Raw genomic sequence first — 43,783 nt, forward strand, 5'->3', positions numbered from 1 at the left:
CAACCCGAAAGCGGAACTGAACGCAGCAGCGAATCGAATCCATAGGAGCGACCTTGACACAGCAGCAGCCAGAAGCCCTCGGCGGGGTGACCCATTCGGGCGGCGTCGATCATCGCGAACCCGAGCAGGACGGCATTTTCATCCCGACGGAAAACCTCAACGTCGCGAGCGCCACGCAGCACGTGCTGAAGTCGGGCGACACCTTCATCGTCAACGATCCCCTCGGCGATATCACCGGCCACGACGATGGCCTGTTCGTCAACGACACCCGCGTGCTGTCGCAACTGCGCCTGACCTTCGGCGGCCGCGCGCCGTCATTGCTGTCGGGCAGCGTCAGCAGCGACAACACGTCGTTCACCGCGCATCTGACCAACCGTCCGCTGCCGCCGCTCGGCGGCGACAGCACGCCCGAAGGCGTGATTCACGTCGAGCGCGTGCGCGTGCTGTCGGGCACCGTGCTCAACGAGGCGATCGAACTCACGAACTACGGCACGAGCGACGCGATCGTGCCGCTCTCCATTTCGTTTTCCAGCGACTTCCGCGACATGTTCGAAGTGCGCGGCCTGAAGCGCGACAAGCAGGGGCGCATCCAGCCTGCGCGCGTCGAGAATCAGGAAGTGCTGCTCGGCTATGTCGGTCTCGACGACGTGGGGCGCCACGTGCAGATCGCGTTCTCGCCGCAGCCCGACAAACTGTTCGCCGACCGCGCCGACTACACGGTCAAGCTGCCCGCGCAGGCCTGCGTGTCGATCTATCTGTCAGTCGCGGTGCACGTCGCGCCGATGGCGGGCAAGTCCGGCGCCGACGTGTCGCAGCCGGTCCATGCGATGAGCGAAGCGCATCTGTCGCAGATCGACGCGGAGCGCCCGCGGGTCGGCCGCGCGGCGGTGCGCGCGGCGCTGGTCGACGCCCACCTCGTGATGCGCGATCGCCGCCGCGCGAGTGCGCGCGTGCGCTCGAGCAATCCGCTGTTCAACGCGTGGATCGACCGTTCGTTCGCGGACCTCAGCCTGCTGACGACGGACCTCGCGACCGGTCCGTATCCGTACGCGGGCATCCCATGGTTTTCGACCCCGTTCGGCCGCGACGCGGTGATTACGTCGTTGCAGACGCTATGGCTGCAGCCGCATCTCGCCGCGGGCGTGCTGCGCTTTCTCGCCGATCATCAGGCGCGCGAGAATTCGCCGTTTCGCGACGCCGCGCCCGGCAAGATCATGCACGAGATGCGCAAGGGCGAAATGGCCGCCGCCGGCGAGGTGCCGTTCGCGCTGTACTACGGCGGCGTCGACACCACGCCGCTCTTCATCGTACTGGCCGGCGCCTATGCGGCCCGCACCGGCGACTTCGCGCTGATCGACGAACTGTGGCCGGCGCTCGAACGCGCGGCGCAGTGGGTCGCGGGCGTGTGCGACCGCAACCCTCTCGGGCTGCTCGACTATCAGCGCGAATCGGATGGCGGCCTTGCGAACCAGGGCTGGAAAGACAGTCACGATTCGGTGTTCCATGCCGACGGCCGCTTCCCCGATGGCCCGATCGCGCTCGTCGAAGTGCAGGCATATGCGAGCGCCGCGTTCGACACGATGGCCCGCTTCGCGAAGCAGCGCGGCCAGCGCGACGACGCCGCGCACTATGCGGAGCGCGCGCGGAAGATCCGCCACTGCGTCGAGGAAAAGTTCTGGATGGACGAGGTCGGCTTCTACGGCATCGCGCTCGACGGTCACGGCGAACTGTGTCGCGTGATGGCATCGAACGCGGGGCATCTGCTGGCCTTCGGCCTGCCGTCGCGCGAGCGCGGCGAAACGGTGGTGCGCGCGCTCGATTCCACCCTGTTCCATACCGGCTGGGGCGTGCGCACGCTGGCCGCGAGCCAGGCGCGCTTCAATCCGATGGCGTATCACAACGGCTCGGTCTGGCCGCACGACAACGCGCTGTGCGCGCGCGGGCTGTCGCACTACGGCGGCAAGGCATCGGCGGTGCGGCTGCTGCAGGCGCTGTTCCAGGCGGCGGTCAATTTCGATATGCGCTTGCCGGAGCTGTTTTGCGGTTTCCCGCGCCGGCGTGGCGAGCCGCCTACCGCGTATCCGGTTGCGTGTCTGCCGCAAGCATGGGCGGCGGGCTCGCCGTTCATGATGCTGGAGGCGTGTCTGGGCATCACGATCGATGCCGAACGGCGCGAAGTGCTGATCGAACAGCCGATGTTGCCCGAGGGTATCGACTGGCTCGAGGTCAGCGATCTGCGCGTGGGGGATGCGGCGGTGTCGATTACGTTCCGCCGGATTGGCGAGAAGGTGGTGGCTTCGGCGGAGCAGGGGGACGTGAGGGTGGTGGCGTTGCTGTGAATTCGATGGCGGCGTGTCGGCGGCCGGCGCGTGCTTCAGGGCTGTAGCCGCGCGGCAGTCTGTTTTCGCCGGCGAAGGGCAGGAGATTATCGAAATACCATTGGCAAAAACTATGTGATCACAAAGTTTAACCCAGCGGCTTTCCAGCCCAGCCTCAACACTCCGTTGATTACCCGTCCCGCGGTGATAACATTTGTTGTCATCTTCAACGCCGTCCCGACCCCATGCCAGACAGCTTCGATCAGCTCGTCGCCCTGATCCGGGCGCGCTTCTCCGACCTGAGCCCGCAATTCCAGATGGGAGCGGGCTTCCTGCTCGATCATCCCGACGAGGTCGCGGTGTCGTCGATGCGCAAAGTCGCCGAGCGCGCGCAGGTGCAGCCCGCCTCGCTCGTGCGTCTGTCGCAGCAACTCGGCTTTCCCGGCTGGAACGAATTGCGCAACCTGTTCGTCGCGCGCGTGCGCACGCGGCCCGAGCCGCTGACGAGCCGCGCGCGCTCGCTCGTCAAATCGAAGGACGCGCTCGCGAACGATCTGCTCGTCGCGCAACAGCACAATCTCGAAACCACCGCCGCGCATAACGGCCGCGTGATCGTCGAGGCGGCGCGGGTGGTGCGGCGCGCGCCGCACGTGCACGTGGCGGGCTTTCGCTCGTGCTACCCGGTGGCGTTCGGTCTCGTGTACGGGTACCGGCTGTTCCGTCCGTCGGTGTCGCTGCTCAATGGCGAGGCCGGTACGCTCGAAATGCAACTGCGCACGATCGAGCGCGACAGCGCGACGATCGTCATCAGCTTCGCGCCTTATTCGGTCGAGGCGGCGCGCGTCGCCGAAGCCGCGCTCGAAAAAGGCAGCAAGCTGATCGCGATCACCGACAGCGCCGTGTCGCCCATCGCGTTGAACGCCGACAAGGTGCTGATCTTCTCGCACGAAAGCCCGTCGTTCTTTCCGTCGCTGGTGGCCGCGACTGCGATCGCCGAGGCGCTGGTCGCGCATCTGCTCGCGCTCGAAGGCGCGCACGCGGTCGAACAGCTCGCGCTCGCCGAGCAATCGTTGCATGCGAAGGGTGCGTACGTGCCTTGAGCATGCGCCGACGCACTTAAACTTTCCTCGCGCCTCCCGGCTGCAAGAAAGCGATTGCCCGGATGGAGCACGGCCCGCTCCATCCGATGCCACGCCACGGCATTTGACAACAAATGTTGTATAAGCGTATAACTACGTACCGATTGTTGAATATGGGTGCGCCGGTGGCGTCGATGCAGGGATTCGGTTTTTTTCAGATCAGCGGTGAGCCGTACGAGATCGGCTACCGGCTCGGCGAGATCGCGCGCCCGGTGTTCGCCGATTACATGGCGCAAAGCGCCGCATGGCAGGCGGTGCGGCGCTGGCGCGGCGCGCCGTTCGTGCAGACGCTGCGCGACGCGGCGCGCGCGCATTTTCCGGCGCTGCTCGCCGAACTCGACGGGATGGCGGCCGGGCTCGGCTGGGCGGCCGAAGACGTGTTCCTGTGGAACTGCCGCGGCGAGCTGATCCACAACGCGCCGGACGGCTGCACGACGCTGGCGGCCATCGAAGGCGACACGCGCTTCATCGCGCATAACGAAGATGGCGACCCGTTCCTGCGCGAGCGCTGCGCGGTGCTCGACGTCCGACCCAACGGCCGGCCGGGTTTCGTCAGTTTCTACTATCCGGGTTCGCTGCCGGGCCATACGTTCGCGGCCAGTCGCGCGGGGCTCGCGCAGGCGATCAACAATCTGCGTATCCGCACGCCCATTGCCGGCGTGCCGCGCATGATTCTCGCGCGCGCGGTACTCGACGCCCATTCGCTCGACGAAGCGTTGCAGATCCTGCGCGGCGCACCGTCGGCGAGCGGCTTTCATCACACGCTCGGCTGCGCCGGCGACGCGCGTCTTTTCAGCGTCGAGGCGAGCGCGCGGCGCTGCTCGGTGCAGCCGGCGGAGAAACTCTCCGGCCATGCGAACCATATGATTCATCCAGGCTGCGAAGCCGAGCCGCAGATCGTCACGGAATCGTCGCGCGACCGGCAGTCGCGTGTGAACGCGTTGCTGCCCGCGCTCGCCGGTGCCGGTCCGCTGCCAGCGGCCGCGCTGCTCGACGTGCTGCGCGACCGCGCGCCGTCGGGCTTGCCGATCTATCGCGACGATCCGCACGATCCCGACGACGAAAACACACTCGCAACCGCACTGTTCGAAATCAGCAGCACAGGCGTGTCGATGAAGGCTTATCGCCAGGGGCAATGCGCTTTCGACACCTTTATCGTCCGCGCGGCATCCGAGGTTCGCGCCGCCACTCCCGCCGCAACCACGAGGAATTGAACAACATGTCCACCGTCTTTCATCGCTCTCCGCAGCTGTCGCTGCCGGTCGCCGTCGCGGGCGACGGCATCGAAATCATCGACTCCACCGGCAAGCGCTATATCGATGCATCGGGCGGCGCCGCCGTCTCGTGTCTCGGCCACAGCAATCAGCGCGTGATCGATGCGATCAAGCGCCAGGCGCAGCAACTGCCGTACGCGCATACGTCGTTCTTCACGACGGCGCCGGCCGAAGAACTGGCGGACCGGCTCGTCGCGAGCGCGCCGGCCGGGCTCGAGCACGTGTACTTCGTGTCGGGCGGCTCGGAGGCGATCGAGGCGGCGCTGAAACTCGCGCGTCAGTATTTCGTGGAGAAGGGCGAAACGCAGCGCCGTCATTTCATCGCGCGGCGTCAGAGCTATCACGGCAACACGCTCGGGGCGCTCGCGATCGGCGGCAATGCGTGGCGCCGCGAGCCGTTCCTGCCGATCCTGATCGAAGCGCATCACGTGAGCCCGTGCTACGCATATCGCGAGCAACGCGCCGATGAAACCGAGGAGGCTTTCGCGCAACGTCTCGCCGATGAACTCGAACAGAAGATCCTCGAACTCGGATCCGACACGGTGGCCGCGTTCGTCGCCGAAACGGTGGTGGGCGCAACGGCCGGCGCGGTGCCGCCGGTGCGCGAGTATTTCCGCAAGATTCGCGCGGTTTGCGATCGCTATGGCGTGCTGCTGATTCTCGACGAAATCATGTCGGGCATGGGCCGCACCGGCTATCTGTTCGCATGCGAGGAAGACGGCGTGACGCCGGATCTGCTGACGATCGCAAAGGGGCTCGGCGCGGGCTATCAGGCGATCGGCGCGACACTGGTCAGCGATCGTATCTATCAGACGATCGTCGGCGGCTCGGGCTTCTTTCAGCATGGCCATACCTATATCGGCCATGCCACCGCGTGCGCGGCGGCGCTCGAAGTGCAGCGCGTGATCGCCGAGGACGATCTGCTGCCCAACGTGCAGGCGCGCGGCGAGCAGTTGCGCGGCCGGCTGCGCGAGCACTACGCGCGGCATCCGCATATCGGCGACGTGCGCGGGCGGGGGCTGTTCGTCGGCGTCGAGTTCGTGAAGGATCGCGCGAGCAAGGAGCCGTTCGACGCGAAGCTGAAACTGCACGCCGCGATCAGGCGCGAAGCGTTCGCGCGTGGCCTGATGGTGTATCCGATGGGTGGTACCGTCGACGGGAAGAACGGCGATCATGTGCTGCTCGCGCCGCCGTTCATCTGCACGGCGCGCGACATCGACGAGATCGTGAGCCGCCTGACCGACGCGATCGGCGCCGCGCTTGCTGCCGTGCCCGCTTCCGCCTGAGCCATTCGAGCCCTCCCTATCCGCGAGAACCATGATGACCGAGCGTTTGCCTCACTTCGACCTGTCTACCGCCACGCCCGAACAGAAGATCGTGCTCGACGAAATCCTGTCCGGCCCGCGCGGCAATCTGAACGGACCGTTTCTCGGCTGGATCCATAGCCCGGAGCTGGCCCAGCAGGCCCAGCGCCTCGGCGCGTTTTGCCGTTACAGCACCGGCTTGCCGCTGCGTCTGTCGGAACTCGCGATTCTGGTGACCGCCGCGCGCTGGCAGGCACAGGCCGAGTGGTACATCCACTATCCGATCGCGTTGCAGGCAGGCGTCGGCGAAGCGGATGCGGAGACGATCCGCGAGGGGCGCCGCCCCGATTTCACCGATACCGACGACGCGCTGATCTACGATTTCGCGAGCGAACTATATGAAACGAAACGCGTGTCGGACGCGACGTATGCGAAGGCGGTCGAGCGTTTCGGACATCAGGTCGTGATCAACCTGGTCGGCCTGCTCGGCTATTACGCGCTTGTCGCGATGACGCTGAACGTGTTCGACATGCGCGCGCTGGGGCAGGAGAGTCTGCCGTTTCCCGAGTAGGGTTTGACGACGCGCGCGGTGCCGCAACGGCGCGCTGCAAATAAAAAGCCCCGGTTGCGAAGTCTGCAACCCGGGCTTTTTTACGTGCCGCTGCAACATCGACCGCAGCCCGCACTCACGAACCTGGTTACCCTGGCTAGCGCGATTAGTTACCGCGATACGTCGAGAACAGACGTTGCTGCACCGACGCCGGAGCACCCGCATCCGACGAGCCGGCCTTCACGCCGCCGACGTCCTGCGAACCCTGCGCCGAAGCAACCACGGTCGTCGAGCCTTGCGGCACCGTCTTCGGATATTGGGTGTCGTTCTGATCCAGGAGGCCCGCTTTTTGCGCGGCCACGAGTTCGGAGCGCACCTGAGCGCGCGTGACCGGAGCGTTTGCCTGCTGGGCGAACGACACTGCCGGAACGATAAGAGTCGATGCGACGACGACTGCGGAAAGAAGCGATTTCATGATGACCTCCGGTTTCGGTTGTTGGCTGGATCGGGGTGAAGCATGTGTCCCGATCTGTTGGAATGAAGTGTATTTTTTGCGGAGACGGCAAAAAAGCGGCTTTTTGGTGAAAGATTGTTGCCGCCGTTGGGATAATGCGGCGGTCGATTTGCGCGTCGGCGGTAGCTGACAACTCGCGGCGCCGTCACGACGCCGGCACCGGGAAGCGCCTATGATGAAATCCGGTCCACGCCCGCGCCTGCAAAGCCGCGCGGCACCTGCGACCGATGCCCGCGCGCGGAGACATCCGGGCGGACCGCCGCGGCGGGCATCGTCTTCGGTCGCGAAGCGTGCGCGGCAGGGCACAACAGGAGAGAGCGATGAAGCGCAAGGCATCGGCAGTCTGGCAAGGCGGCCTGCAAAACGGCAAAGGCTCGATTTCCACCGACAGCGGCGTCCTCAAGGACACCCAGTATTCGTTTTCGACGCGCTTCGCGGACGGCATCGGCACGAATCCGGAAGAGTTGATCGCGGCTGCGCACGCGGGATGTTTCTCGATGGCGCTATCGGCGGAACTCGGCAAGGCGGGGATCACGCCCGAGCGGATCGGCACCACGGCCACCGTCACGCTCGACAAGGACGGCGGCGGTTTTGCGATCACCGCGGTGCATCTCGACGTGGCCGTGAAGATTCCGGGTGGCGACAAAGCCGCGTTCGACAAGGCCACCGCGGACGCGAAGGCCGGTTGCCCGGTGTCGAAGGTGCTGAACGCGACGATCACGATGGACGCGAAGCTCGAAACCTGAACTCGCGGGTTGTGGCGGGTCGTGTTTACGCCGCGGTAAAAGAGTAACGAGGCCGGCGGCGGGGCGCGCCCGCCGCCGGCGTTCAGGCTTCGGGTCATCCTACGGAAACCCGTTCTTGATTTATTGAACGGGCAGTCATAATATCCAGCCAATCACGCAACAGGATCATTGCAATTGAGTCATTCGAAGCAAGTCGCGAAAAAAACCGGCGAGGTGTGCGTGCGAGGCCGTCCGCGCGAGTTCGACACGGACGTCGTGCTCGCGAACGCGAGCCAGGTGTTCTGGAATCACGGCTATCACGCCACCTCGATCGACGATCTGTGCAAGGCCACCGGCCTGCTGCGCGGCAGTCTGTACGGTGTCTTCGGAGACAAGCACGGCATCATGCTCGCCGCGCTCGATCATTACGCGGAAGGCTCGGTCGCGCGGCTCGCGCAGCGGCTGAGCGCGCCGGTGCCGCCGGAACAGGCGTTGCGCGACGCGCTGCTGCATTACGCGCGGGTTTCGTGCGCGTTGAACGGTCAGCGCAGTTGTTTCATCACGAATACCGCGCTGGAAATGCAGCGTGATGACGAGACGCTGCGCACGCGTGTCGCCGCGATTCAGCGGCGCATGGCGACCTTGCTCGCCGCCGCGGTAATCCGGGGGCAGGCAAGCGGTGCGTTCGATTCGACGCTCGACGAAAAGGCGGCCGGCGATTTCCTGCTTTGCCTGATGCAGGGTTTGCGCGTATTGGGACGGGCCGCACAGGAAGAAGACGCGCTGATTGGCATCGTGGACGTGGCGATGCGGGCACTGACTTGACGCTAGCCGGAATTTTTTTAACTAATTTTTGAACGATCGGTCATGAAAAGCGAAGCGATCAAGCCCGCTCCGGCGGCATGCGTCGGATCGGCGGCCCGCCATGCAGCGTCCCAGCCGGGCACGCCGCGCTTCGAGCGTCAGGCACTGGCGCTTACCGTGCTGTTCGTCGGCGCGTTTCTCGCACCGCTCGACTATTTCATCGTCAACCTCGCGCTGCCGTCGATTCACACGGGCCTGAACGCGAGCGACGCGCAACTGCAACTCGTCGTGTCCGCCTATGCATCGGCGTACGCGGTGCTGCTGATTACAGGCGGTCGTCTCGGCGATCTGTTCGGCCGCCGCCGCATGTTCATGACGGGGATGGCGGGCTTCGTGATCGCCTCGGCGCTATGCGGCTTCGCGACGAGCGGCCACATGCTCGTGATTGCGCGCATCGTGCAGGGCATCGCGGCCGCGGTGATGGCGCCGCAGGTGCTCGCGACGATCCGCGCGGTCGTGCCGCTGCATCAGCAGACACGCGTGATGAGCCTGTATGGCTTCGTGTTCGGTCTGTCGTCGATCGTCGGTCAGCTCGGCGGCGGCGCGCTGATTACGTATCACCCGTTCGGACTCGACTGGCGCGTGATCTTCCTGATCAATATTCCGATCGGCATCGCGGCGTTTATCGGCACGTGGAAGTTCGTGCCGGAGAACCAGCCGGCCACGCAAACAGGCGTCGATCTGAAGGGCGTCGCGCTGTTGTCGGCGGTGCTGCTGCTCGTCATCTATCCGATGACGCATGGCCGTGAAGCCGGCTGGCCGGCCTGGACTTTCGTGATGTTCGCGCTTGCCGTGCCGGTGTTCGCGCTATTTATCGCGACCGAGCGGCGGGTCGAGCACGGCGGCGGCCATCCGCTCGTGGACCTGCAACTGTTTCGCAACCGCGCATTCGCGCTCGGTCTGGTGCTCGCGTTCCTGTTCTATTGCAATAGCGCATTCTTCCTGACCTACGGCATCTTCCTGCAAACCGGACTGCACTGGACGCCGCTCGCTTCGGGCGTCGCGATCATGCCGTTTGCGATCGGTTTCGTGATCGGCCCGCTGACGTCGCCGGCCGTCGTGAAGCGCATCGGCGCGCACGTGCTGACACTCGGCTTTTCGATGATGACGGTCGGCTTCACGGTGACCGGCTGGTCCGCGTCTCGAGCGGCGACGCCGGATCTGCTGTTTTATTGCGGACTCGTCTGCGCGGGCGTCGGCCACGGCCTGCTGCTGCCGTCGATCATGCGCATCGTGCTGCAGGAGGTCGTGCCTGAAAAGGCAGGGCTCGCGTCGGGCGTGGTGTCGTCGACGCTGCAAATCGGCTCGGCTTTCGGTACCGCGGCGATCAGCGGCGCGTTTTTCGGCGCGCTCGGCGGCAGCGCCGCGCCCGCGGCTTATGCGCACGCATTCCAGGTGAGCCTCGCCATTAATGCATTGCTGATGTTCGTGTGTATCGGGCTGAGCGTGCTGCTCGTGCGGCATCAGCAATTGGTGCTACGCCGCATGGCGCAAGCGGTTTGAAAATACGGCGCGGGTAATCGTTTTCAATCGTTGGGGTGCCGTAAAAATCGCGTAATTTTTAACTAAGAAGTGAATATAAATCCTCTTATTTACCGATGACGCGGTCGTTCACAGGTAATTCTGATTTGCATCAACGCAGCACGGTTTTATGCGGCATTGCGTCACGTTTTTTTAATCTGAGGAATGCGGACCGCATTTTCTACCGGCGCCCAAACCGGCTCCCAGTAAGTGTTGCGTCCGTGTGGCAGCGAACAGATGGAGGCCCGCACGGCGTCGACGTATTTTCGTGGTTTGCCGGGAACTAAACCTTGGGGAATGGATTTTTTCAGCGCTGAAAAACGATATCAATAAAAAGCGCTTGCTGCATTTAAATTCGATTGTTAATCTCTCTCCATTTTTAGAGTGTTCATTCAGAGGTCGATGTCGATAAGCCCGGCGCAATGACTTAAATAACGCTCAACATAGGGGACCGAATATGCTGACCGCTACCATTGACGCATTGCAGGCATCATCCGCCGCCTTTAACGCAGGCGACGTCGTCAAGCTGAAAGAAGGGGGCCCGCGCATGACCGTCACATATGCAGGTCCGGTGGCGCTCAATCCCGGCGACTGGCTGATCTGCGAGTGGTTCGACGAACACGGCGAGTTGCGTCGCGAAATGTTTGCGCCGCAGAACGTGCGGGCCGAACCGCGCTCGATTCCGGCCGGCTCCGTGCAATGGAAGCGCATTGGGCGGGCAGCATAAGCGCGTGCCCCGAGCCGCATCCTGTTCACCCGTTGATTCACTCCCTCCTTCGAGCGGCGGCTGTGACCCGGCCTGATTCGACCTCGTCGCCACCGCGTCAACGTCCTGCGGCATCGCTTTTATACATTCGAGTTTTCCGTCCGGTTGGTCCCGGTTGGTACTTGCACCGTTGCGCGTGCAAGCCGCTCAAACTCAAACCGCTGCCCATCCGCTTCGAACCGGCTCATCGCCGCGGGTGATTGCGCTCGGCCGCGCGTCGCTGCACGTGCTCCATCAGCGCGGACGAAAACGCGCGCAGGCTGAGTGTTTTTCGCGTCTGCATCACATCGCTAGCGAGGTGCTCGGGCGGATTCGGCTGAAGCGCCCAGTAAAGCGCGAGCAGCCAGCCGAGCACGGTCCAGCCGAGGCAGGCATTGAAGAGTGCAAGCGTCAGCACGTCGCGGCGCTTGCGGCGGTCCGCGAGAATCGCCGGCAGAAAGTACAGCGCCAGCGCAAACATCGCGCCGATGGCCTGAACGGCCGCATTACCACCCATAACCGTTCCCGATGCGAGATATATGCATCGATTGTCGCGCGAACGACCCGTTCGCGCAGTTCCCGCGCGATATCCCAAGGGGTTCAGCCCGGCGCGCATCGGGACTATCATGATCTTTTCCCCGAACAGAACCACCACGGACCCCATCATGAGCACCGACGATACGACCCTGCAGGCCCAACGCCTGAACCCGGACACGCTACGCGAATTCGTCGAGCGCAAATGGAACGACGAGATCGTGCCCGCGCTGACCGACTATATCGAGGTGCCGGCCAAGAGCCCGGCGTTCGATCCCGACTGGGTGAAGCACGGCTACCTGGAGCGCGTGATCACGGACGCCGCGCAATGGGCCGAGCAACAGCCGGTGCGCGGTCTGAAGCTCGAGGTGATCCGTTTGCCGGGCCGCACGCCGGTGATCTTCTTCGAAACCGCCGCGACACGTTCGGGCAGCGACGAAACCATCGTGCTGTACGGCCACCTCGACAAGCAGCCCGAGTTCGACGGCTGGCGCAACGACCTCGGCCCGTGGACGCCGAAGCTCGAGGACGGCAAGCTGTACGGCCGCGGCGGCGCCGACGACGGCTACGCGATCTACGCGAGCCTCACGGCGCTCGCCGCGCTCGACGCGCAGGGCGTCGAGCGTCCACGCTGCGTCGGTCTGATCGAAACCTGCGAGGAGTCGGGCAGCTACGATCTGCTGCCGTATGTCGACGCGCTGCGCGAGCGGCTCGGCAATGTCGGCCTCGTCGTGTGTCTCGACTCGGGCGCGGGCAATTACGATCAACTGTGGCTCACCACGTCGCTGCGCGGGCTGGTCGGCGGCGACCTCGAAGTGCAGGTGCTCGACGAAGGCATCCACTCGGGCGTCTACGGCGGCATCGTGCCGTCGAGCTTCCGCATCATGCGGCAACTGTTCGACCGTCTCGAGGATTCGGCGAACGGCACGCTGCTGCCCAAGGGTTTCCATTGCCCGGTGCCGCCGGACCGTCTGCGCGAAGCGGAAGCCGCCGCGCGGATTCTCGGCGACGACGTGTGGAAAAAAATGCCGTGGGCGTGCGGCCAGGACGGCCGTCAGGTGCTGCCCACCACGACCGATCCGCGGGAGGCGCTGCTCAATTCGACGTGGCGTCCGTCGCTCTCGGTGACGGGCGCGGCCGGCTTGCCCGCGCTGGCGGACGCGGGCAACGTGCTGCGTCCGCGTACCGCGTTCAAGCTGTCGCTGCGCCTGCCGCCAACGATCGAAGCAGACAAGGCCGTCGCCGAACTGAAGGCGCTGCTCGAATTCGATCCGCCGTACAACGCAAAGGTGACGTTCAAGCCGGATGCGGGTGCGGCGAGCGGCTGGAACGCGCCGGAGGTCGCGCCGTGGCTCGCCAGCGCGCTCGAGGACGCATCGCAGCAGCACTTCGGCGCCGCCGCCGCATACATGGGCCTGGGCGGCACGATTCCGTTGATGAATGTGCTGAAAGCGGGTTTCCCGAAGTCGCAGTTCATGGTGTGCGGCGTGCTCGGGCCGAAGTCGAACGCGCACGGGCCGAATGAATTCCTGCACGTGTCATACGGCAAGAAGCTGACGGCAGCGGTTGCCGAGGTGATCGCCAGGGCGCCCTGAATTTCGGCGAGGCATGGCTCGGGCGCAGCCCGGGCCCGGCGATCAGGCGATCAGCCTGAGCCTGCGCTTATCGAGCAGCCAGCGCTCGAACTCGGCGGCGGGCATCGGTTTCCCATACAGGAAGCCCTGCACGTATTCGACGCCGAGCCCCTTCATGAACGTTTCTTCGGCTTCGGTTTCGATCCCCTCGGCGACCACCTGGAAATCGAGCTCCTGCGCGACCGCGACCATCGAGCGCACCAGCGCCTGGGCCTTCATATCCGCGTGAATCGAGCACACGAAGCTGCGGTCGAGCTTGATCATGTCGAGCGGAATGCGGCCCAGTTGCGACAGCGACGAGTAGCCGGTGCCGAAATCGTCCAGATGAACCTGTGCGCCGAGCTGGCGGAATTGCTTGATCAGTTCGATCGCGGCCGCTTCATTCTCGATCAGGCAGCTCTCGGTCAGCTCGAGGTCGAGCAGGCACGGATCGAGGCTCGCATGCTGCAAAGCTTCGGCGAAATGCTGGACCACGGCGGTATCGGTGAGTTGCCGCGCCGACAGGTTGATCGCGATGCGCAGATCGTAGCCGGCCGCTTTCCAGCGGGCCGCCTGTTTCGCGGCGGTTTCCATGACCCAGCGGCCGAGCACGCCGATCAGCCCCGATTCCTCGGCATAACGGATGAATTCCACCGGCATGATCTGGCCGCGCTCCGGCGAATTCCAGCGCACCAGCGCTTCGGCGCCCTGCACGGCGCCGGTGTCGAGCGCGAGCTTCGGCTGGTAATACAGCGAGAACTGGCCTTCCTCGAGCCCGCGCCGCAGATTCGTGTCGAGCCACATGAATTCGGCGACGCGGCGGTTCATGTCCGGCGAAAACACCCGGTGGGTGCGCTTGCCTTCGTCCTTCGCGACGTACATCGCGGTATCGGCCGAGCGGATCAGCGATTCGAGGCTGTCGCCGTGCTCCGGAAAGCGCGCGATGCCGATCGAGCAGCCGGTGTAGACCTCGACGAGCCCGACCGCGAAAGGCTTGCGCATGCGGTCGAGAATGCGCTGCGCGGTGTTTTCGAGTTCATGCGCGGTGCCTTTCGCCGCGAGCACGATGAACTCGTCGCCGCCGAGCCGCGCGAGCGAGTCGCCCGGATTCAGGCAGGCGCGGATCGCATCCGACACGTCGCAGATCAGCCGGTCGCCGAACACGTGACCGTAGTGATCGTTGACCTTCTTGAAGTTGTCGAGATCGAGAAACAGCACGCCGACGTTTTCGCCCGGCGCGGCCCGCTCGATGGCGAGCTGGATTTTTTCCTGGATTGCGTTGCGATTGGCGAGGCCGGTGAGCGGATCGGTGCTGGCCTGCTCGATCAGCCGGTCCTGCGCGAGCCGCTGTTCGGTGATGTCGGTGCCCGAGCAGATCAGGAACTGGTCTTCGATGCCGCTGCCGCGGCGCACGAACTTGTTGCGAAACAGAAAAAGCCGCTCGCCGTGTACCGTCGCGATGCGCCGCTCGATCTCGTACGATTCGCCGCGATTGAAATAGTTCGCGTGGTTCCGGTTCGACGCCGCGTCGTCTTCGGACGGGACGAAAAGCGTCCGCGCGTCGCGGCCGATGACGTCTTCTTCCCTGATGCCGGTCAGTTCCTCGGCGAGCCGGTTGAAGCGCTGTATGCGTCCGTGCCGGTCGACGATCACGACGACCGAATTCACTTCGGAGACGACCTGTTCGGCGAACGAAAGACCGTGCAGCAGCGCGCGGGCAACGGATTCGGTATCGTTTTCCGCCGACGCGGTGCCGCCCCAGCCGTGGCTGTCGAGTTTCTTGCCGACCAGATGCAGACGCAGCGGCTGGCCGGCCAGCCGTACGTCGACGACCACGTGCGACGTTACGCCGGTCAGGTTGCGGATCAGCGCGGCTTGCGGAGGATCCAGGGCAATCGCGACGGGGGCGGGCGCTTCGCCGTCGAGCGGCACGAGTTCGAGCGTGTCGCTGCCCGCCGACAGATGCCAGCATGGGCTGCTCGTGCCGAACTGCGCGTAAAGCACGTCGTCGTGTTGCTCGTCGCTCATGAAGTCCCCGGGCGGTTTGCCGGCAGCCCGTGTCAGGGCGGATGGCGGCAGACAGTCTTCCTCATACCAAAACGAATCTGCCCCATTGTATCTAAGCGAGGAGACTCGGGCGCGTAAACATTAACGGTCGTTAACAGTTATCGGCGATCGGCGCGGCCGAGCCTCGCGCGATGACTTCGGGCAAAAAACGGCGCGCCGGCACAGCCGCTAGAACCGGCGCGTGAGTAGTGCGCGAGCCCGTTCGCGTTCGGCCGGATCGGCGTCGAGCGCCGCGTCGAACCAGAATTTGCCGGCCACGAGCGTTGCCGCGGCCACGCCGTCGCGATACAGCACGCGATTGCCCGCGATCGCCGGCACCCGTTCGCCGGCCAGCAGCGTACCCACGAGATTCAGCGGGTCGGTGCCGGCGACGCATATAAAAGCACCGTCGTTCGCATGCCGCCGCACTTCGCGCAGCAGCGGAATCGCTTCGGGCAGCGCAAACTGCTCGCCCGCCAGCCCATTGATGAAGCGCCCGCCGCGGATTACGCCGCGCGCTTCGAGCCGTTGCAGAACGCGCAGCAGATCGCGCCACGGCGGCAGCCATTCCGCCTCCCGTTCGAGCACGCGCCAGAACACGACGCCGTAGCGGCGCAGCAACGTCATCGCAACGTGTTCGAGCACTTCGGGCGGCAACTGGCGGCGGTGTTCGGGCGTGTTGTCCGGCGCGTTTTCGATGACGCCGGCGGCGGGGCGGCTCACCAGCGCCCAGCGCCCCGCGTCGTCCATGCCGCCGATCAGCGCGCTCGATCGCGCGCGCCGGCTGCCCGAAAACGCATTGCGTTTGGCGACCGGCTTCAGCAGCGCGCGCAGGCCCGCGAAGCTGTCGGAGTTCGCGAGTCCGGCGGCGACCAGCTCGCCGAGCGCGTTTTCGAGTTCCACCCGCAGCACGCGGACGTCGGCGAGCAGTTCGTCGAAGAACATCGCGCCGTTTGCGCCCAGCGTGTCGTACACGCTTTGCGCGAGCGCCGACAATTCCCCCTGCCGCGCCGGATCGAGCAGCGCGCGCCACGAACGCAACTGGGCGCGCGGCAGCAGCACGATCGGCGTGCTGCGGATCGGTCCCGCGGCGCCGCGCGCGCGTTCGGTCAAACGGGTCCAGACGATCTTGCCGGCGCGGCACAATTCGTCGAGCGAACCATTCGAGTACGCCCGCACGCGAGCGGGCAGGATGTCTTCCTCCCACGCGCCGGCCGCGGCCTGGAAACCCTCGAGCTGATCGAGCGCGGCGGCGAGCGCGTCGCGGCCCTCGGCGCGCGTGCCCGGTGTCAGATGCTGCCATTCGAACAGGAAGCGCATGAAGTCGTGGCGCTCCACCGGCTCGATCTCGCGCCGCAGACGCTTGACGGTGTAACGGTGGATGCGCGCAAGCAGATGCCGCTCGCACCACTCCTCGCCGCCCGCCTGCGAGATGTGCGGCATCGATTGCGGGGTAAAGCGGCCGCGCAACAGATAACCTTCGGTTTCGAGCCGCGCGAGCGCCTGTTCGACCTTGTCCGGCGGCAGACCGAGCGGCCGTGCGATCGCGTCGGCCGTCTGCGGGCCGAAGCCGGTCAGACGCGCGCGCAGCACGTCGACGAGCGCGTCGTCGGCGTTCCAACACTCGGTGTAGCCCTTCGGCGCGCTGAGCGGCGGCGTGTAGCTCGCGCGCGGGATCGCGGGATAGAGCGCTTCGAAACAGGTGAGCCGCTCGACGGGCAGCCAGAGCGCGGCGGCATCGGCATCGGCATTTGCGGCGAGCGGCAAACGCGTCGCGCGCCCGGCTTTCGCGAGCGCCGCGAGCAACGCCAGCCAGCCTTCGCGCTCGCATGCCTCGGCTTGCGTGATGCACGCGAGGCCCGTCAGCGCTTCGTGCATTTCGTCGGCATTGCGCGCCTGCGGCCACGCTTCGTCGCGCACGCTGTCGATCGCGGCGGCGTCGAGCGCGCCGAGATCGTCGGTGCTCGACGGATCGGTCCAGCGGCGGTTCTGCACCGCCTGCGTGCGGCGCTCCTCGATCGGCGCGTCGTCGAGATATGCATACGGCTTCGCGGTCAGGATTTCGGCGGCAAGCGGCGAGGGCGCCGGCAGATCGCGCGCGACGAGCCGCACGCCGCCCTGCTCGATACGGCGCAGCAGCGCGAGCCAGCGGACGCTGTCCATCGCGTCGTGCAGGCAGTCGTCGATGGTCTGGTCGACCAGCGGATGACGCGGCACTTCCCGCTCGCCGACGACGTTCTCCAGACACGCGGCCTGCTCAGGAAACACGCTGGCGAGCAGGTCTTCGCTGCGCATGCGTTGCAGTTGCGGCGCGGTCTTGCGCCCGCCGGTGTAGCGGGGCAGGCCGAGCGCGGTGGTCGCGTTCCAGCGCCAGCGCACGCCGAAGAGCGGCGCGTCGAGCAGCGCCTGGATCAGCAGATGCTCGGCGCTGTTCGAATGCAGATAGCGCCATACGTCGTCGAGCACGAACGAGTGGCTGCCGGTCAGCGACAGCACGATGGCGTCTTCGGTCGCGGCAGCCTGCAATTCGAAGTTGAAGCCGCGGCAGAAGCGCTTGCGTAGCGCGAGTCCCCACGCACGGTTCACGCGGCTGCCGAACGGCGAGTGGATCACCAGTTGGGTGCCGCCCGATTCGTCGAAGAAGCGCTCCATGACGAGCGTGTCCTGTGTCGGCAGCACGCCGAGTGCCGCGCGGGCGCGCGCCAGATATTCGACGATCTGGCGCGCGGCGGCTTCGTCGAGTGACAGGTGGTCGACGAGCCACGCGATCGCGCGGTCGATGCGGAGCCACGCGATCGCGGTCGCCACGGTTTCATCTGAGGCTTCGGCGGATTTCACCCGAGCCGTCGCGCCGGATGCCGCCACCCCGGCGCCTGACGTATGCGCGACTGCGAGCGCCGAGGATTCCCGCTCCGTCAGCAGCCGTTCGACCTGCTCGCGCAGCCGCGCGACCGCGAACGACAGTTCGTCGCTGCGCCCCGGCGCCTCGCCGAGCCAGAACGGAATGTTCGGCGGCTGGCCCTGCGCGTCCTCGACGCGCACGCGTCCGCTCTCGATACGCAGAATCCGGTACGACGCATTGCCGAGCTGGAACACGTCGCCGGCCAGGCTCTCGACCGCGAAATCCTCGTTGACGGTGCCGATGTTGATCGCCTGCGGTTCGAGCACGACCGCGTAATCGGCGTTCTCGGGAATCGTGCCGCCGGAGGTCACGGCGACCAGCTTGCCGCCGCGCCGGCCGCGCAGCGTGCCGCTCACCGCGTCGCGATGCACGTACGCGGCGCGCGGACCGTGCCGGCTCGTATAGCCCTCGGCGAGCATGCGCAGCACCGCGTCGTACTGCTCGCGCTCGAGCGCGGCATAGGGCGCGGCGCGGCGGACCATCTCGAACAGCGCGTCCTCGCCCCACTCGGCGCTCGACACCTCCGCGACGATCTGCTGCGCGAGCACGTCGAGCGGCGCGCGCGGAATCCGCAGCGCGTCGAGCTCGCCGCGCCGCACGCAATCGAGCAGCGCCGCGCATTCGAGCAGATCGTCGCGCGAGGCCGGAAAGAGCCTTCCTTTCGGCATGCCGCCGACATGGTGGCCCGAGCGGCCGACGCGCTGCAGGAACGGCGCGATCGCGCGCGGCGAGCCCATCTGGCAGACGAGATCGACGTCGCCGATATCGATGCCGAGTTCGAGCGACGCGGTCGCGATCAGCACGCGCAGCTCGCCGCGTTTCAGGCGCTGTTCGGCGTCGAAGCGATGCTCCTTCGCGAGGCTGCCGTGGTGGGCGGCCACCACGTCCTTGCCGAGCCGTTCGGTCAGGTGACGCGCGGCGCGCTCGGCCATGCGTCGCGTGTTGACGAAGATCAGCGTCGTGCGATGCTGCGCGACCAGCTCGGCGAGGCGGTCGTAGACGCGCTCCCACACTTCGTTCGCCATTACCGCTTCGAGCGGCACGGGCGGAATTTCGAGCGCGAGGTCGCGCGCGCGGACGTGGCCGACGTCGATGATCGCGCAGTCGGCGGCAGCGTCGCTGTCGATGCTCGCGCCGCCGACCAGGAACCGCGCGACCGCGCCGACCGGCTTTTGCGTCGCCGACAGCCCGATGCGCGGCAAGCGCCGGGCGCACAGCGCGTCGAGCCGTTCGAGACTCAGCGCGAGATGACTGCCGCGCTTGCTGCCCGCGAGCGCGTGAATTTCATCGACGATCACCGTGCGCACCGTCGCCAGCATGCGTCGTCCCGAATCCGAGCCGAGCAGCACATACAGCGATTCGGGCGTGGTCACGAGGATGTGCGGCGCGCGCTTTTTCAGCGCGTTGCGTTCCTGCGGCGTGGTATCGCCGGTGCGCACGGCCGTGCGGATCTCGAGCGGCGGCAGCCCGAGCGCGTCGAGTTCGGCGGCGATCCCTTGCAGCGGCATCTGCAGGTTCAGGCGGATGTCGTTGGAAAGCGCTTTTAACGGCGATACGTAGACCACCAGCGTTTCGTCCGGCAACGCGCCGCCGTTCGCGAGACCTTGCGACACGAGATCGTCGAGCGCGGAGAGGAATGCGGTCAGCGTCTTGCCGGAACCGGTCGGCGCGGCGACGAGCGTCGAGCGCCCGCCGCGGATCGGCGGCCATGCGGCGGCTTGCGCGTCGGTCGGGGCGGCGAACGTTTTCAGGAACCAGCCCGCGACCGCCGGATGAAAGCCGTCCAGCGCGCGATGCGTCGCCACGGATTGCGCGGGCGGCGCGGCGGCCCGCACGGCGCTCGCCGTGGAGCGGGCTTTGCGTGAACGAGGCGCCGCGTCGAGGGCGGCGGAAGTCTTGGCCGAAGTCATGCTCGTGTAGTTGGGGGCGGCGCGTGCCATATCCAGTGGACTGCGCGATCGGGCCGGGGTGGCCGCCGGGGAGTGCCAGCGCCGCTGAAGACCACTGCGCGGTAACGGTGAGTCTGGCAGGTTTTCGCGGGTTTTGCGCGGCCGCTTCGCACCCGGCAATTCTTGCCGCACAGGCGACGTGACGACGTGATGGCGCGATGTAAGAGTGAGGCCGTTGCGTTCGCTGCCGGACTTTGTCAATTGCAGTACGCTTGACGCCTCTGCGTTCACCCACGATGGAGCATCAGCGATGCGATACAACCAGTTGGGCCGTACCGGTGTGTTTGTTTCAGAATTATGTCTGGGCACGATGACCTTCGGCGGCGGCGAAGGCATCTGGCGGCAGATCGGCGATCTGCAACAGAACGACGCGGAGCGCCTGGTCGGCCGGGCGCTCGATGCGGGCATCAATTTCATCGACACCGCCGACGTCTATGCGGGCGGCCTGTCCGAGCAGATCACCGGCCAGGCGCTGAAAAACCTCAAGGTGCCGCGCGACAAGGTCGTGATCGCGACCAAGGTGTTCGGCGAGACCGGCGAGTTCGCGAATGCGCGGGGCGCGTCGCGCTATCACATTCTCGACGGCATCAAGGCGAGCCTGAAGCGGCTGCAACTCGATCACGTCGATCTCTATCAGATTCACGGTTTCGATCCGGCCACCCCGATCGAGGAAACCGTGCGCGCGCTCGATACGCTCGTGCAGCACGGCCATGTGCGCTACGTCGGTGTGTCGAACTGGGCCGCATGGCAGATCGCGAAGGCGCTCGGCATCGCCGAACGGCTCGGCACCGCGCGCTTCGAAACGCTCCAGGCGTACTACACGCTGGCGGGCCGCGATCTCGAACGCGAACTCGTGCCGATGCTCCAGAGCGAAGGCCTCGGGCTGATGGTGTGGAGTCCGCTCGCGGGCGGTTTGCTGAGCGGCAAATATGGACGCGAGCAGCAGGCCGAGGCGGGCAGCCGCCGGGTCAGCTTCGATTTTCCGCCGGTCGATCGCGAGCGCGCGTATGACTGCATCGACGCGATGCGCGAGATCGCCGCGGCGAAAAACGTTTCGGTCGCGCAGATTGCGCTTGCGTGGCTGCTGCATCAGCGCGTCGTGACGACGGTGATCGTCGGCGCGAAAAAAGTCGAGCAGCTCGATGACAACATCGCGGCGACCAACGTGACGCTCAGCGCCGACGAGCTCGCGAAACTCGCCGAAGTCAGCGCGCTGCCGTCCGAGTATCCGGGCTGGATGCTCGAGCGTCAGGGCGAGCAGCGCCGCCAGCAGCTCGATGCGATGCGTCACGACGCGCAGTCGCGACGCTGACGGCGAGAGCCGCGCCCTCGCGGGGCGCGGCGTGCACATTTACTTCACGGCCGCCTCGCTGTGCGCGGCGACCGCATCCATCGTGCGAGCCGAGTAGACCAGCGTCGCGCCCGCGTTGATCGCCATCGCGACGCCGAGCGCTTCGGCGATTTCCTCGCGCGTCGCGCCGTGCCTGAGCGCCTCGGCCGTATGGACCGTGATACAGCCGTCACAACGCAGGCTCACTGCCACCGCGAGCGCAATCAGTTCGCGGGTCTTCGCGCCGAGCAGGCTGGTCTTCAGACCGGCGCCCGACATCGCCTGATAGGCCTTCACGCTGTCCGGCGCGAGCTTCGACATCTCGCCGATACGGCCGAACAGTTCTTTGCGGTAATCGATCCAGTTCAACATCGCGGTACCCCCTGTCTGTTGCGCGCCGGCGGGGTGCCGGCGTCGTGGACCCGCGCGGCGCGGCGCATCGCGTGCGCGACGTCAAGCGCTCGACGGGCGGCGCGCCGCTGACAGTCGGGCACGACGGGATGCTGCCCGTGCGGCGCAATGACGGCCGCGCCGCCGGCGATGAATGCAGCGACGCGTCCCCCCGCAACCGCCCCGACGTCGATCTGCTGTGCGGCCGCTTCGTCTACGCGCCCGGTTCGTCGGCGCTGCTGCTGAACGCGTTGCCGGATCCGTTGCACGTATCGCTCGGCAGCACGCAGACACTCGGCGCGCTGCAAACGGTGATCACGCTGATGCGCGGCGAAGCGCAGCGGCGTCAACCGGGCGCGTTGGCCATCGTCACCGCGTTGAGCCACGCGTTGTTCGCGATGGCGCTGCGCGCGCACGGCGAGCGCGCTGCGAGCGGCACCGGCGTACTCGCGCTGCTGACGGACGCGCGCCTCGGCGCGTCGGTGCAGGCGATGCTCGACGCACCCGAACGCGCACGGACGATCGCCGAACTCGGCGAACGCGCGGCGATGTCCCGCGCGACTTACGCGCGTCGCTTCAACGAGCGCGCGGGCGTGACCGTGATGGACTTTCTGACCCGGATCCGCATGACGATCGCGTGCGATATGCTGTTGCGGACCCGACGCAGCGCGGCGGAGATCGGCGAGACAGTCGGGTATCAGTCGGAAGCGGCGTTCGGCAACGCATTTGCACAAAGCGTCGGCGTGACGCCGGGGCGATACCGGCGCGGCGCGCAAGCGGACGATGTGAGGGAAGCGTGACGAAGCGGGTGCTGACGGGGACGTTCCGGCTCGACGTTTTGACCGCCGACTGATTCCGGTTGCGCCCGTTCGGCTTACCTCGGCTGCTGCGGTTTGCTGAACGCGCGCTGCTCGAGCGACGCCATCAGCCGCGCGACCAGCAGTGCGCAGACCGTGCCGAGCGTCACTTCGGCAAGCCGTAGAAATGCCTTGTCCCACGCGGGGCCCATGCCCGGCACGAGCAGCATGATCGTCGCGGTGATGCCGCCGAGCCGCGCCGCGCTGCCCACGTTGACGATCCAGCAGATCAGGATCGCGCCGGCCACCGTCGCCGCATAGGCGGCGAAATGGCCGCCGCCCGCGAGCGTGCCGACGAGGCCGCAGAGCCCGCCGACCATCGCGCCGATGAACTGATCGCGCGACAGCTTGCGCGTGTCGATATAGCTGTGCTGGCTCACGGCGATCGCGGTGATCGCGGCCCAGAACGCCTGCTCGGTATGCAGCGCGCGGCCGATCCCGAACGCGAGACTCGCGCCCGCGACCGCTTGCACGGCCATGAAGCCGCCTTCGATCAGCCGGTCGCCGAGCGGCAGCGTCTTGAGGAAGGCGAACAGGGCATCGGCGGCGTGCATGCGCGAGGCATGCCGGGAATCGTCGGACGGAGTCATCGAAGGAGGGCGCCTCGTCGCCGTATCGCAGCAGGAAGTGCCGTATTCTAGCGACTCCGATTCGTATCGCTCAATGGGTTCAGTGGCGGTGCCGACGCCGCGCGCCGGATCGTGCCGATCAGAGCGAGGCTGTCAGCCCGGCGGATCGACTTCCAGCCCCCGCCTTATCATCATCGCCCGGCCTCGCGCCCGAACGCTTCACGCAACTTGCGCTTGGCCTGTTGCAGCGTATCGCGGCGCTCCTTCGGCAGGTTTCTGCCGGCGCGATTGATATAGAAATTGAGCATCGACATCGCCGATTGAAACGGCGTGCCCTTGCGGCGACTGCTTCTGGTCGACGCGCGCTTCAACGATTGCGCGATCGAGTCCGCGCTGCCGGTTTTGAAAATATCCTTCTGGATGTCCATCGCGTCGCTCGTTTCCATCACGTGATGCGACCATTTTTGCCCGCTATGCGAGCCGCCCGATTTCGCGGTTTTCGCGCGATGAGCGGCGTGCGCCTGAGCATGGCGTTGACGCGGCGGCCGTCCCGATTTTGCGCGCGAGACAGGGCGTTTCGATCTGCTGGTGGTTTTTCGGGTGGCCATCGTGCCTCTCCTGAATCGGGCTGGTTTCGCATCCCGCGCGGCGAGCGCTTCGTTACTGGCCGCGCGTATGGGGCGGGTTAAAGCTTCACCCCACCGGCCTCCGGCGCATCCGAGGAACCCGGAGGAATCGCGCCGGCGCCTATGTCGTCGCGGTTCACATACGGGTCGTCGCCCCAGTACGGCTCGCTGCCGTAGTACTGATGCACGGAGGTGGCCCACGTCTGATCCGCCATGGCGGGCCAATGATCCTTATCGAATCCCGGTGCGTTCTTCACGCGTTCGGCCGTCATGTCCAGCACGAAGCATTTCTGCTGCGTATCCAGCGTCAGCGCATTCCACGGAATGGCGAGCAGCTTGTCACCGATGCCGAGAAAGCCGCCGCTCGACAACACCGCATAAGCGACGCGGCCGGAGCGCACGTCGAGCATGATGTCCTTGACCTTACCGATGTCCTCGCCGTCGCTGCTGATAACCTTGTTGCCGTCGAGCGTGGCCGCGGCCATCACATCCGGGCCTGGGCCTTCCGCGGTTGCACTGCCCTTGCCGACGATGTTCGCGCCTTGCGTCTGGGTCGGGTTGACCATGATGTGACTCCTGTCAAAGGTTAGGGGTATCGATGGTTGAGCAACGGCCGTTCCTTCGCTTGTCCGGGGTGACGGAGATGCGATGGCATGTCGTGCGCCGCGTTGCCGGATGCAAGTGGAAAGCAAGCGGGGCGCGTTTGAAATTATTTCGTTCTTGGTGACGAAAATCTGACGAAAAGCGCAGGCACCGGACTTCCACTGCGATCCCGCGCCGTGTGCGCGCGGTGCGCGGCATAGGCCTTGCTGAACCTTCAGTGACGGCAGTGAAGAACTGCGCAATCACATTGTCCTTACTGGGGGAGAATTTAGATGCATATCTATCCGAAGGCATGGCTGATAGCGGCATGCATGGTCGTGTCGGGCGCGGCGGTCGCGCAGACGGGCGGCGGTAACGGCAATGGCGGCACGGGCTCGGGCAACGCGCATGGCGCGGCGACCGCGGCGCCGACCGCGGGCAACGAACCCGCATCGACTGCACCGGGCGCGGCGACGGGTTCGACTGCGACGATGAAGCATCATCACACGTCGAAGTCGAAGAAGACCAGGCCAATGACCGATTCGACGAGCGCGCCCGGCGCGAACGCGAGCAGCGACACGAAGGGGCAATAGAGTTGGATCGATGTAATAACGGCAGCGCGACGGCACGGCGTTGCTGCTCGCCGGCGCGCTGGCCGTGTTGCATCGAGGAGAGTGATCGTGAAAAAGATTCATTACCAGGCGAACATTTGTGGCGGCGATTTCTCACACGTGCGTGAGTGTTTCCGCAACTGGAAATCCGAAACGCTCGTGTATCGCAAACAGCGGCGGATGTTCGAGGGCAAGCAGGAAGTCAGGCCGCTGTCGGAACGGGTGTTCGACAACGGCGAAATCGCACATGAGACGTTGGCGCGCGTATGCACGCCGGGCGATTCCTATGCGCTCGCGGCCGAGATACGCGACGGCGAGCGCGACGTGTGGCTCGTAATGGCCGCATTCGAAGAAGAGGCCTGAATCAAGGTAGCGTTCTCACCGGGCAGCGGTTTTCATTTCCGGTTTCACTTTCGGCGCCATATCGCGTGCACGCGCAGCGTCTTTTTGTTTCGCGCTGGCAGCTTTGCGCACCGCGCGTGATTTTTTCAGCAAGCTCGTCAGCGAGCCATTGATGCTTCCCTCGGCCGATTCCCGCTTATTGCGGCCTTTCGCGCCCGCGTCGCGCGCGAGTTTCGCCGCGCGTTTTTCCGCCAGCGCGAGCAGTGTCGCCAGCGCGATTTCGTCGACCTTGAGTCCGCGACGCGTAGGACGCGGCACGAGGCTGCGCAATTCATCGGCCTCGAATGCGCTGATGATCGCCGGATGGATATAGCAGCGCCGGCACACCGCCGGCGTATTGCGCAGCAGCGCCGCGACGTCTTTGACCGTCGCGACGAGGTGGCGGCGTGCTTCAGCGGCGCTGCCGCAGATCAAACCACGCAGCGCCGCGAGTGCATACACGCTGCCGGCCCAGGTGCGATAGTCCTTCGCGGTGAAATCCGCGCCGCTTGCACGGCGCAGATAGCCGTTGATCTCGGCCGAGCCGACCGTGTGGCGCGCGCCGTCTTCGTCGAGATACTGGAACAGGTCGTGACCCGGCAATTCGGCGCAGCGCCGCACGATGCGCTTGAGGCGCGGATTGTCGATGGTGACGTCGTGCTCGATGCCGCTCTTGCCGCGAAACCTGAAGCGCAATTGACCGGCTTCGATCTTCACATGCTTCTTGCGCAGCGTCGTCAATCCGTATGACTGGTTATCGCGCGCGTATTCGACGCTGCCGATCCGGACCAGCGTGGTGTCGAGCAACGGGACGATCGCCGCGATGACCTTGTCGCCCGGCATGCCCGGCTGCTTCAGATCGCGCGCGACGCGGGCGCGGATCCTCGGCAACGCGCGGCCGAATTCGGCCATGCGCTCGTATTTGTCGGCGTCGCGCGTTTCGCGCCAGCGCGGGTGATAGCGGTACTGCTTGCGGCCGCGCGCGTCGCGGCCGGTCGCCTGCAGATGGCCGCGCGGATCGGAGCAGATCCATACGTCTTCATAGGCGGGCGGAATCGCGAGAGCGTTGATGCGTTGAATCACTTCTTCGTCGGCGATGCGCTCGCCGTTCACGTCGAAATAGACGAAGCCGTCTTTTTCGCGTTTGCGCGTGTAGCCCGGTTTGGTGTCGTCGGCATGGCGCAGGCCCGGTGGCATCGACGGCGGCGGTGAAACGCCGTTCGTAGTAGCGGGGCTGCGCGATGCGGCGGTTCTCGAGTGGGTCGCTGTGGCCATCGTTGCAGGTAGAAGTTTCAAGCGTGTTCGGATCGCATCGAGAGGCATGACGCGGGCGTGCTGTCGTGGAACGGCGGGAAGCAAGGGCGATGCCCATACGCCCCTGCGCCGCGCACCGCACGTCGTCTTGCCGGGCGGCGGAACGGTCCTTGCGCCACTGTGGTGGTAACCAACCGAACAGGGAGCGTCCATGAGCAGCACATTGAATCCCGATGAAGAGCCGCAACACACCGTCAAGCAGACGGACGGCACGATCGGCACGCTCGGCCCAAGTGATTCGTCGGACAGCGGCAGCGACGTCGCGGGTGCGAAGCGTCACGAATTCGACGTCGATTCGGAACTCGACAATCACGCGCTCGAAACCGGCGATGCCGAACTCGGCAGCGACACCGACCGCTCGGGCACGGGCGAGCGCGCCGCGGCCGATGGCGATTCGACGCTGGAGACGGACCGCGATATCGATACGGATCACGTGATCGATCCTCGCGTGCCACCGGGCGAAGACCATTCCGGCGAAGACGAAAGCGGATCTTGAGGCCGGCCTTTCCCGAAGCAGTGAAGACCGTGAACGCAATGCACGCAATGCAAGCCGGCGAAACGCGCGGCGGAAATAGGCACGTGTTTTGCTCATCAATATTTCAATGGCGCGGCGCCCTGCAAACGCCTACCGGGTAAAGGCGTGGCGCGCCGGCGCACGAAGCGAATCAACGGAGAGTACGCATGACAGACGCATTGAATGGCTACAAGGTGGCGGTACTGGCAATGGATGGTTTCGAACAGGCGGAACTGATCGAGCCGAAACGCGCGCTCGCCGAAGCGGGCGCGACGGTACACGTCATTTCGGCGAAGCCCGGCAAGATCCAGGGCTTCAAACATGTCGACAAAGGCGACGCGGTCGAGGTCGACGCGACTTTCGACAAGGCACAACCCGATGACTACGACGCAGTCGTGCTGCCGGGGGGCGTGGTGAATGGCGATGCGATCCGGCTGTTGCCCCAGGCGCAGGCTTTCGTGCAGGCCGCGAACCATGCGAAGAAGCCGATCGCGGTGATCTGTCACGGCACGTGGCTGCCGGTCTCGGCGGGGATCATCAACGGACGCACGGTGACGAGCTGGCCGAGCCTGCAGGACGACATTCGCAACGCAGGCGGCACGTGGGTCGATCAGGAAGTGGTCGAGGACGGCAATCTGATTTCGAGCCGCAAACCGGCCGACCTGCCGGCGTTCAACAAGACGTTGATTGCACAACTGGCAAAGCGCAAGGCGGCATGAGCGCGAATGGCGATCGGCCACGCGCTTGAACGGGTTGCAGGCGGGGCGCGATTGGATTTTGCAAATGAGATTTTTCAAGCGCGGACGCTTCGCTGAATCAACAGGGAGAAAATGCATGAAATTCCGGTATTCCCTACAAGTGTTGACTGCCGCGCTGGCCGCGTTCGGCCTGAGTGCGGCAGCGATCGACACCGCCTGCGCGCAGGCGAGCGATGCACCCGCGAGCGCCGCGCCGGCCCACGATACGAAGCTCTCGCCGGCCGATCAGCAGTTCGTGCTCGAAGCGTCGAAATCCGATGCGACCGAAATCGCCGCCAGCAAGATCGCGCTGAAAAACTCGAACGATCCGCACGTGAAGCAATTCGCGCAGCAGATGATCAAGGACCATACGAAGCTGTCTCGCGGCATGGCGGCGCTGGTGGCGAAGAAGGGCTTCAGGCCGACGCCGTCCGCCGATTCCGCGCTGGTCGGCAAGCTGCAGACGTTGAAAGGCACCGCGTTCGATCAGGCCTACGTCGAACAGATAGGCGTGGAAGCACATCAGCGCGCGGTGGACCTGTTCCAGCAGCAAAGCGAAAGCGGCACCGACGCGCAGTTGAAGGCCGCGGCCAAACAGGCTCTGCCGCTCATCCGGCATCACCTCGAGATGGCGCAGCAACTCGCCGGCCAGTTGAAGGGCTCGTCATGAACGCGATCGTGCCGCGGGCTGCCTATGAGGACTCTCTTATGCAGATCAATTTTCCCGACGACAAACCCGCTTTCGATGGCGCGAACCTGACGGTGCGCTTCCTCGCGCGCGTGGATGGCGAGCCGGTCGAGTGCGCGATTACCGCGGAGGCACTGGAAGATCATTTCGGCGCCGAGTCAGCGCTCGAGCCGGCGTTGATGGCCGCGTTCGACAAGGGCCGCCAGCGCATCCGTTCGGTCTGCGCGGAAGCGCTCGACCAGAACAACGGAGAAGGCGTAGTGTTGCATAGCGGACTGTTCAGAGTGGAAGGCATGGAACCGGATCGCGGCGCTACGGCGTAGCGCCGCCGCGTGCCGCACCGCAACGCGCTTCGCTGGCGCGGCGCAAGGCGGCATGGTTCGCGAACGCCGTTCAACGATGCAAGGAGGCCTTATGTCACTCATCGTCGCAGCACGCTTTACGACTTTCCCGACCGCGGAAAACGCGGCGCAAAAGCTTTTCGATGCAGGCTTCGTCGAAGAGGACGTCACGCTGTTTTTCGTCAATCCGCGCGGCCAGCATGCGCGCTTTCCGATTGGCGGCGATACAGATACCGACCCGGGCGCGCGCGAGGCGCCGAAAGGCGCGGGAATGGGCGTGACGATCGGCGCGGTGATCGGCGCGGTCGTCGGTGTCGCGATCTTCGCGGCGTTTTCCGCGCCGCTGATCGTGTCGCTGATCGCCGCCGGGGTGGGCGCCTACGTCGGCTCGCTGGTCGGTGCGATGTCGCGCACGCGCGAGCGCAGACCCTCCGGTCACCGCGTCCCGTATCACGAGGAGTCGCGCGATTCCGGCGTTCTGGTTGCAGTGCACGTGTCGCCGGACAACCAGCCCGAGGCCGCGCGCGTGTTGCGCGAAGCAGGGGGCATGGCGATCGAGAAGGCAACCGGCCGCTGGCAGCAGGGGCGCTGGGCCGACTTCGATCCGCTGAGGACGCCGGAACCGCTCAACGAGTTCGAGGAGAAGCGGGCGTGATCTGAACCTGTTCGAAGTGCTCGCACGAAAAAGCGAAAAAGCTTTCCCCGAATAGCGGCCCGATTATCGGGCCGCTTTTTCATTTTCATCTACTGCGGAATGCGCAAACCCGACAGCATGGCCCGCGCGGCGCGGCGCCGCACAAAAAGCGGCACCGCGGCACGCCGGGCACGGCTCATGCGGGATCTTCCGCGAACCCCATCGCGCCGCAAGCCGACTCATCGTATTTCAATAACGGGCCGTGGGCGGTGGATTCGCTGTGAACGACACTCTGGGAGGTATTGAATGGCTACCAACATTGTTTCCGTGCTGAACGATCTGGTCGAAACGTCGAAGGATGGCGAAAAGGGCTTTCTCAAGGCAGCCGAGGATGCGCACGACGAACAGCTGAAGGCGATGTTTCGCTCCAGTGCCGAAGACTGCGCGCGCGGCGCGCGTGAATTGCAGGACGCGGTTCAGGCGATGGGCGGCAAGCCCGAAACCGGCGGCAGTTTGAGTGGCGCGCTGCATCGCGGCTGGGTCGATGTGACATCGGCGGTGACGGATCGCAGCGACCACGCCATCCTCGCCGAGTGCGAAAAGGGCGAGGACGTCGCGAAGAAACGCTACCACGACGCGCTTGAAAAGGAACTGCCGGCCGACGTGCGCGCAATTGTCGAGCGGCAATACCAGGGCGTGCTGCAAACGCATGACCGCGTGCGCGATCAGTATGCGGCGATGAAGCGCTAAGGCAGGCGAGGGCTCGCGTCTCGAATGGCGCGGGCCCTCGATGCACGCGTCGATGCATCGAGTTCGTCGTCCGCGTCTGCAAATGGAGAAGAAAAATGGCCGTGCAAGAAATTGCACGGCCATTTAAAGAAAAGAGCCGACGTGCGAGCCGGCTTTTTTCGACCTGCCTGTGTTCCATGCCGAATGGGCGCGAACCCTATCGGCGGTTGCGCTTATTCGGCAGCGACCTTCAGATGGTTCTTCACGCTCGCCACACCCTTCACGTTCTGCACGACTTCCTCGGCTGCCGATTTGTCGTCGGCCGAAGGCACCGAACCCGAAAGCCACACGACGCCCTTACGGGTCTTGACGTGGATATGCGTCGACTTGACGTTCTTCGCCGCAAGCAGATCCGCCTTGACCTTGGTCGTGATGGTGCTGTCGTCGATGTGCTCGCCGATCGATTCGGACGAAGCCGACGGAGCCGGCGCGGTCGTCTGCGCGGTGGCGTTCAGCGCGAATGCGACGACAGCAATGCTGCCTGCGGTCTTCAGAAGCTGGATTGTCTTCATGGTTTCTCCTTCGGGTGTTGATGAAAATGGCGGTCTTGTTGCCGGTGGCCGATCGCGGTCGAAACCGCTGATGACTCACGTGGGGTCGTTGCCGCTACGGTACCGTCAGGGGCCCGTTTCTCGACACCGGGCGAAAGCCCTTGCGCATGCCGGGGCCAACGTCCGTCCACGTGATGCAGATCCGCAAACAGCGTGCCCGCCGCGTTTTTGCACGCAGGTTTGTATGTGCGCGGGCGACGCGCGGACCACCGCGAACGCGGATTTGGACTGAGGAATAAGGCTTTCGACGGAGTACGCGACGCGGCATGGCTGCCCGCCGCGGGAGGTGTAAAAAAAGGGACCGGAAATTGCCTCTTCCTTGTAAAAACCGGCGGTCCGGGGCTGCGCAATTGGCGCGCCTGAAAAGACAAAGCGTAAGGAAAACAGCGGTTTGTGCAAACTGGTACGACAGTTGCTCTACAGAGTGAACGCGGCGCTTCGAGCCTTCAGCTACCAACGAACCGGACTTCCTCAATGCCTTCAATCGAACTACGCGCAAGGCAGTCGCTTGCGCTCACGCCTCGTCTGCAACAATCGGTGCGCCTCCTGCAACTGTCGGCGCTGGAGTTCCAGCAGGAGTTGCGCACGGCGCTCGATACCAATCCGTTCCTCGAGTACGATTCATCGGAAGCGGAAGATGTGGCGCTGGCCGGTACGTCGCCCAGCGAAGACCCGGGCGCGTTGCCCACCGCCGACACGCTGGCCGCCGCCGAGCCCGATGCGTTGCCCGCGGAAAGCGCCGGGGGCGAGGCACTTGAAAGCGCGGGCCCGGACGATATGCCGAGCGACTTTTCGGGCGATTACGGCACGCGCGGTTCGATGCGCCAGAACAGCGACGCCGACGGCAGCGATCCGGCCGAATGGGCCCGTTCGCAGCCGACGTTGCGCGAGCAGCTACACGATGCGCTGCGGCTATATCGCCTCGACGATCGCGACCGCGCGGTGGCGCGCTTCATCATCGAAGCACTCGACGACGACGGCTATCTGCGTCAGTCGCTTGCCGACCTTGCCGACAGCGTCGATCTCGAACCCGCGTTGACCGAGGAAGAACTGCGCGTCGCGTTGCGACTCGTGCAGTCGCTCGATCGTCCGGGGCTCGGAGCGCGTTCGCTGTCGGAATGTCTTGCGCTGCAGATCAATGCATTGCCCGCCGACACGCCGGGGCGCGGCATCGCGCTGGAGATCGCCGAGCATCATCTCGAACGGCTGGCGCGCCGCGAGCAGGCCGAACTGCAAAAGCAGATCGGCTGTAGCGCGGAAGCCTTGCGGGTGGCCTGCGCGCTGGTGCGCAAGCTCGATCCGAAGCCGGGCAATTGCTATGGCCGCACCGAGGATAACTACGTGGTGCCCGACGTGATCGTGCGCCAGGTGCGCAACAAATGGGTCGTGTCGATCAATCCCGCCGTGCAGCCGCGCGCGCGTATCCATCGCATGTATGCGCAGCTTTTCGCGCAGTCGGCGGGCGCGAGCCGTTCGCCGCTCGCGCAGCAGTTGCAGGAGGCGCGCTGGTTGATCCGCAACGCGCAACAGCGCTTCGATACGATCCAGCGTGTCGCCGAATGCATCGTCGCGCATCAGAAAGCGTTCTTCCAGTACGGTGAAATTGCGCTGAAGCCGATGGTGCTGCGCGACGTGGCCGACGAACTCGGTCTGCACGAATCGACGATTTCGCGCGCGACGGGCAACAAATATATGGCGACGCCGCGCGGCATTTTCGAGTTCAAGCATTTCTTCCCGCGCGAGCTCGGCACGGAAAGCGGCGGCACCTGCTCGGCCGCCGCGGTGCGCGCGCTGCTCAAGGAGATGATCGCCGCGGAGAATACACGCGATCCGCTGTCGGACGTGACACTCGCGAGGATGCTCGCGGATCAGGGTGTGCTGGTCGCGCGGCGCACGGTGGCGAAATACCGGCATTTGATGAAGGTGCCGCCGGCGGAATTGCGCCGCCAGCTTTAAATTAAATGCGCCGCGCCTCCGCACGGGGCTCGAAAGGAATCGGGAAGAGAGAAACCGGAAGAAGATTGCGCGAAGGGCCATGCGAGACTGTCCGCTCGCATGGCCCTTTCCCGTATCTGGACGTTTCATCGGCGTGCCATTACATTGGCGGGTCGAATAGAAATAGATCAACGAGAAATAGATCGCGGAACGGATCGGTAAAAACGGGTGAGCGCAATGAAGTATTCGAATCTGGTCGAGCGTCTGCAAGGGCGGCGCACGTCGGCGTGGGAAATTCATCGTGTCGCGCAACAGGCGGCCACCAATGGCGAAGACGTGATCGTGCTGAGCGTCGGCGATCCGGAGTTCCCGACGCCCGCGCCGATCGTCGAGCGCGCGATCGACGCGCTGCGCGCCGGCGATACGCACTACACCGCGATGTCCGGCCGCGAGTCGCTGCGCGCGGCGATTGCCGCGGAACATGCGCGCATGACCGGCTGCCCTGTCGGTTCGGCCAACGTGGTCCTGACCGCGGGCGCGCAGAACGGCGTCTTCTCGGTATCGCTGTGCCTGCTCGAAGCGGGCGACGAAGTGATCGTCCCGGAGCCGATGTACCTGACCTACGAGGCTTGCGTACGCGCGGCGGGCGCGACGCTGGTGGCGGTTCCGGTCGATCCGGCGCGCGCGTTTCACGTCGACTGCGACGCGCTCGAAGCGGCGATCACGCCGCGCACGAAGGCGATCTTCTTCGCGACGCCGTGCAATCCGACCGGCGTCGTGATGCAGCGCGCCGATCTCGAACGCATTGCGCGGCTCGCGTGCGAACACGACCTGTGGGTGCTATCCGACGAGGTCTACGCGGAACTGACGTTCGAGCGCGAGCATGTCAGCATCGCGTCGCTGCCCGGCATGGCGGAGCGCACGGTGACGCTCGGCAGCCTGTCGAAATCGCATGCGATGGCGGGGTGGCGGGTCGGCTGGGCGATCGGACCCGCCGTGCTGATCGAGCATATGGGACGGCTTGCGCTCGCGATGCTTTACGGCTTGCCGGGCTTCATTCAGCAGGCTGCGTTGACGGCGTTGCAGAACAGGGCGGAGATCGTCGCCGGGATCCGCGCAATTTACCGGCGCCGCCGCGACGTGGTGTTCGAGCGCTTGCATCGCGTGCGTGGCTTGCGCTGTTTGTTGCCCGAGGCCGGCATGTTCATGATGGTCGACGTGAGCGGCACCGGGCTCGATACGGTCGATTTCACGTGGCGGCTGTTTCGGGCGAAAGGCGTGTCGGTGCTCGATGCGAGCGCGTTCGGGGATACGGCGAAGGGGTTTGTGCGGCTGGGGCTGGTAGTGGATGACGCGAGACTGGTCGAGGCTTGTGAGCGGATCGCGGGGTTTGTGGAAGAGTTGCGGGGATGACCGGTGGAAACGCGCGGGGGCTTGCCGGGATAGCGGCGCGCGCTGTCATGGCGGTACTGCACGAATAGTTCTGCGCGAAGCAGTGAGGAGAAGAACCATGCTGATCGACGTCAACCATTTCACACCGGGCCTCTCACTGGCGGGAGGACTCGTCATCGGTCTCGCGGCCGCGGTGCTGGTGCTGTTCAATGGCCGCATCGCCGGCATCAGCGGCATTCTCGGCGGTCTGCTCGGCGGGGCTCGTGACGTCGGCTGGCGTGTCGCCTTTCTGCTCGGGCTGGTCGGCGCTCCGGTATTGGCGGCCTGGTTGGGCGCGCCTGTGCATGTCGATATCCGGTCGTCATGGAGCGGGCTGCTCGTTGCCGGCTTTCTGGTTGGTATCGGCACCCGCTACGCGAGCGGGTGTACGAGCGGACACGGCGTATGCGGGCTTTCGCGTGGGTCCGTCCGCTCGCTGGTCGCCACTGCAATCTTCATGGCCGTGGCGTTCCTGACTGTTTTCGTGCAACGGCATGTGATCGGAGGCTGACATGAGGGCACTCACGGCGTTGCTTGCCGGCCTGCTTTTCGGCGCGGGTCTGATGGTCTCCGGCATGGCGAATCCAGCCAAGGTGCAGGGTTTCCTCGACCTCGCGGGATGGTGGGACCCGTCGCTCGCGTTCGTGATGGCTGGTGCGATCGCAATCGGCTCGCTCGCATTTTTCGTGGCCAGGCGCCGCACCCGTTCGTATCTTGGATTGCCGATGCAATTGCCGACCACCACGGCCATCACGCCGAGACTGGTGATCGGCAGCGCGATATTTGGTGTCGGCTGGGGCCTCGTCGGTTTATGTCCGGGACCCGCGCTCGTCGCGCTCGGCGCCGGCTATCCGAAAGCCACGGGTTTCGTGGCTGCCATGGTGGCGGGTATGGCCGTCTTCGAACTGGTCGAGCGGGCGAAAGCGGCTATCCAGAGAGTGTAAGTGCGAAGCACGGCAGTTTGTAATGTCGAGCCTGTAATGAGCCCGACGGTTGACGCCGAGCAGACTTGCGTCAAGAATCGAGCGCCGGGTTCGTTGTCGGATCCGGTATCCGGCGCTTCAGCACGTTTCGACTCGTGGCGGAATCTTCATGATCCCTGGCTTCTATCCTTCATTGCGCCGGTCGCTGACGGCGGGATTACCCGTGGCCGCGCTGACTGCGACGCTTTCTCTCGCCAGTCTGGCGTCGTTCAGTGAACGTAGCATGGCGGCGGGGCTGACCGATTCGTCCAGCGCGGCGACGAGTACGGATACCGCGGCGTCCACGCCCGGCGCGCGTGGCCAGCGGCCCGACGCCGGCGGCTCGCCGGCCGGCGACTCGAGCGAGACGCGCGCCGAGCCGCGCAAGCGCATGGTTTCACGCAGCGACACGCAGACCGCCTCGAGCGCAACGGCTACCGCGGATGCGGCCGACGCAGCGGACAAGTCGCAACACCACGGCGAACCCTCGGCGGCAGCGGTTCCGGTGCCGCCGGAAACCTCGAGCATCACATCGCATTCGATTCGTCTCGACGGCCGCAAGCTCGACTACACGGCGACTGCCGGCAATCTGCTGCTGCACGACGACAAGACCGGCGCGGCCAATGCAAGCGTTTTCTATCTCGCGTACACGGTACCCACAAAAACGCCGTCGAGCCGCCCCGTCACGTTTCTGTTCAACGGCGGCCCCGGCGCCGGCAGCGTGTTCCTGATGATGGGTTCGTTCGGGCCGAAGCGCGTGCGCACGTCCAGTCCCGCGAGCACGCCACCCGCGCCGTACAAGCTCGACGACAATCCCGACAGCCTGCTCGACACAACCGACCTCGTCTTTATCGACGCGGTCGGCGCGGGCCTGTCGAAACCGGTCGGGCATGGCACGGGCAAGGAGTTCTGGGGCGTCGATCAGGATCTGCGCGCGTTTGCGCAATTCATCGATCGCTATCTGACGGTGAACCGGCGCTGGAATTCGCCGAAGTACCTGCTCGGCGAATCGTATGGCACCGCACGCGCCGCGATGCTCGCGTACGAGTTGGGGCAGAACGATATCGCGCTCAACGGCGTGATCCTGCTGTCGTCGGTACTCGACTCGTCGGCGTTCTCGCCGGGCTCCGATTTCAAAAGCGAGAGCTATCTGCCGAGTTTCGCGGCCATTGCGTGGTATCACGACAAGATCACGCCGAAGCCCGCGAGCTTGCCGGCCTTTCTCGACGAAGCACGTGCTTTCGCGCGCGGACCCTATGCCCAGGCGCTCGCGCAGGGCGATGCGTTACCCGACGACCAGCGCGAAGCGATCGCCGCGCGCGTCGCTTATTTCACCGGGCTCGACGTGGGCTTCGTGAAGCGCAACCGTCTGCGCCTTTATCCGTCGCGTTTTCGCAGCGAGTTGCTGCGCGATCAGTCGCGCAGCGTCGGCCGTTATGACGCGCGTTTCGAAGGTATCGATTTCGACGACGCGTCCGAGCGTCCCGACTTCGACGCGTCGGTGAACAGCGTGTCGAACGCGTTCAATGCCGCGCTTCATCAATATCTCGCCGAAGATCTGCACTTTACGCCCACGGAGCGCTACCGGGTCTTCAACGATGATGCACTGAAACAATGGGACTGGAAGCATCGCGAATGGTGGGGCGAGCGTTTGCAACTGCCGTACGCGGCCGGCGATCTGGCCGAAGCGATGCGGCAGAATCCGCAATTGCGCGTGATGTCGCTGAACGGCTATTTCGATCTGGCCACGCCGTTCTACGCGACCGAATATGCGCTCGCGCATCTCGGCATCGACGGGCCGCTGCGCGATAACGTGCGGATCGCTTACTACCCGACCGGTCATATGGTCTATCTCGACGATGCCGCGTTGCATGCGCTCAAGCGCGATCTGGTGAGCTTCTATACCGCGCAGCCGCATTGAGATTCTGATTCGTTCGCGCGATCCTTTAACGGCGACGCGCGCGGTGCTCGCCTGCCTGGCGCACGGCCGAACGGTATAATTTCACGCACCGCGGAGCAGCCGTCGCCGGCTGTTTCGTCAACCGGCTTTACCGATCGCAGCCTATGCCATTCACCCCGATCCCGTCCTTCACACGCAAACGCATTTCCGACGTGGTGTCCGAGCAGATCAAGCAACTGATCTCGGAGGGCACGCTGATGCCCGGTGACCGGCTGCCGGCCGAACGCGATCTCGCGGCGCAACTCGGCGTCTCGCGGCCGTCGTTGCGCGAAGCGCTGATCCGGCTGGAAGCGGACGGTTACATCGAAACGTCGGGGCGGGGCGGTTTTACGGTTGTCGACGTGACCGCGCCGATCATCTCGAAGCCGCTGGCCGAACTGCTGCTGCAGAATCCCCGCACCAGTGCCGACATTCTCGAGTTGCGCCAGGGCCTCGAAGCGATTTCGACGGTCTATGCGGCGCAACGCGCCACCGCGACGGACCTGAAGAAAATCCGCGCGGCGTTCGAAGCGCTGAAGGCCGCTTCGCTGTCGGGGGATCGCGTGAATCTCGCCGAACTGGACGCCGCGTTTCACCTCGCCATTGCCGATTCCACGCACAACGTCGCGCTTGCGCACGTGATGCACGGCATTCATACGCTGATTCGCGAGGGTATGCGCCGATATCATCGGTTGATCGACTACGATGACGCGATGGAAAAGCAGTTGATGAGTCAGCATCAGGCGATTTACGACGCGGTCGTCACGCGCGACGCGCAAAAGGCGCGCAAGGCCGCCGAGCGGCACCTCGCCTTCGTGCGCGAGATCTACAAGGACGAGGCGGCGAAGCCGTCCGCTGCCGTGAATTCCTGATTCTCCGCGTGCCGGGCTCGGGGAGCGGCGGCAGACCAGCACGCCGCTGATCGCTGATTGACACCATCGGCGGACTTTTCTATAGTCTTGGTCAGACCAACATGACCAAGCTTGGCCAGAATGCCGGAGCTGGCACCGTCCCCGCCGCCGCTTTTTCCAAAGAACCTATGAAAGTCGCGCTGTTTATCCCGTGTTTTATCGATGCGTTCTATCCCGAAGTGGGCATCGCCACGCTCGAACTGCTCGAACGCTTCGGTATCGAGGTCGACTATCCGCAGGAGCAGACCTGTTGCGGCCAGCCGATGGCCAATAGCGGCGCGCATGCCGACGCGGCGGCTACCGAACGGCTGTTCGCGCGTAACTTCGCGGGCTACGACTACATCGTCGGGCCGTCGGCGAGCTGCATTCATCACGTGCGCGCGCATCTGAGCGCAATCGAGCAGACCGACGAAGTGAAGAAGGTGCGCGCGAACGCTTATGAGCTGGTCGAGTTTCTGCACGACGTGATCGGCGCGCGCGAATTCCCGTGGGCCGAGTTTCCGCATCGCGTCGGCCTGCACAATAGCTGCAGCGCGCTGCGTCATCTGAAGGAAGCGTCGGTGTCGGAAATCGCGGATACGCCGTTTTCGAAGCCGCGCGCGCTGCTGGAACGGGTGAAAGGCATCGAGTTCGTGAAGCCGGCGCGGCCCGACGAGTGCTGCGGCTTCGGCGGCACGTTCTCGGTCACGGAAGAGGCGGTATCGGTGCGCATGGGCCAGGACAAGGTGCGCGATCATCTGAATGCCGGCGCCGAATACATCGTGTCCGGCGACATGTCGTGCCTGATGCACCAGCAGGGCTGCGCGGAACGCATGAAGGCCGACGCGCGTTTCATTCATATCGCACAGGTTCTCAATGGAGCGCGCGCATGAGCGGTACCGAGCACCGGATTGACCACGCGAAGGCGGCGGGCGCGTTCATCCAGAAGACCGAGCACGTCGCGTTTCACGACAGGCGTCTGTGGGATTTGCGCGAGAAGCGCGATGCGCAGGCGCATGGCATCGCCGAATGGGAAACGCTGCGGATGCTCGCGTCGGGTATCAAGGAACATACGCTGTCGCATCTGGCCGACTATCTGGAGCAGTTTGCATCGGCGGCCGAGGCCAATGGCGTGGTCGTGCATTGGGCCGCAACGGCCGAAGAGCACAACGCGATCGTCCATCAGTTGATGTCCGAGCGTGGCATGACCACGCTCGTGAAGAGCAAGTCGATGCTGACCGACGAATGCCGGATGCGCGAATACCTCGAACCGCGCGGCATGACGGTGATGGAAACGGACCTCGGCGAGCGCATCCAGCAACTCGATCATCAGGACCCGAGTCATATGGTCGTGCCCGCGGTGCACAAGCTGCGCGCGGACGTGGCCGAACTGTTCGGCCGCACCATCGGCACCGATCCGCAAAACAGCGACATTCACTATCTCGCCGAAAGCCAGCGGATGAATACGCGGCCGTATTTCGTGCGCGAGAAAACGGCCGGCATGACGGGCTGCAACTTTGCGGTGGCCGAGACGGGCACGGTTGTCGTGTGTACGAACGAGGGGAATGCGGATCTCTCCGCGAATCTGCCGCCGCTGCATATCGCGTCGATCGGTATCGAGAAGCTGATTCCGAAAGTTTCGGATCTCGGCGTGTTTATCCGCATGCTGTCGCGTAGTGCATTGGGTTCGCCGATTACGCAGTACACGTCGCATTTTCGCGCACCGCGTCCGGGCACCGAGATGCATTTTATTCTCGTCGATCATGGCCGCTCGGAACGGCTCGCGATGGAAGACTTCTGGTACTCGCTCAAATGCATTCGCTGCGGCGCGTGCATGAATACGTGCCCGGTATATCGCCGCAGCGGCGGATTGTCGTATGGCGGCACCTATTCGGGGCCGATCGGCGCGATCATCAATCCGACTTTCGATCTGAAACGCTATAGCGCGTTGCCGTTTGCGTCGACGCTCAACGGCAGTTGCACGAACGTGTGTCCGGTGAAGATCAATATTCACGAGCAGATCTATAAATGGCGCATGGTGATTGCCGAGCATCACGAAGTGCCGTTCGTGAAGCAGGAAGTACTGAAGATGGCGGGGCGTCTGCTAGCGAGTCCGACCTTGTATCGCGCGACGGTATCGTCGATGGGCGGCGCATTGCGGCGGCTGCCGAATTTCGTGCTCTATAACCCGCTCAATATCTGGGGCAGGCAACGCGACTTGCCGGACGCACCGAAGATGACTTTTCATGCGTGGTACAAGAAGAATCGTGGAGACGGCAATGGCAACGCGTGAGGCTTTTCTCGCCAAAGTGCGCGCCGCGCAGCCGGCTGCAAGACCGCGTCCAGATGTGCCGCTTTTCGATGCGGCCGGCGGCGATCTGCGCGCGCGCTTCACGGCGGCGCTGCAGGCGATGGGCGGCACCTGCGTCGAAGCGGCGAGCGCGAGCGACATCGGTGAACTGATTCGCGAGCGGTTTGGCGCCGGGGCGTCGATTGCGTCGGCGATTACGGAAGTGCCGGGTACGCGCCCGATCTCCCCGGACACGAACCCGGTTTCGCTGCAAGACATTGACGTCGGTGTGGTACGCGCGCGCTTCGGTGTCGCCGAAACGGGTTCGGTCTGGTTTAGCGAGCGTGAGTATGTCGTGAATGCGCTGGGCTATATCGTCCAGCACCTGATCGTGCTGCTCGATCCGGCGCAATTGCTCGACGGGTTGCAGGACGTCTATCGTCGCGACGATTTCCGCGACGCGCGTTATGCGGCGCTCGTCACCGGACCCTCGGCGACCGCCGACATCGAAGGCGTATTGATTCGCGGCGCACAGGGTGTGCGTTCCCTGACGGTCGTATGGATCGCGGCCTGACGCGTCCCATGCGGAAGGGATCGCGATGAAGAAGCCGCAACGCCAATAGCGGAAAAGTACGCACCGCCACCGGTTGCCGTATCGGACTTTGCTATCATCACTGTATAAACATACAGGTCAGGCAAAAAGCCCGTGGCAACCGCTGCTCAGCCGGAAATTCGCTCCGGCGTTCCTTATTACCTGCTCAATTTCGAACGCGCGCTCGCGTGGCTCGCCGCGCGTTACGACGATCTGCTCAACGACGAAGAACACACGTTTTTCGAGGTTTTCACGGGTTTGCCGCAGGCCTCGCGCGCGCTGCTGGTTCGCATGCTGATGCGTAAAGGCGCGCTGTTTCGCGCGAGCCGCCTTCACTATGACGAGATCGGCTGTCCATGGCAGGCCGCGATGCCGATGGCGGTGCATGGCTGGGTCGACGCCGAGCCGCTTCTGTCGCTCGACGACCTGTTCGCGCTCAGCACGCGCGCGCAATTGCTGGAAATCTTCACCGATACCATTGCGCTGATTCCCGGCGCGAAGACGTTGCGCAAACCGGAACTGCTGGAAAGGCTGCGCGTGTTTTACGAAAGCGGCGGCGAAGCTTCGTGCGCGCCGCGCCCGCTCGCCGCATGGCACGGCGGCACGACGGACCGCGTGCTGCACGTCGTGATCGCACCGCTGTGCGACCGCTTGCGGCTGATGTTTTTCGGCAATCTGCGGCAGGACTGGTCGGAGTTCGTGCTCGCCGATCTCGGCGTCTTCCGGTACGAAAAGGTGGCGTTCGAGCCGTCGTCGCGCGCGTTCCAGCAACGCGCGGACGTCGATGTCTATCTCGCGCTGCACGCGTGCCGCGAGGCGCTGGCATGGCTGTCTGTCGACGACGACGCGGCAGCATTGCGCGAACTCATTGCGACCGTCGGCGCGATCGAAACCGGCAACCCCTGGCTGCAAACGCGCCGCGCGAAACTGCTGTTCCAGATCGGCCAGGATTGCGAGCGCCGTCAGCAGTGGGGCACGGCACTGCCGGTGTACGAGGCGTGCGCGTGGCCCGGCGCGCGTCATCGGCGTATTCGCGTGCTCGAGCGCAGCGGGCGTTGCGATGAAGCATTCGCCCTCGCTGCGCAGGCGGCAGCCGCACCGGAGAGCGAGGAAGAAGCACAGCGCGTCGCGCGCATGGTGCCGCGCTTGCGGCGCAAATGCGGTGAGCCGGCGCCGCGCGCGCCGGCGGCGCGGCCGGTCGGGCGCAGCACGCTCGTGCTGCCGAAGCCCGACACGCCGCAGGCGGTCGAATACGTGGTGCGCGATCATTTGAGCTGCGATGCCGCGCCCGTGCATTACGTCGAGAATGCGCTGATCAATTCGCTGTTCGGGCTGCTGTGCTGGGAGCCGGTTTTCGCGGCGCTGCCCGGCGCGTTTTTCCATCCGTTCCAGCGTGGTCCGGCCGATCTGCACGCGCCGGATTTTCATGCGCGCCGCGCCGACCGGTTTGCCGCGTGTTTCGCCGAGTTCGACAGCGGTGTCTATCGCGAGACGATTCTGCGGCATCTGCATGGCAAGGCAGGTGTGCAATCGCCGTTCGTGTTCTGGGGGCTGCTGACGCCGGAGCTCGTCGCGCTCGCGCTCGACTGTCTGCCCGCCGCGCATCTGAAGCTATGGTTCGAGCGTTTGCTGCGCGACGTTCGCGGCAATCGTTCGGGCTTGCCGGACCTGATCCGCTTCTGGCCGGCCGAGAAGCGTTATGAACTGATCGAGGTGAAAGGTCCCGGCGATCGACTGCAGGACAACCAGATTCGCTGGCTCGCGTATTGCGCGCGGCACGGCATGCCGGTGCGCGTGGTCGACGTGCGCTGGGCCGGCCATGACGCGGAAGGCGCAACGCAGGCCGAAACACGCAGCGAAGCGGAGCGCGTCGTATGAGCTACGTGGTGGCCGTGCGCGCGATGTGCGAATTCACCGCGCGGCGGGGCGATCTCGATCTGCGTTTCACGCCCGCGCCGACGTCGCTCGAAGGCATCGCGGGACATCTGACCGTCGCCGGGCGGCGCGCGAGCGGTTACGAGACCGAGATCGCGCTGACGGGCACGCATCGCAGCCTGACGGTGCGTGGCCGCGCGGACGGTTACGACCCGGCGGCGAACCGGCTGGAAGAAGTGAAGACGTATCGCGGCGATCTCGCGCGAATGCCGGCCAATCATCGCGCGCTGCATTGGGCGCAGGCGCTCGTGTACGGTCATCTGCTGTGCCAGGCGCGCGGGCTCGCCGGGTTGACGGTCGCGCTCGTGTACTTCGATATCGGCAGCCAGAAGGAAACGGTGCTGACTCAACAGCACACCGCGCGCGAACTCGAGGTCTTCTTCGTCGAGCAATGCGAGCGGTTTCTCGATTGGGCGGTGCAGGAAGACGCGCATCGCGCCGCGCGCAATGCGGCGCTTGCCGCGTTGCAGTTTCCGCACGGAGCGTTTCGCCGCGGACAGCGCGAGCTCGCGGTAGCGGTGTATCGCGCGGCGCGGGACGGCCAGCCGTTGATGGCGCAAGCACCCACCGGCATCGGTAAAACGCTCGCGACGATTTTCCCCTTGCTGAAGGCTTGCGCCGAAGACCGCATCGACCGCGTGTTCTTTCTGACCGCGAAGACGCCGGGCCGCGCGCTCGCGCTCGATGCGATCGACACGCTGCGGCGAAGCAGCGCGTCGTTGCCGTTGAGAACACTGGAACTGGTTGCGCGCGACAAGGCCTGCGAGCATCCCGATAAAGCCTGCAACGGCGAATCGTGTCCGCTTGCGCGCGGTTTCTACGATCGTCTCGATGCGGCGCGCGCCGCGGCGCTGGCGGGGCCGCGGCTCGATCGCGCGGCGCTGCGCGACGCGGCGC

The 43,783-nt window shown here is 65.1% G+C and carries 41 protein-coding genes; 31 read left to right on the forward strand and 10 right to left on the reverse strand.

From position 1 onward, the window contains the following. Window positions 1-53: 53 nt before the first annotated feature. From QM685_RS22160 to QM685_RS22180, 5 genes are all read left to right on the forward strand, one after another. Window positions 54-2,339, forward strand: coding sequence for a glycogen debranching N-terminal domain-containing protein (locus QM685_RS22160; RefSeq protein WP_415119335.1), 2,286 nt, complete (start codon window positions 54-56; stop codon window positions 2,337-2,339). 224 nt (window positions 2,340-2,563) lie between these two features. Beyond that, the gene (locus QM685_RS22165) at window positions 2,564-3,418 is read left to right on the forward strand and encodes a MurR/RpiR family transcriptional regulator (RefSeq protein ID WP_415119337.1); all 855 of its coding nucleotides are present in this window, start codon (window positions 2,564-2,566) and stop codon (window positions 3,416-3,418) included. A 152-nt stretch (window positions 3,419-3,570) separates the two neighbouring features. Then, window positions 3,571-4,671, forward strand: coding sequence for a C45 family autoproteolytic acyltransferase/hydolase (locus tag QM685_RS22170; protein WP_415119339.1), 1,101 nt, complete (start codon window positions 3,571-3,573; stop codon window positions 4,669-4,671). A 5-nt stretch (window positions 4,672-4,676) separates the two neighbouring features. Continuing rightward, a complete protein-coding gene (locus QM685_RS22175) occupies window positions 4,677-6,017 on the forward strand; it encodes an aspartate aminotransferase family protein (RefSeq protein ID WP_415119341.1) in 1,341 nt (446 codons plus the stop codon). Between the two features lie 34 nt (window positions 6,018-6,051). After that, window positions 6,052-6,606 carry a carboxymuconolactone decarboxylase family protein gene (locus QM685_RS22180; RefSeq protein ID WP_415119430.1) on the forward strand — a complete coding sequence of 185 codons (555 nt, stop codon included), beginning with the start codon at window positions 6,052-6,054 and terminating at the stop codon, window positions 6,604-6,606. Between the two features lie 145 nt (window positions 6,607-6,751). On the opposite strand, the gene QM685_RS22185 is transcribed toward QM685_RS22180, so the two are convergent. Further along, the gene (locus QM685_RS22185) at window positions 6,752-7,060 is read right to left on the reverse strand and encodes a DUF4148 domain-containing protein (RefSeq protein ID WP_415119343.1); all 309 of its coding nucleotides are present in this window, start codon (window positions 7,058-7,060) and stop codon (window positions 6,752-6,754) included. A gap of 359 nt (window positions 7,061-7,419) precedes the next feature. Here QM685_RS22185 and QM685_RS22190 point away from each other — a divergent pair, with 359 nt between their 5' ends. The 4 genes from QM685_RS22190 to QM685_RS22205 all read left to right on the forward strand — a co-directional run bounded on the left by QM685_RS22190 (window position 7,420) and on the right by QM685_RS22205 (window position 10,936). Beyond that, window positions 7,420-7,845, forward strand: coding sequence for an OsmC family protein (locus QM685_RS22190; RefSeq protein ID WP_415119344.1), 426 nt, complete (start codon window positions 7,420-7,422; stop codon window positions 7,843-7,845). Between the two features lie 174 nt (window positions 7,846-8,019). Further along, entirely contained in the window at window positions 8,020-8,649 is a 630-nt protein-coding gene (locus tag QM685_RS22195; protein ID WP_415119346.1) for a TetR/AcrR family transcriptional regulator, read from the forward strand. Between the two features lie 42 nt (window positions 8,650-8,691). Further along, on the forward strand, window positions 8,692-10,191 hold the full coding sequence (locus QM685_RS22200; protein ID WP_415119348.1) for an MFS transporter: 1,500 nt from the start codon (window positions 8,692-8,694) through the stop codon (window positions 10,189-10,191). 475 nt (window positions 10,192-10,666) lie between these two features. Continuing rightward, entirely contained in the window at window positions 10,667-10,936 is a 270-nt protein-coding gene (locus tag QM685_RS22205) for a YodC family protein (protein WP_415119350.1), read from the forward strand. A gap of 223 nt (window positions 10,937-11,159) precedes the next feature. On the opposite strand, the gene QM685_RS22210 is transcribed toward QM685_RS22205, so the two are convergent. Further along, entirely contained in the window at window positions 11,160-11,471 is a 312-nt protein-coding gene (locus QM685_RS22210; protein ID WP_415119432.1) for a superinfection immunity protein, read from the reverse strand. A 148-nt stretch (window positions 11,472-11,619) separates the two neighbouring features. On the opposite strand from QM685_RS22210, the gene QM685_RS22215 reads away from it, so the two are divergent. After that, entirely contained in the window at window positions 11,620-13,083 is a 1,464-nt protein-coding gene (locus QM685_RS22215; RefSeq protein ID WP_415119352.1) for a M20 family metallopeptidase, read from the forward strand. A 42-nt stretch (window positions 13,084-13,125) separates the two neighbouring features. Here the strand turns inward: QM685_RS22215 and pdeR are convergent, their stop codons facing one another. Next, a complete protein-coding gene (gene pdeR / locus QM685_RS22220) occupies window positions 13,126-15,129 on the reverse strand; it encodes a cyclic di-GMP phosphodiesterase (RefSeq protein WP_415119354.1) in 2,004 nt (667 codons plus the stop codon). Between the two features lie 207 nt (window positions 15,130-15,336). Then, window positions 15,337-19,959, reverse strand: coding sequence for a DEAD/DEAH box helicase (locus QM685_RS22225; RefSeq protein ID WP_415119434.1), 4,623 nt, complete (start codon window positions 19,957-19,959; stop codon window positions 15,337-15,339). 289 nt (window positions 19,960-20,248) lie between these two features. Here QM685_RS22225 and QM685_RS22230 point away from each other — a divergent pair, with 289 nt between their 5' ends. Then, a complete protein-coding gene (locus tag QM685_RS22230; RefSeq protein WP_415119356.1) occupies window positions 20,249-21,310 on the forward strand; it encodes an aldo/keto reductase in 1,062 nt (353 codons plus the stop codon). 39 nt (window positions 21,311-21,349) lie between these two features. Here the strand turns inward: QM685_RS22230 and QM685_RS22235 are convergent, their stop codons facing one another. Continuing rightward, a complete protein-coding gene (locus QM685_RS22235) occupies window positions 21,350-21,700 on the reverse strand; it encodes a carboxymuconolactone decarboxylase family protein (protein WP_415119358.1) in 351 nt (116 codons plus the stop codon). 11 nt (window positions 21,701-21,711) lie between these two features. Between QM685_RS22235 and QM685_RS22240 the strand changes: the two genes are divergently transcribed. Continuing rightward, the gene (locus tag QM685_RS22240) at window positions 21,712-22,518 is read left to right on the forward strand and encodes an AraC family transcriptional regulator (RefSeq protein ID WP_415119436.1); all 807 of its coding nucleotides are present in this window, start codon (window positions 21,712-21,714) and stop codon (window positions 22,516-22,518) included. A gap of 74 nt (window positions 22,519-22,592) precedes the next feature. Here QM685_RS22240 and QM685_RS22245 read toward each other — a convergent pair whose 3' ends face one another. The 3 genes from QM685_RS22245 to QM685_RS22255 all read right to left on the reverse strand — a co-directional run bounded on the left by QM685_RS22245 (window position 22,593) and on the right by QM685_RS22255 (window position 24,336). Further along, complete coding sequence (locus QM685_RS22245; RefSeq protein WP_415119360.1) at window positions 22,593-23,165, reverse strand: FUSC family protein; 573 nt, start codon at window positions 23,163-23,165, stop codon at window positions 22,593-22,595. A 170-nt stretch (window positions 23,166-23,335) separates the two neighbouring features. Next, the gene (locus QM685_RS22250) at window positions 23,336-23,752 is read right to left on the reverse strand and encodes a DUF3175 domain-containing protein (RefSeq protein ID WP_415119362.1); all 417 of its coding nucleotides are present in this window, start codon (window positions 23,750-23,752) and stop codon (window positions 23,336-23,338) included. A 77-nt stretch (window positions 23,753-23,829) separates the two neighbouring features. After that, window positions 23,830-24,336, reverse strand: a complete 507-nt coding sequence (locus QM685_RS22255; protein WP_415119364.1) for a PRC-barrel domain-containing protein — start codon at window positions 24,334-24,336, stop codon at window positions 23,830-23,832. A gap of 309 nt (window positions 24,337-24,645) precedes the next feature. Between QM685_RS22255 and QM685_RS22260 the strand changes: the two genes are divergently transcribed. Further along, complete coding sequence (locus tag QM685_RS22260; protein ID WP_415119366.1) at window positions 24,646-24,945, forward strand: hypothetical protein; 300 nt, start codon at window positions 24,646-24,648, stop codon at window positions 24,943-24,945. A gap of 84 nt (window positions 24,946-25,029) precedes the next feature. Beyond that, complete coding sequence (locus tag QM685_RS22265) at window positions 25,030-25,326, forward strand: hypothetical protein (RefSeq protein ID WP_415119438.1); 297 nt, start codon at window positions 25,030-25,032, stop codon at window positions 25,324-25,326. 15 nt (window positions 25,327-25,341) lie between these two features. Here the strand turns inward: QM685_RS22265 and QM685_RS22270 are convergent, their stop codons facing one another. After that, window positions 25,342-26,619 (reverse strand): DNA topoisomerase IB, encoded by a 1,278-nt coding sequence (locus QM685_RS22270; RefSeq protein WP_415119368.1) that lies wholly within the window; start codon window positions 26,617-26,619, stop codon window positions 25,342-25,344. Between the two features lie 190 nt (window positions 26,620-26,809). On the opposite strand from QM685_RS22270, the gene QM685_RS22275 reads away from it, so the two are divergent. The 6 genes from QM685_RS22275 to QM685_RS22300 all read left to right on the forward strand — a co-directional run bounded on the left by QM685_RS22275 (window position 26,810) and on the right by QM685_RS22300 (window position 30,322). After that, the gene (locus QM685_RS22275) at window positions 26,810-27,154 is read left to right on the forward strand and encodes a chemotaxis protein (RefSeq protein WP_415119370.1); all 345 of its coding nucleotides are present in this window, start codon (window positions 26,810-26,812) and stop codon (window positions 27,152-27,154) included. Between the two features lie 185 nt (window positions 27,155-27,339). After that, a complete protein-coding gene (locus QM685_RS22280; RefSeq protein WP_415119372.1) occupies window positions 27,340-27,891 on the forward strand; it encodes a type 1 glutamine amidotransferase domain-containing protein in 552 nt (183 codons plus the stop codon). Window positions 27,892-28,006: 115 nt separating this feature from the next. Beyond that, window positions 28,007-28,579 (forward strand): DUF4142 domain-containing protein, encoded by a 573-nt coding sequence (locus tag QM685_RS22285; protein WP_415119374.1) that lies wholly within the window; start codon window positions 28,007-28,009, stop codon window positions 28,577-28,579. After that, on the forward strand, window positions 28,576-28,920 hold the full coding sequence (locus tag QM685_RS22290) for a DUF1488 domain-containing protein (RefSeq protein ID WP_415119376.1): 345 nt from the start codon (window positions 28,576-28,578) through the stop codon (window positions 28,918-28,920). The genes QM685_RS22285 and QM685_RS22290 overlap by 4 nt, the downstream gene beginning before the upstream one ends. 91 nt (window positions 28,921-29,011) lie before the next feature. Then, window positions 29,012-29,593: a hypothetical protein gene (locus QM685_RS22295; protein WP_415119378.1), complete on the forward strand. Its 582-nt coding sequence runs from the start codon at window positions 29,012-29,014 to the stop codon at window positions 29,591-29,593. Window positions 29,594-29,878: 285 nt separating this feature from the next. Further along, window positions 29,879-30,322: a ferritin-like domain-containing protein gene (locus QM685_RS22300; RefSeq protein WP_415119380.1), complete on the forward strand. Its 444-nt coding sequence runs from the start codon at window positions 29,879-29,881 to the stop codon at window positions 30,320-30,322. 212 nt (window positions 30,323-30,534) lie between these two features. On the opposite strand, the gene QM685_RS22305 is transcribed toward QM685_RS22300, so the two are convergent. After that, entirely contained in the window at window positions 30,535-30,873 is a 339-nt protein-coding gene (locus QM685_RS22305) for a BON domain-containing protein (RefSeq protein WP_415119382.1), read from the reverse strand. Window positions 30,874-31,386: 513 nt separating this feature from the next. Here QM685_RS22305 and QM685_RS22310 point away from each other — a divergent pair. The 11 genes from QM685_RS22310 to QM685_RS22360 form a co-directional block, all read left to right on the forward strand. Continuing rightward, the gene (locus QM685_RS22310; RefSeq protein WP_415119384.1) at window positions 31,387-32,868 is read left to right on the forward strand and encodes an RNA polymerase factor sigma-54; all 1,482 of its coding nucleotides are present in this window, start codon (window positions 31,387-31,389) and stop codon (window positions 32,866-32,868) included. Window positions 32,869-33,084: 216 nt separating this feature from the next. Next, window positions 33,085-34,260 carry a pyridoxal phosphate-dependent aminotransferase gene (locus tag QM685_RS22315; RefSeq protein ID WP_415119386.1) on the forward strand — a complete coding sequence of 392 codons (1,176 nt, stop codon included), beginning with the start codon at window positions 33,085-33,087 and terminating at the stop codon, window positions 34,258-34,260. A 97-nt stretch (window positions 34,261-34,357) separates the two neighbouring features. Next, entirely contained in the window at window positions 34,358-34,789 is a 432-nt protein-coding gene (locus tag QM685_RS22320; protein WP_415119388.1) for a YeeE/YedE family protein, read from the forward strand. Window position 34,790: 1 nt separating this feature from the next. Beyond that, a complete protein-coding gene (locus tag QM685_RS22325; protein ID WP_415119390.1) occupies window positions 34,791-35,222 on the forward strand; it encodes a DUF6691 family protein in 432 nt (143 codons plus the stop codon). A gap of 148 nt (window positions 35,223-35,370) precedes the next feature. Continuing rightward, window positions 35,371-37,161 carry a S10 family peptidase gene (locus tag QM685_RS22330; RefSeq protein WP_415119392.1) on the forward strand — a complete coding sequence of 597 codons (1,791 nt, stop codon included), beginning with the start codon at window positions 35,371-35,373 and terminating at the stop codon, window positions 37,159-37,161. A 143-nt stretch (window positions 37,162-37,304) separates the two neighbouring features. Beyond that, complete coding sequence (locus QM685_RS22335) at window positions 37,305-38,051, forward strand: FadR/GntR family transcriptional regulator (RefSeq protein ID WP_415119394.1); 747 nt, start codon at window positions 37,305-37,307, stop codon at window positions 38,049-38,051. A 167-nt stretch (window positions 38,052-38,218) separates the two neighbouring features. Then, entirely contained in the window at window positions 38,219-38,962 is a 744-nt protein-coding gene (locus tag QM685_RS22340; RefSeq protein ID WP_415119396.1) for a (Fe-S)-binding protein, read from the forward strand. After that, window positions 38,959-40,362 carry a lactate utilization protein B gene (locus QM685_RS22345; RefSeq protein WP_415119398.1) on the forward strand — a complete coding sequence of 468 codons (1,404 nt, stop codon included), beginning with the start codon at window positions 38,959-38,961 and terminating at the stop codon, window positions 40,360-40,362. Before QM685_RS22340 ends, QM685_RS22345 begins: the two co-directional genes overlap by 4 nt. After that, on the forward strand, window positions 40,349-40,933 hold the full coding sequence (locus QM685_RS22350; RefSeq protein WP_415119400.1) for a LutC/YkgG family protein: 585 nt from the start codon (window positions 40,349-40,351) through the stop codon (window positions 40,931-40,933). The genes QM685_RS22345 and QM685_RS22350 overlap by 14 nt, the downstream gene beginning before the upstream one ends. A gap of 132 nt (window positions 40,934-41,065) precedes the next feature. Further along, a complete protein-coding gene (locus QM685_RS22355) occupies window positions 41,066-42,829 on the forward strand; it encodes a VRR-NUC domain-containing protein (RefSeq protein ID WP_415119402.1) in 1,764 nt (587 codons plus the stop codon). Beyond that, the coding region (locus QM685_RS22360; RefSeq protein WP_415119404.1) for a DEAD/DEAH box helicase at window positions 42,826-43,783 on the forward strand (958 nt) is incomplete at its 3' end. The genes QM685_RS22355 and QM685_RS22360, both read left to right, overlap by 4 nt.

The organism is Paraburkholderia sp., from assembly GCF_047605525.1.
GTDB lineage: Bacteria > Pseudomonadota > Gammaproteobacteria > Burkholderiales > Burkholderiaceae > Paraburkholderia.

Excerpts from the sequence above, each read along its gene's own strand:
- QM685_RS22165 (WP_415119337.1), top strand. The coding sequence starts at position 2,564 with ATGCCAGACAGCTTCGATCAGCTCGTCGCCCTGATCCGGGCGCGCTTC.
- QM685_RS22170 (WP_415119339.1), top strand. The coding sequence starts at position 3,571 with ATGGGTGCGCCGGTGGCGTCGATGCAGGGATTCGGTTTTTTTCAGATC.
- QM685_RS22175 (WP_415119341.1), top strand. The coding sequence starts at position 4,677 with ATGTCCACCGTCTTTCATCGCTCTCCGCAGCTGTCGCTGCCGGTCGCC.
- QM685_RS22180 (WP_415119430.1), top strand. The coding sequence starts at position 6,052 with ATGACCGAGCGTTTGCCTCACTTCGACCTGTCTACCGCCACGCCCGAA.
- QM685_RS22185 (WP_415119343.1), bottom strand. The coding sequence starts at position 7,060 with ATGAAATCGCTTCTTTCCGCAGTCGTCGTCGCATCGACTCTTATCGTT.
- QM685_RS22190 (WP_415119344.1), top strand. The coding sequence starts at position 7,420 with ATGAAGCGCAAGGCATCGGCAGTCTGGCAAGGCGGCCTGCAAAACGGC.
- QM685_RS22200 (WP_415119348.1), top strand. The coding sequence starts at position 8,692 with ATGAAAAGCGAAGCGATCAAGCCCGCTCCGGCGGCATGCGTCGGATCG.
- QM685_RS22205 (WP_415119350.1), top strand. The coding sequence starts at position 10,667 with ATGCTGACCGCTACCATTGACGCATTGCAGGCATCATCCGCCGCCTTT.
- QM685_RS22210 (WP_415119432.1), bottom strand. The coding sequence starts at position 11,471 with ATGGGTGGTAATGCGGCCGTTCAGGCCATCGGCGCGATGTTTGCGCTG.
- QM685_RS22215 (WP_415119352.1), top strand. The coding sequence starts at position 11,620 with ATGAGCACCGACGATACGACCCTGCAGGCCCAACGCCTGAACCCGGAC.
- pdeR (WP_415119354.1), bottom strand. The coding sequence starts at position 15,129 with ATGAGCGACGAGCAACACGACGACGTGCTTTACGCGCAGTTCGGCACG.
- QM685_RS22225 (WP_415119434.1), bottom strand. The coding sequence starts at position 19,959 with ATGACTTCGGCCAAGACTTCCGCCGCCCTCGACGCGGCGCCTCGTTCA.
- QM685_RS22230 (WP_415119356.1), top strand. The coding sequence starts at position 20,249 with ATGCGATACAACCAGTTGGGCCGTACCGGTGTGTTTGTTTCAGAATTA.
- QM685_RS22235 (WP_415119358.1), bottom strand. The coding sequence starts at position 21,700 with ATGTTGAACTGGATCGATTACCGCAAAGAACTGTTCGGCCGTATCGGC.
- QM685_RS22245 (WP_415119360.1), bottom strand. The coding sequence starts at position 23,165 with ATGACTCCGTCCGACGATTCCCGGCATGCCTCGCGCATGCACGCCGCC.
- QM685_RS22250 (WP_415119362.1), bottom strand. The coding sequence starts at position 23,752 with ATGGCCACCCGAAAAACCACCAGCAGATCGAAACGCCCTGTCTCGCGC.
- QM685_RS22255 (WP_415119364.1), bottom strand. The coding sequence starts at position 24,336 with ATGGTCAACCCGACCCAGACGCAAGGCGCGAACATCGTCGGCAAGGGC.
- QM685_RS22260 (WP_415119366.1), top strand. The coding sequence starts at position 24,646 with ATGCATATCTATCCGAAGGCATGGCTGATAGCGGCATGCATGGTCGTG.
- QM685_RS22270 (WP_415119368.1), bottom strand. The coding sequence starts at position 26,619 with ATGGCCACAGCGACCCACTCGAGAACCGCCGCATCGCGCAGCCCCGCT.
- QM685_RS22275 (WP_415119370.1), top strand. The coding sequence starts at position 26,810 with ATGAGCAGCACATTGAATCCCGATGAAGAGCCGCAACACACCGTCAAG.
- QM685_RS22280 (WP_415119372.1), top strand. The coding sequence starts at position 27,340 with ATGACAGACGCATTGAATGGCTACAAGGTGGCGGTACTGGCAATGGAT.
- QM685_RS22285 (WP_415119374.1), top strand. The coding sequence starts at position 28,007 with ATGAAATTCCGGTATTCCCTACAAGTGTTGACTGCCGCGCTGGCCGCG.
- QM685_RS22290 (WP_415119376.1), top strand. The coding sequence starts at position 28,576 with ATGAACGCGATCGTGCCGCGGGCTGCCTATGAGGACTCTCTTATGCAG.
- QM685_RS22295 (WP_415119378.1), top strand. The coding sequence starts at position 29,012 with ATGTCACTCATCGTCGCAGCACGCTTTACGACTTTCCCGACCGCGGAA.
- QM685_RS22300 (WP_415119380.1), top strand. The coding sequence starts at position 29,879 with ATGGCTACCAACATTGTTTCCGTGCTGAACGATCTGGTCGAAACGTCG.
- QM685_RS22305 (WP_415119382.1), bottom strand. The coding sequence starts at position 30,873 with ATGAAGACAATCCAGCTTCTGAAGACCGCAGGCAGCATTGCTGTCGTC.
- QM685_RS22310 (WP_415119384.1), top strand. The coding sequence starts at position 31,387 with ATGCCTTCAATCGAACTACGCGCAAGGCAGTCGCTTGCGCTCACGCCT.
- QM685_RS22315 (WP_415119386.1), top strand. The coding sequence starts at position 33,085 with ATGAAGTATTCGAATCTGGTCGAGCGTCTGCAAGGGCGGCGCACGTCG.
- QM685_RS22320 (WP_415119388.1), top strand. The coding sequence starts at position 34,358 with ATGCTGATCGACGTCAACCATTTCACACCGGGCCTCTCACTGGCGGGA.
- QM685_RS22325 (WP_415119390.1), top strand. The coding sequence starts at position 34,791 with ATGAGGGCACTCACGGCGTTGCTTGCCGGCCTGCTTTTCGGCGCGGGT.
- QM685_RS22330 (WP_415119392.1), top strand. The coding sequence starts at position 35,371 with ATGATCCCTGGCTTCTATCCTTCATTGCGCCGGTCGCTGACGGCGGGA.
- QM685_RS22335 (WP_415119394.1), top strand. The coding sequence starts at position 37,305 with ATGCCATTCACCCCGATCCCGTCCTTCACACGCAAACGCATTTCCGAC.
- QM685_RS22340 (WP_415119396.1), top strand. The coding sequence starts at position 38,219 with ATGAAAGTCGCGCTGTTTATCCCGTGTTTTATCGATGCGTTCTATCCC.
- QM685_RS22345 (WP_415119398.1), top strand. The coding sequence starts at position 38,959 with ATGAGCGGTACCGAGCACCGGATTGACCACGCGAAGGCGGCGGGCGCG.
- QM685_RS22350 (WP_415119400.1), top strand. The coding sequence starts at position 40,349 with ATGGCAACGCGTGAGGCTTTTCTCGCCAAAGTGCGCGCCGCGCAGCCG.